This is a genomic window from Microbacterium sp. (assembly GCF_052099035.1).
In the GTDB taxonomy this organism is placed as follows: Bacteria; Actinomycetota; Actinomycetes; order Actinomycetales; family Microbacteriaceae; genus Microbacterium.
Genome location: NZ_JBQDSX010000014.1, coordinates 1 through 54,165 on the forward strand (window position 1 = coordinate 1; position 54,165 = coordinate 54,165).

At 63.2% G+C, this 54,165-nt stretch carries 60 protein-coding genes and 1 pseudogene (1 of these 61 only partly in view); 29 read left to right on the plus strand and 32 right to left on the minus strand.

Annotated features, from left to right (window positions below; all coding sequences use genetic code 11):
• Positions 1-208 precede the first annotated feature (208 nt).
• A complete protein-coding gene (locus ACTIAO_RS06265) occupies positions 209-1,456 on the minus strand; it encodes a phospholipase D-like domain-containing protein (protein ID WP_441905420.1) in 1,248 nt (415 codons plus the stop codon).
• 83 nt (positions 1,457-1,539) lie between these two features.
• Here ACTIAO_RS06265 and ACTIAO_RS06270 point away from each other — a divergent pair, with 83 nt between their 5' ends.
• On the plus strand, positions 1,540-3,183 hold the full coding sequence (locus tag ACTIAO_RS06270) for an Eco57I restriction-modification methylase domain-containing protein (protein WP_441905421.1): 1,644 nt from the start codon (positions 1,540-1,542) through the stop codon (positions 3,181-3,183).
• Positions 3,184-3,229: 46 nt separating this feature from the next.
• Here the strand turns inward: ACTIAO_RS06270 and ACTIAO_RS06275 are convergent, their stop codons facing one another.
• Genes ACTIAO_RS06275 through ACTIAO_RS06285 form a run of 3 tightly spaced genes read right to left on the minus strand, consistent with a single transcriptional unit; the run spans position 3,230 to position 4,070 of the window.
• Positions 3,230-3,511, minus strand: a complete 282-nt coding sequence (locus tag ACTIAO_RS06275) for a helix-turn-helix domain-containing protein (protein WP_441905422.1) — start codon at positions 3,509-3,511, stop codon at positions 3,230-3,232.
• A gap of 41 nt (positions 3,512-3,552) precedes the next feature.
• A complete protein-coding gene (locus ACTIAO_RS06280; protein ID WP_441905423.1) occupies positions 3,553-3,870 on the minus strand; it encodes a hypothetical protein in 318 nt (105 codons plus the stop codon).
• Positions 3,867-4,070: a hypothetical protein gene (locus ACTIAO_RS06285; protein ID WP_441905424.1), complete on the minus strand. Its 204-nt coding sequence runs from the start codon at positions 4,068-4,070 to the stop codon at positions 3,867-3,869. The genes ACTIAO_RS06280 and ACTIAO_RS06285 overlap by 4 nt, the downstream gene beginning before the upstream one ends.
• A 136-nt stretch (positions 4,071-4,206) precedes the next feature.
• Between ACTIAO_RS06285 and ACTIAO_RS06290 the strand changes: the two genes are divergently transcribed.
• A complete protein-coding gene (locus ACTIAO_RS06290) occupies positions 4,207-4,533 on the plus strand; it encodes a hypothetical protein (protein WP_441905425.1) in 327 nt (108 codons plus the stop codon).
• Between the two features lie 65 nt (positions 4,534-4,598).
• On the opposite strand, the gene ACTIAO_RS06295 is transcribed toward ACTIAO_RS06290, so the two are convergent.
• Positions 4,599-4,862, minus strand: coding sequence for a hypothetical protein (locus ACTIAO_RS06295; protein WP_441905426.1), 264 nt, complete (start codon positions 4,860-4,862; stop codon positions 4,599-4,601).
• A 72-nt stretch (positions 4,863-4,934) separates the two neighbouring features.
• Between ACTIAO_RS06295 and ACTIAO_RS06300 the strand changes: the two genes are divergently transcribed.
• The gene (locus tag ACTIAO_RS06300) at positions 4,935-5,246 is read left to right on the plus strand and encodes a hypothetical protein (protein ID WP_441905427.1); all 312 of its coding nucleotides are present in this window, start codon (positions 4,935-4,937) and stop codon (positions 5,244-5,246) included.
• A gap of 10 nt (positions 5,247-5,256) precedes the next feature.
• Here ACTIAO_RS06300 and ACTIAO_RS06305 read toward each other — a convergent pair whose 3' ends face one another.
• Positions 5,257-5,508: a helix-turn-helix domain-containing protein gene (locus ACTIAO_RS06305; RefSeq protein WP_441905428.1), complete on the minus strand. Its 252-nt coding sequence runs from the start codon at positions 5,506-5,508 to the stop codon at positions 5,257-5,259.
• A gap of 99 nt (positions 5,509-5,607) precedes the next feature.
• On the opposite strand from ACTIAO_RS06305, the gene ACTIAO_RS06310 reads away from it, so the two are divergent.
• A complete protein-coding gene (locus ACTIAO_RS06310; protein WP_441905429.1) occupies positions 5,608-6,126 on the plus strand; it encodes a hypothetical protein in 519 nt (172 codons plus the stop codon).
• Positions 6,127-6,291: 165 nt separating this feature from the next.
• On the opposite strand, the gene ACTIAO_RS06315 is transcribed toward ACTIAO_RS06310, so the two are convergent.
• The 3 genes from ACTIAO_RS06315 to ACTIAO_RS06325 form a co-directional block, all read right to left on the minus strand.
• Positions 6,292-6,816, minus strand: coding sequence for a phosphoribosylamine--glycine ligase (locus ACTIAO_RS06315; RefSeq protein WP_441905430.1), 525 nt, complete (start codon positions 6,814-6,816; stop codon positions 6,292-6,294).
• The gene (locus tag ACTIAO_RS06320; protein ID WP_441905431.1) at positions 6,816-7,253 is read right to left on the minus strand and encodes a hypothetical protein; all 438 of its coding nucleotides are present in this window, start codon (positions 7,251-7,253) and stop codon (positions 6,816-6,818) included. The genes ACTIAO_RS06315 and ACTIAO_RS06320 overlap by 1 nt, the downstream gene beginning before the upstream one ends.
• Before the next feature lie 96 nt (positions 7,254-7,349).
• Entirely contained in the window at positions 7,350-8,021 is a 672-nt protein-coding gene (locus ACTIAO_RS06325; protein WP_441905432.1) for a recombinase family protein, read from the minus strand.
• A 259-nt stretch (positions 8,022-8,280) separates the two neighbouring features.
• Between ACTIAO_RS06325 and ACTIAO_RS06330 the strand changes: the two genes are divergently transcribed.
• Positions 8,281-8,622, plus strand: coding sequence for a hypothetical protein (locus ACTIAO_RS06330; protein ID WP_441905433.1), 342 nt, complete (start codon positions 8,281-8,283; stop codon positions 8,620-8,622).
• Positions 8,623-8,633: 11 nt separating this feature from the next.
• Here the strand turns inward: ACTIAO_RS06330 and ACTIAO_RS06335 are convergent, their stop codons facing one another.
• From ACTIAO_RS06335 to ACTIAO_RS06365, 7 genes are all read right to left on the minus strand, one after another.
• Positions 8,634-9,218: a hypothetical protein gene (locus ACTIAO_RS06335; protein WP_441905434.1), complete on the minus strand. Its 585-nt coding sequence runs from the start codon at positions 9,216-9,218 to the stop codon at positions 8,634-8,636.
• A 58-nt stretch (positions 9,219-9,276) separates the two neighbouring features.
• Positions 9,277-10,353, minus strand: a complete 1,077-nt coding sequence (locus ACTIAO_RS06340; RefSeq protein WP_441905435.1) for an endonuclease/exonuclease/phosphatase family protein — start codon at positions 10,351-10,353, stop codon at positions 9,277-9,279.
• Positions 10,341-10,739, minus strand: coding sequence for a hypothetical protein (locus ACTIAO_RS06345; RefSeq protein ID WP_441905436.1), 399 nt, complete (start codon positions 10,737-10,739; stop codon positions 10,341-10,343). The genes ACTIAO_RS06340 and ACTIAO_RS06345 overlap by 13 nt, the downstream gene beginning before the upstream one ends.
• Positions 10,740-10,853: 114 nt before the next feature.
• A complete protein-coding gene (locus ACTIAO_RS06350) occupies positions 10,854-11,156 on the minus strand; it encodes a hypothetical protein (RefSeq protein ID WP_441905437.1) in 303 nt (100 codons plus the stop codon).
• Positions 11,153-11,356 carry a hypothetical protein gene (locus tag ACTIAO_RS06355; RefSeq protein WP_441905438.1) on the minus strand — a complete coding sequence of 68 codons (204 nt, stop codon included), beginning with the start codon at positions 11,354-11,356 and terminating at the stop codon, positions 11,153-11,155. Before ACTIAO_RS06355 ends, ACTIAO_RS06350 begins: the two co-directional genes overlap by 4 nt.
• A 9-nt stretch (positions 11,357-11,365) precedes the next feature.
• The gene (locus ACTIAO_RS06360; protein ID WP_441905439.1) at positions 11,366-11,560 is read right to left on the minus strand and encodes a hypothetical protein; all 195 of its coding nucleotides are present in this window, start codon (positions 11,558-11,560) and stop codon (positions 11,366-11,368) included.
• 66 nt (positions 11,561-11,626) lie between these two features.
• The gene (locus tag ACTIAO_RS06365) at positions 11,627-11,890 is read right to left on the minus strand and encodes a hypothetical protein (RefSeq protein ID WP_441905440.1); all 264 of its coding nucleotides are present in this window, start codon (positions 11,888-11,890) and stop codon (positions 11,627-11,629) included.
• Positions 11,891-11,957: 67 nt separating this feature from the next.
• Between ACTIAO_RS06365 and ACTIAO_RS06370 the strand changes: the two genes are divergently transcribed.
• The 3 genes from ACTIAO_RS06370 (at position 11,958) to ACTIAO_RS06380 (ending at position 13,480) form a co-directional block, all read left to right on the plus strand.
• Positions 11,958-12,269 (plus strand): hypothetical protein, encoded by a 312-nt coding sequence (locus ACTIAO_RS06370; RefSeq protein ID WP_441905441.1) that lies wholly within the window; start codon positions 11,958-11,960, stop codon positions 12,267-12,269.
• A 28-nt stretch (positions 12,270-12,297) separates the two neighbouring features.
• Positions 12,298-12,624, plus strand: coding sequence for a hypothetical protein (locus ACTIAO_RS06375; RefSeq protein WP_441905442.1), 327 nt, complete (start codon positions 12,298-12,300; stop codon positions 12,622-12,624).
• A 199-nt stretch (positions 12,625-12,823) separates the two neighbouring features.
• A complete protein-coding gene (locus ACTIAO_RS06380) occupies positions 12,824-13,480 on the plus strand; it encodes a hypothetical protein (protein ID WP_441905443.1) in 657 nt (218 codons plus the stop codon).
• A gap of 91 nt (positions 13,481-13,571) precedes the next feature.
• Here ACTIAO_RS06380 and ACTIAO_RS06385 read toward each other — a convergent pair whose 3' ends face one another.
• Complete coding sequence (locus ACTIAO_RS06385) at positions 13,572-14,282, minus strand: hypothetical protein (protein WP_441905444.1); 711 nt, start codon at positions 14,280-14,282, stop codon at positions 13,572-13,574.
• Between the two features lie 23 nt (positions 14,283-14,305).
• Entirely contained in the window at positions 14,306-14,875 is a 570-nt protein-coding gene (locus tag ACTIAO_RS06390; protein ID WP_441905445.1) for a recombinase family protein, read from the minus strand.
• Between the two features lie 282 nt (positions 14,876-15,157).
• Here ACTIAO_RS06390 and ACTIAO_RS06395 point away from each other — a divergent pair, with 282 nt between their 5' ends.
• Positions 15,158-16,429 (plus strand): hypothetical protein, encoded by a 1,272-nt coding sequence (locus ACTIAO_RS06395; protein ID WP_441905446.1) that lies wholly within the window; start codon positions 15,158-15,160, stop codon positions 16,427-16,429.
• A complete protein-coding gene (locus ACTIAO_RS06400) occupies positions 16,429-16,965 on the plus strand; it encodes a hypothetical protein (protein ID WP_441905447.1) in 537 nt (178 codons plus the stop codon). The genes ACTIAO_RS06395 and ACTIAO_RS06400 overlap by 1 nt, the downstream gene beginning before the upstream one ends.
• Positions 16,966-17,198: 233 nt before the next feature.
• On the opposite strand, the gene ACTIAO_RS06405 is transcribed toward ACTIAO_RS06400, so the two are convergent.
• Both ACTIAO_RS06405 and ACTIAO_RS06410 read right to left on the minus strand, forming a co-directional pair.
• Entirely contained in the window at positions 17,199-18,764 is a 1,566-nt protein-coding gene (locus ACTIAO_RS06405; protein ID WP_441905448.1) for a hypothetical protein, read from the minus strand.
• Between the two features lie 53 nt (positions 18,765-18,817).
• Entirely contained in the window at positions 18,818-19,069 is a 252-nt protein-coding gene (locus tag ACTIAO_RS06410) for a helix-turn-helix domain-containing protein (RefSeq protein WP_441905449.1), read from the minus strand.
• A gap of 141 nt (positions 19,070-19,210) precedes the next feature.
• On the opposite strand from ACTIAO_RS06410, the gene ACTIAO_RS06415 reads away from it, so the two are divergent.
• The 11 genes from ACTIAO_RS06415 (at position 19,211) to ACTIAO_RS06465 (ending at position 31,482) form a co-directional block, all read left to right on the plus strand.
• Positions 19,211-20,131: an AbiTii domain-containing protein gene (locus ACTIAO_RS06415; protein WP_441905450.1), complete on the plus strand. Its 921-nt coding sequence runs from the start codon at positions 19,211-19,213 to the stop codon at positions 20,129-20,131.
• Positions 20,132-20,293: 162 nt separating this feature from the next.
• A complete protein-coding gene (locus ACTIAO_RS06420; RefSeq protein WP_441905451.1) occupies positions 20,294-20,521 on the plus strand; it encodes a helix-turn-helix domain-containing protein in 228 nt (75 codons plus the stop codon).
• A gap of 187 nt (positions 20,522-20,708) precedes the next feature.
• Complete coding sequence (locus ACTIAO_RS06425; RefSeq protein ID WP_441905452.1) at positions 20,709-21,293, plus strand: hypothetical protein; 585 nt, start codon at positions 20,709-20,711, stop codon at positions 21,291-21,293.
• 188 nt (positions 21,294-21,481) lie between these two features.
• Complete coding sequence (locus ACTIAO_RS06430; protein WP_441905453.1) at positions 21,482-22,174, plus strand: hypothetical protein; 693 nt, start codon at positions 21,482-21,484, stop codon at positions 22,172-22,174.
• On the plus strand, positions 22,174-23,718 hold the full coding sequence (locus ACTIAO_RS06435) for a hypothetical protein (protein ID WP_441905454.1): 1,545 nt from the start codon (positions 22,174-22,176) through the stop codon (positions 23,716-23,718). The genes ACTIAO_RS06430 and ACTIAO_RS06435 overlap by 1 nt, the downstream gene beginning before the upstream one ends.
• A gap of 91 nt (positions 23,719-23,809) precedes the next feature.
• On the plus strand, positions 23,810-25,756 hold the full coding sequence (locus tag ACTIAO_RS06440) for a type I restriction-modification system subunit M (protein ID WP_441905455.1): 1,947 nt from the start codon (positions 23,810-23,812) through the stop codon (positions 25,754-25,756).
• A complete protein-coding gene (locus tag ACTIAO_RS06445; protein WP_441905456.1) occupies positions 25,753-26,982 on the plus strand; it encodes a hypothetical protein in 1,230 nt (409 codons plus the stop codon). The genes ACTIAO_RS06440 and ACTIAO_RS06445 overlap by 4 nt, the downstream gene beginning before the upstream one ends.
• Positions 26,979-30,092 carry a type I restriction endonuclease subunit R gene (locus ACTIAO_RS06450; RefSeq protein ID WP_441905457.1) on the plus strand — a complete coding sequence of 1,038 codons (3,114 nt, stop codon included), beginning with the start codon at positions 26,979-26,981 and terminating at the stop codon, positions 30,090-30,092. Before ACTIAO_RS06445 ends, ACTIAO_RS06450 begins: the two co-directional genes overlap by 4 nt.
• Positions 30,089-30,295 carry a helix-turn-helix transcriptional regulator gene (locus ACTIAO_RS06455; protein WP_441905458.1) on the plus strand — a complete coding sequence of 69 codons (207 nt, stop codon included), beginning with the start codon at positions 30,089-30,091 and terminating at the stop codon, positions 30,293-30,295. The genes ACTIAO_RS06450 and ACTIAO_RS06455 overlap by 4 nt, the downstream gene beginning before the upstream one ends.
• Positions 30,296-30,311: 16 nt before the next feature.
• Entirely contained in the window at positions 30,312-31,124 is an 813-nt protein-coding gene (locus tag ACTIAO_RS06460) for a GIY-YIG nuclease family protein (protein ID WP_441905459.1), read from the plus strand.
• A 100-nt stretch (positions 31,125-31,224) separates the two neighbouring features.
• Entirely contained in the window at positions 31,225-31,482 is a 258-nt protein-coding gene (locus ACTIAO_RS06465; RefSeq protein WP_441905460.1) for a helix-turn-helix domain-containing protein, read from the plus strand.
• Positions 31,483-31,522: 40 nt separating this feature from the next.
• Here the strand turns inward: ACTIAO_RS06465 and ACTIAO_RS06470 are convergent, their stop codons facing one another.
• From ACTIAO_RS06470 to ACTIAO_RS06490, 5 genes and pseudogenes are all read right to left on the minus strand, one after another.
• The gene (locus ACTIAO_RS06470) at positions 31,523-32,371 is read right to left on the minus strand and encodes a DUF4062 domain-containing protein (protein ID WP_441905461.1); all 849 of its coding nucleotides are present in this window, start codon (positions 32,369-32,371) and stop codon (positions 31,523-31,525) included.
• A gap of 9 nt (positions 32,372-32,380) precedes the next feature.
• Positions 32,381-32,947, minus strand: a complete 567-nt coding sequence (locus ACTIAO_RS06475) for a 3'-5' exonuclease (protein WP_441905499.1) — start codon at positions 32,945-32,947, stop codon at positions 32,381-32,383.
• 414 nt (positions 32,948-33,361) lie between these two features.
• Positions 33,362-34,066: pseudogene (locus ACTIAO_RS06480) on the minus strand (UvrD-helicase domain-containing protein); the annotation flags it as partial.
• On the minus strand, positions 34,063-35,778 hold the full coding sequence (locus ACTIAO_RS06485) for an ATP-dependent nuclease (RefSeq protein ID WP_441905462.1): 1,716 nt from the start codon (positions 35,776-35,778) through the stop codon (positions 34,063-34,065). The pseudogene ACTIAO_RS06480 and the gene ACTIAO_RS06485, both read right to left, overlap by 4 nt.
• Positions 35,779-35,905: 127 nt before the next feature.
• Positions 35,906-36,805, minus strand: coding sequence for a restriction endonuclease (locus ACTIAO_RS06490; RefSeq protein ID WP_441905463.1), 900 nt, complete (start codon positions 36,803-36,805; stop codon positions 35,906-35,908).
• Positions 36,806-37,104: 299 nt separating this feature from the next.
• Between ACTIAO_RS06490 and ACTIAO_RS06495 the strand changes: the two genes are divergently transcribed.
• Genes ACTIAO_RS06495 through ACTIAO_RS06505 form a run of 3 tightly spaced genes read left to right on the plus strand, consistent with a single transcriptional unit; the run spans position 37,105 to position 40,509 of the window.
• On the plus strand, positions 37,105-38,727 hold the full coding sequence (locus ACTIAO_RS06495; RefSeq protein ID WP_441905464.1) for a ComEC/Rec2 family competence protein: 1,623 nt from the start codon (positions 37,105-37,107) through the stop codon (positions 38,725-38,727).
• 10 nt (positions 38,728-38,737) lie between these two features.
• Positions 38,738-39,787: a DNA polymerase III subunit delta gene (holA, locus tag ACTIAO_RS06500; RefSeq protein ID WP_441905465.1), complete on the plus strand. Its 1,050-nt coding sequence runs from the start codon at positions 38,738-38,740 to the stop codon at positions 39,785-39,787.
• Positions 39,788-39,816: 29 nt separating this feature from the next.
• Positions 39,817-40,509 carry a histidine phosphatase family protein gene (locus ACTIAO_RS06505; RefSeq protein ID WP_441905466.1) on the plus strand — a complete coding sequence of 231 codons (693 nt, stop codon included), beginning with the start codon at positions 39,817-39,819 and terminating at the stop codon, positions 40,507-40,509.
• A gap of 68 nt (positions 40,510-40,577) precedes the next feature.
• Here ACTIAO_RS06505 and rpsT read toward each other — a convergent pair whose 3' ends face one another.
• A complete protein-coding gene (gene rpsT, locus ACTIAO_RS06510) occupies positions 40,578-40,838 on the minus strand; it encodes a 30S ribosomal protein S20 (RefSeq protein WP_441905467.1) in 261 nt (86 codons plus the stop codon).
• A gap of 197 nt (positions 40,839-41,035) precedes the next feature.
• Between rpsT and ACTIAO_RS06515 the strand changes: the two genes are divergently transcribed.
• Positions 41,036-42,385: a GH1 family beta-glucosidase gene (locus tag ACTIAO_RS06515; protein WP_441905468.1), complete on the plus strand. Its 1,350-nt coding sequence runs from the start codon at positions 41,036-41,038 to the stop codon at positions 42,383-42,385.
• The gene (locus ACTIAO_RS06520; protein WP_441905469.1) at positions 42,382-43,659 is read left to right on the plus strand and encodes an MFS transporter; all 1,278 of its coding nucleotides are present in this window, start codon (positions 42,382-42,384) and stop codon (positions 43,657-43,659) included. Before ACTIAO_RS06515 ends, ACTIAO_RS06520 begins: the two co-directional genes overlap by 4 nt.
• Here ACTIAO_RS06520 and ACTIAO_RS06525 read toward each other — a convergent pair.
• The 5 genes from ACTIAO_RS06525 to ACTIAO_RS06545 form a co-directional block, all read right to left on the minus strand.
• Positions 43,586-44,332, minus strand: coding sequence for an alpha/beta fold hydrolase (locus tag ACTIAO_RS06525; RefSeq protein WP_441905470.1), 747 nt, complete (start codon positions 44,330-44,332; stop codon positions 43,586-43,588). The genes ACTIAO_RS06520 and ACTIAO_RS06525 overlap by 74 nt on opposite strands.
• A 99-nt stretch (positions 44,333-44,431) precedes the next feature.
• The gene (locus ACTIAO_RS06530; RefSeq protein ID WP_441905471.1) at positions 44,432-46,135 is read right to left on the minus strand and encodes an ABC transporter family substrate-binding protein; all 1,704 of its coding nucleotides are present in this window, start codon (positions 46,133-46,135) and stop codon (positions 44,432-44,434) included.
• A 132-nt stretch (positions 46,136-46,267) separates the two neighbouring features.
• On the minus strand, positions 46,268-48,196 hold the full coding sequence (locus ACTIAO_RS06535) for an ABC transporter ATP-binding protein (RefSeq protein ID WP_441905472.1): 1,929 nt from the start codon (positions 48,194-48,196) through the stop codon (positions 46,268-46,270).
• Positions 48,193-49,113: an ABC transporter permease gene (locus ACTIAO_RS06540; protein WP_441905473.1), complete on the minus strand. Its 921-nt coding sequence runs from the start codon at positions 49,111-49,113 to the stop codon at positions 48,193-48,195. The genes ACTIAO_RS06535 and ACTIAO_RS06540 overlap by 4 nt, the downstream gene beginning before the upstream one ends.
• An 11-nt stretch (positions 49,114-49,124) precedes the next feature.
• The gene (locus ACTIAO_RS06545) at positions 49,125-50,108 is read right to left on the minus strand and encodes an ABC transporter permease (RefSeq protein ID WP_441905474.1); all 984 of its coding nucleotides are present in this window, start codon (positions 50,106-50,108) and stop codon (positions 49,125-49,127) included.
• Between the two features lie 234 nt (positions 50,109-50,342).
• Here ACTIAO_RS06545 and lepA point away from each other — a divergent pair, with 234 nt between their 5' ends.
• From lepA to hemW, 3 genes are read left to right on the plus strand one after another with little or no spacing between them, the layout of a single operon-like run.
• Positions 50,343-52,193: a translation elongation factor 4 gene (gene lepA / locus ACTIAO_RS06550; protein ID WP_441905475.1), complete on the plus strand. Its 1,851-nt coding sequence runs from the start codon at positions 50,343-50,345 to the stop codon at positions 52,191-52,193.
• A gap of 47 nt (positions 52,194-52,240) precedes the next feature.
• The gene (locus ACTIAO_RS06555; RefSeq protein WP_441905476.1) at positions 52,241-52,894 is read left to right on the plus strand and encodes a DUF1990 family protein; all 654 of its coding nucleotides are present in this window, start codon (positions 52,241-52,243) and stop codon (positions 52,892-52,894) included.
• Entirely contained in the window at positions 52,894-54,111 is a 1,218-nt protein-coding gene (gene hemW / locus ACTIAO_RS06560) for a radical SAM family heme chaperone HemW (RefSeq protein WP_441905477.1), read from the plus strand. The genes ACTIAO_RS06555 and hemW overlap by 1 nt, the downstream gene beginning before the upstream one ends.
• 11 nt (positions 54,112-54,122) lie before the next feature.
• Here hemW and ACTIAO_RS06565 read toward each other — a convergent pair whose 3' ends face one another.
• Positions 54,123-54,165, minus strand: partial view of a carboxylesterase/lipase family protein gene (locus ACTIAO_RS06565; RefSeq protein ID WP_441905478.1) — the 3' portion only. It continues 1,370 nt past the right edge of the window; only the last 43 of its 1,413 coding nucleotides appear in the window; the start codon falls outside the window, past its right edge — the gene reads right to left on this strand; its stop codon occupies positions 54,123-54,125.

Consider the following 54,165-nt stretch of genomic DNA (forward strand, 5'->3'; position numbering starts at 1 on the left):
AGGAGCTTAACGCGGCGATGCTGACCAGTGGCCTGAGTCATCTGACCGCCGTGTCCGGGCCGAACTCTTAATTAGGAGGTGGGTAAGTTGATCCCTTGTCGTGACTGGGATCGAACCATTGTTCACCGCATCCCGATACGTGGGCAATCGACGTTGCGCAGTGGAGAAGAGGCGTCGGCACTACAGGGCAGCAGCGCGCCCCATGGCGTCACACCTGATAGTCACCACGAGGGTTTTGCGAGATCACGAGGTTAAACTCACCTTCGCGCGTGCGCTCTAGAGATATGTACTGCCCAACAAAGTTCGTCTCCCGAAGAGCAGGCGACAGTACACCCCAGTGGATCACGGTGGGGACATTTCCTTGGTCTGCAATTCGTCCCGGGTCATGGCTAACTCGAAGATCTTGGACTCCATAGTCTTCGCCATCGATCCACGTCCTGAAACCAACGACGACTTCCTGCTCTTGATCCTTACCCTCGGTTGGCGTCCATGGAAGTCCAGCGAAAAAGTCTTCTCGGAAGTACTCTTTGTGGTCGATCTCAGCCTTTTCTTGGCTTAGTCGCAGGTTTCCGGTTGGATTGCTGCTCGCTGATTTCACTTGCTGTGCTGCAGTGTTATCAAGCCGTTTTATCCATCGACGCTGGACATCTGCGGTGGAGAACGGTGCTGCACCTGCGAGCGAGGGCGACTTGGCCTGCGCAGTTGACTTCACTGCGGTCGACTTTGGCGGGGTCTTACTTCCTGGCACAGTCGGCGTAGCCGCCTGCACCAGCGCGGCACTGAGCTTCGGCAGCTTACGAAGCCCTGCCAGCACTGGCTTGAAGAGACCGCTGATGGTACCCACCAGAGCGCTGTCGTTGTCTTCCGGTGTGTCAGATTTCGTCTTCTGCCGACGTCTTGCCCGCGATTCAGAGCCCAACTTGATGTCGCTGCTCTTCTCGATCTTCTCGATCAGATCAAGTGTCAGGGGACTGCAGGAGGTCGGCTCGGCAATTAGCTTGTCGAACCAAGCGACAACTTCGTCAGTGACATCCTCGCCCTCGCCTGCATCCCAGTCCACCCAGAGGGATGCTTCATAGTTCCACCCCAGACCGCCGGCAGTCATGTTGCTTGAACCAACCATCAATGATCTGGTGCCGGTTGACGAAGCGAAGTACACCTTCGGGTGGAACGTGCGCTGTGGGTCATGGAATACATAGCTGGCGTCAGCAATGTCTAGGGCTAGTTGCAAACCTTCTTTGGTCGCTCCGCCCTCGCTAACCCCTACGACTAAGGTGATTTTGCCGCCAGTCTGACGGAAGTCTGAAAGCGCATCCCAGACGCGACCCAACCCAGACTTTTTCGCCCATGCAACGGCGATCCTTAGTTCATCGAAGTCGTTGTCTCTTGCGTGCTCGATAAAATCCACGAGGTTTGGGTGCTCAGCGAACGGCTGACCGATGAATCTCAGTTGCATGAGGCCAAGGATCCCACATGTCACCTCGCAGGGACCGTCCTAGTCAGATAGGCTTTTACTTCAGTAACTGAAGTGGAGTAGGGATGCGGACGCGGAACGAAGTTGGCGGAGACAAGTTGCGTGGTGGTTTCTACTCGCCTGATGTACTGGTGGATCTTTGCATCACCCGCACCAAAGCTCTGCTTGGGTCGCGTACAAGTCTCCGCGTCCTTGAACCATCATCAGGCGATGGTGCATTCCTGCGGGGTCTTGAGCGTAGCGGTCTTCAGCCTGATCTCGGGCACGTCGAGGCTGTCGAGCTTATCGAGGATGAGGCGCACAAGTCTGCACAGGTGCTGTCGTCGCTGGGATTGCCGGGCCGTGTGGTCAATGAAAACGTGCTGCGATGGTCCCAAGGGCAATCTGCAGACTTCGACCTGGTGCTCGCGAACCCACCTTACGTGCGCTTCCAGTTCATTGCTGATGATGACAAGCAGCGGGCGCGGGCGATCAGCGCGGAGCTCGGTGCTGCAGGAAGCTCTGTCTCGAACTTATGGATCCCGGTCTTCCTGCTCTCGCTGTCCAAGCTTCGTGATGGCGGCGTGTTCTCGATGATCCTGCCGACCGAGTTCCTGACTGGTATCTCAGCAGCCGCGGTCCGGAACTGGCTCCTTGCTCACACGACTGATCTGACCATCGACTTGTTCAAGCCTGGTTCATTTCCGGCCGTTCTGCAGGAGGTGCTGATCCTGACTGGTCGCGTCTCCAGCACCGGCTCCTCGCATCCCGCCGTTGTCGACTTCTACGATCACAACGGTGGTACTCGTACTTGGACGCACACCATCGCTCCAGGCTCCGGCACCTGGACGAACTACTTGCTGAGCCCGAAGCAGAACAGCGCGATCTCGGTCGTTCGATCGATCGGCGAGGTTGTGCGTCTGGGCAGCATTGCGCGCTTCAGCGTTTCGACGGTGACAGGGGCCAACGGGTACTTCTGCACGAACTCCGATCAGGTGAAAGAGTACGAGCTTGAAGAATGGGCGATCCCATTGCTGCCGCGATCACGGTACGCAGCAGGGCTCGTCTACACCCCCGAAGAGCAACAACGGATCACCGACGACGGACAGATTGCATGGTTGTTGAGTTTCGCGGCAGACAAGTCGTCTCCCGAGAATTTTGCCCTGCCTAGCACCTATCTGGAACAAGGGCTCAGGCAAGAGATCGACCAAAGGTTCAAGTGCCGAGTGCGCACACCGTGGTATCGAGTACCCGTGGTTCCAGCCGGTGAACTGCTCCTGTCGAAGCGGTCGAACCATTACCCCCGCGTTATTGCGAACCACGCGAACGTGGTGACAACCGACACCATCTACAAGGGACAGATGCTGGCTGGATCGCCTGTCGCCGCCGACGATTTCACAGCCACTTTCCACAGTTCATTGACTCTACTCTCGGCGGAAGTTGAGGGACGTAGCTTTGGTGGTGGGGTACTCGAGCTCGTGCCGAGCGAGGTCAGTGCTCTACAGGTGCCTGTCATCCCCGGAGCAGGCGCAGAGCTTGATGCTCTTGACGAGATCGCGCGTTCTTCGAAGGACCCGGAGGCGTTGGTGGTTGCAACCGATGAGATGGTCACGCGTCTAATGCCAGTGCTCGATGCTGGCATCATGGCTGATCTTCATGATGCCCGCTCAACATTGATGGATCGTCGACTCCAACGCACTCACTCCAAGTTCTACGAGGAGAACTCTTAGTTGAGAGGTAGGTAGCTCGATCCATTGTCCTGACTGGGATCGCGAACTATCGCTGTTTTCGATCCTGGCTCTCGGTGCGACCCGCGACCTCGAACATCGGCAGCTCCACGCCCTCCAGCAGCGACCCTGGCTCCGCGTCCAGCGCCGTGGCGATCCTGACCAACGAGTGCAGGCTGACTAGCGCCCGACCAGCCTCGTAGGAGCGGATGTTGGCGCTGTCGATCCTCGTCTTCGAGGCGAGGTCGTCGATCGTCAGCGCGCGCTTCTTACGCAGATCAGTGATGATCGCGCCGATGTGCGCTGCAGCGGGGGAGGGAGTCCTGGCCATGACTCCAGTATGGGGTACATGTGCCCGGTGGAAGACCTACCTCACGAGCGACGCAGGTTATCCAGCACCTCGTCAACGAACCCCCTGATCTCGGCAGCCAGCTGGCCCACCAGATCCTGGGCAGCAACCCTGATGTCCTCGTCGCGAAGGCAATCAGCGATCATGCTCTCCCGGACGACGATCTCGTAAGCATCGCTGGCGGGGCCGGTACCGGTCACCAGGATCAGCGCATCGATCCCGTTGTCATGGGGTCGTGCAGTGATCGCGACCGGAGCATCCCATTTCACGTCCTTCATCACATCGGCCATTGCTGCGCGAACGACGTTGTCAAGGTTGATCGTGAACAGCTCGCCGATCATCGCTGGCCCTCGAACGGGTCAACCACCGCATTCACGCCATGCTCGGCGCACACGAACGCGATGCGCGCTCCCTGCCCCTCGACGGTGATACCGGGGTCGGGGTAGCAGTCCGCGCCGCACTCGGAGCATGTCCTGTAGCTGTCATCAATCGGCACGCGGACTGGCACTCCGTCAACGTCGCCCACCTCGTCGTAGTCCATGTGTCGATTCTGGCCGAGGGGGCGAGCCACCGCATCCCCAGTCGGGGAGGTGCTTCGCACTCCCACGCCGGGCGAAGCCCGTCCGGGGGATGGATGGAAGGAGATTCCTTCAATCGGAACATTGGAATGAAAGACCATGGCACCCACCGACTTCCAGGCCAAGCTCATCGCGGTCATCTTTGCCGACAACGACACCGACGAAGACATCGCCGCGTTCTGGAGCGCGTTCACCAGGCACTACGGCATCTTCGCGGCGATCCCGGAGAAGCAGGGCATCGTCACTCTGTCGATCTCAGACGAGATTGATGGCGGCTTGACGATGCGCACCCTGTATTACTGGCCACAGATCGAAGCTGACTTCCGTGATGTCACGGGAACGACGTGGCGCGAACTGGCTGAGACCTACAAGAAGAGGCGCATCATCGAGCGAGCTCAAGCGAAGGGCCACACGCCACCCTGCTGATGCCCAGCCCATCTGCCTTCGGGCAGGTGGGTTTCTTCTTTCGAGATGCTCGCTCGACCGCGACCTCAGTAGTCGTACGCCCGGTGCACGTGCCAGCCGTCCTCGGCTTTGTACACGTCGAAGATCAGCGACAGGCCGTCCTCGTCCGTGCCCTGGAACCTCCAGCCGTACAGCCCCAGGCTCGACTCGCGCGGTGCTGTCCACACCGAGTGCCTCAGCCTGGTCGGAGTATCGGTGATCCGCCAGCGCTTGCCCGCGTAGACCATCCGCGCAGGCACGTCGTCGACCATCCACAGGGTCATCTGGTGTTCGACTGCAATGGTGCTCATAGGTTAAGAGAATAGAACACTTGTTCGAGTCTTGCTACCCTCAATGTAGGCCGGAGAGAAGGGAGCGCCGGCATGGGCACCAGCAAGCGACTCGCAGAGCACTACGACCTGCGCGCCGAGGAGAAGCAGTTCGAGCGCTACGCCAAGACCGCCGGCCCACTGCAGTCGCTCAGCAAGCAGGAGCTCGCCTTGGACAAGCAGTCGATGACTGTCTACCCCCAGCCGCAGCGGGTCAAAGCCTGGGTCAGGTTCGGGCCTCAGCCGGCGCGGGTCAACGCGCTACTGGTGCGCAGCACCGAGACGGCCGTCGGGATCGAGTTCATCATCGCCGAGAAGGCCTACCGCTGCTGGGTCTGGGGCAACGCGGTGGAGCTGGTGGGATGAGGCCTTGCCGTCAAGATCCCTTGGTGAACATCGAGAGCTCGATGCCGTTCAGGAACTCGCCGGGCTCCACGTCCAGCGCCACAGCAATGCGCACCAAGGATTGAAGTCCAACAAGCGCGCGACCAGACTCATACGACCTGATGTTCGAGCTGTCGATCTTCGTCCTGGAAGCGAGGTCATCCACTGACAGTCCTCGGCTCTTACGCTGGCCAGCGATGATCGCACCGATGTGCGCTGCGGCAGGGGAGGGAATTCGAGGCATAGAACCAGTATGGGGTACAAGTGCCAGGGCGTGCAGGCCAGTCGACGATTTGGCACCCACCGACTTGGCGATACCCCTGGCACACGCCAGAATGCGTGTATGGGGACCTCTTTCGAGCAGTTCAACGCCGTGCTGCGCAATGATGTTGCTCGACGCGCGGTCGGGCTCGACATCTCAAACTCCGAGGCCGAGCGCATCGCAGGCGACCCGGTGCTCGCACGTGCTTACTATGACAACTGGCGTAGTAGATCCAACGCTGGCGTGATGCCTATTCCGCTCGCCGCGCCACCAGCACATCCCGAACCGTTCTCGCCACCGACTGTTGCTCGCAGCGCTGCACTGGACAGCAGGATTACCTCAGATCCATCTCCGCACACGATTCGGGTATCTGTCACCGGTATGGTGCTCGCCATTCTTGGCTACTTCCTCACAAGCACGTGGTTCTCCCTACTCGGCCTCGTTGGGCTCGGGATCAGCATCTACGCGATCGTCGCGGCAAGGGCTGCAAAGCCCAGGTCGGGATGGAAGGCGGGTCTCACGATGGGAATCATCGGAACTGTTGCCGGAGGTGCGGCACTGATCCTCTTGTTCGCCTGGCTCTCTGGCTACTACAACTAGTAGCCCGCCCCGTGACCGATGCCCGAGTCTCGTTCGTCATCGGTGGAGGTGCTTGCTGCGCAGCTTGTGGTGACACCGCGTTACCTCGCCGGCGTCGAGCGCGGTTCCTGGTGGCCCTGGTAACGCACTGCAGCTCTACCGGCAAGACAGCGTTGAGCGCGCGTATTACCTAAGCTCCAGGAGTCGACGGGTGCGCAGGGTCTTGCCTGTTCCGGTCTCGATCGTCATGAAGACGCCCCCAGCGTCAGAGCGGACGGACTGACGTGTGGCGCTCATAAGAGCTCTCGCGTCTTGCAACTCGGCATACCATGTCGCCGACTCGCCTGGTTCGAGCCAGTAGGGCAGCTGCGGCGACCACGTGTTGCCTTCTGGGTACTGCACACTCATTCCGCCTCGTTGCAGCTGGATGCCGAATCGCGTGATCTTCGCACGCGACCTGCCCTGGTTGGTGACAAGGACTGCAATAACGTCCGGTCCATTCCAGCCCTGCTCGCGCATCGAGGACATATCCCTCAACTTGCTGTTGCGGCCGACGGTCGAGACAACGACGCCGCCGCGGCCCAGGACTCCGTGCTGGAGCGTGGCGCGAAGGCGTGGTCCGTCCAGTGCCCAAGCGGCGACCTGCCAGCCCAGAGCGAGCCCTGCGAGGACGAGGCTCAGGATTGCGATCGCAAGAGCGGCGACCTCCATCAGGCGACCCCGGTCTCTTCGCGGATCTCGCGAAGAACAGCGCTGATCGCAAGTTGCGCCTCAAGCGCTTCCTTCTTGTACTCCGGCATCTCAGGGTCGGCGAACGCGGCACGCAAACGGTCATCGCTGCCCACCTTCCGCTCCCATAGCTCAGGGATCCGATCAGGGCTGAGGACTCCAACGAGCGTGAGTGCTTCGGCCCCCATTCGTGCTCGCTCGAGATCATCGCTTGACCCGCCGCGGTTCAGATTCTGCGTCAGTCGTGTCAGCGCTTCCAGCTCGAACATGAGGTGCGAGTGCCGAAGTGCGCTTGCCCTGTCTGCATCAGCGATCCGGCGCGCGTTCCCGCGGTCGAGCCACGAGATGATCAGAGCGATGATCGCGGCAACTACGGCTGCCAGAACAGCGGCAAGCTGGATCAGATCTGAAGTGGTCATGATCGAAGACTAGGTTCAGGCTCCGACATCGCCGTTCACACGGTCTCGGACAACGTGACGCTCACAGCGCCTCGGCATCCCTGGTCACCTAGCCAGTTATCGCTTTGCAGCCTCCGCCGCTGCATCCTTCTCTGCCCTCAGCCGGGAGACCAGCGCGTACATTCGCGAACGGCTCATGCCCACAGCGCCAGCGATCTCCTGGCCCGTCATGTTGCCGCTATCCATCATCTGCATCGCACGCGTGACTTGCTCGGGGGTATGAGTGGGCTTGCGGCCCCCAACGCGCTCACCGCGGCGGCGCTTGGCGTCCAATGCCGACTTGGTGCGCTCGGCGATCAGGTCGCGTTCCATCTGGGCGACACCCGCAATGATGGTGAAGATCAGTTCGCCGGCAGGGGTGGAAGTGTCGATACCCATGTTCAGGATCCGCAAGCCGATCTCGCGTTCTTTCAATTCGCGCAACAGGGCGGTCAGCTGGGTTGTGGAACGTCCAAGCCTCGAGAGCTCCACGACCGTGAGGCGGTCGCCAGTGCGCAACTGCCCGCCGGCCTCGTCGACGAGCGCTTCCCACTTCGGCCGTTTGGCTCCGTGCTTGCCCGATGCCTTCTCCTCGACGATGCGATCGCAGCCAGCTGCAGCCAGCTCGTCGATCTGTCGAGTGAGATCTTGCTTCTCGCTACTGACTCGGGCGTATCCGACGTCCATGGCAACTCCTGCAAACAGTGGGTCCTCTAACTGAACCCGTCTACCAAGAATAATACAGGACATAGTTATAGGACACCGTTGCCCTCCTATAAAGCTCCCTGGGAGCATTTCTCTTGAATCCCGTCTTCCGACCCCGGCGAGGTGCTGGTGCTCAGCCCTGACCCGACTGTCCAGTGGGGCAGCACGACCTCGCCCGAAGAGGACGCCTCGTAGTTCGTCAGACCGTGCCAAGTGGAGAAGGTGAAGCTTCACCGAGGCGACCCTTGGGGTTGGCTCAGCAGCGGTGACTAGGCTTGGGCGTTCACCAAGGGGGCAGAGGGTCATGACACCACCTACGAAGTTTGTCCTAGGGGCGGCGGCCAGTGCCGTCGTCGCCGTTGGTGCTCTTCTCGGCCTCGGCGCGATGACGCAGGGAACCGAGCCCCGGCCCCAAGAGGCTGGCATCTGGGATGTGCCGGCCGACGCTTGCGCGGACCCCGAGGTGCTCAGTGCCGTGCAGGCCGCTCTCGACGCCCCGCAGGACGGCGTCGCGAACTCCGTGCTCGCGCGGCCCGACGAGGTCGCCGCGGCCTCCAGGGACCAACAGGTCGTCGCCTGGCAGACCCTGACGCCCGAAGAGCTCGACTTCCAGCACTGCCTCTCGGCTCAGGGTGGCGGCTCGTAGCCGCGTATCTGCTACCAGACACCCATTTCAGCGAGTCGCGCCCACCGCGGGATCAGCGCCGCGAGAGTGATGATGAGCGCGGCGGCCCCGACCGCAATCGACACGGCTTGAACGCGCCACTTGACAGGCTCGAAGTCATTTCTGAGGAGAATGATTCCGGTCGCGAAGGGCAGTACGAAGGGAACGATGCTCATCACGACCAGAGCGAAGACGGCGGACTCCTTCCATGTCTCCTCTGAGTACAGCAAGCCGAAAAGCATGAACCAGCCTTTGGCGAGCCCCATTAGGGTTCCGATGCCTCCGATGATGCTGGACAGCACGATCATCGTTCGCGGCCGAAGCGCGTCCTCGCCGAGCGAAGCATGCACCAGAACCAGCGCGGACAGGAGCGCCATCAGCGCCAGGTAGCTGATGTCAGCGAAGCCCCACTCGCCGGTGTTGATCGGCACGAGCCCCGTGATCATCATGAACAAATGCGCGATCGATAGAGCCATCGCGACGCCGATCAAGCTGACACTGGCGTTGGCGACGAGCCGCTCGGAGCGCGTCGCCGGCTCCGGCTCGACCCAGAGGGCAACGGGCTGCGTAGACATCATGTCGATGACTCTCCTATGTGAACCTGGACGATCTCCTGTCGCCCACGCGTTGACTGCGCTACCGCGCCTCGATCACCGCGACGAACGCCCGGTGGTCGGTGCCACCAGATGCCGAAGGCTCCATAACCCGGGCATCGAGTACCGACCATGCTTCGCCGGCCAGCACATGATCGATCGGCGACGCGAGCCATGCTGGGACTGTCGAAGGCCAGGTGCCGGTAGCGGCTGCAGTGACCTCAACCGCAGCATCCTGGCAGTTCCCGAGATCCAGATGGTCGACCGTGGCGTTGAAGTCACCAGCGACGATGACGTCGGATCCGAGGGCGCTGCACTGCTCGGCGATCCATTGCAGGCCCGTGCTCCAGTCCGCCATGCTCTCGGGCAGGGGCGCGGCCGGATGCGCTGCGACGATCACAGGTCCGTCGCCATCGGCGGGACGCCAGACGCCGCTGGGAAGGCCTGGCGTGGAATCGGCAGCCTCGTCGAGTTCGTAGTTGCCGAGCTCATCGGCGACGAGCAGCGACGTCGGGATCCAGGACTCCTCGGGCGAGCCGGCAACAGCGCGCGTGGTCGCCGGCGTCAAGTGAATGCCCTCAAGGGCCACCAGCCGCTCGAGCTCGGCGGCAGCGTCCTCATCCATCTCCGGCAGGCTCACGACGTCGGCTTGCACCTCGAGGATGAGCGCAGCGACATCTGCAGGCAACGTGGCTCCGCCCTGGGTGTTCCAGACCAGGACTGTCAGATCGCCGTCCGGCAGCCCAGCTGTATCCGTCGCGGAGTTTCCGCGGGCGACAAGCACTCCGGCGTTCCCGAGAGCTGCGGCAAGAGTGGCGATCGCGACCCCTGCAACGATGCTCGCCAGCAACCGGGCTCGCCGTCGGAACAGCAGGAACACCGCTGCAGCGACGACGGCGACGCATAAGAGAGCAAGGGCCAGCGGGGCGCGGAATGCGATGAGCTGCGCGATGCCAGGCAGGCGCTGCGCGCCGAAGGCCTGCGGCCAGGTCAGCAGGACGGCTACAGGGATGCAGGCCAGCAACGTGATGATCAGGCCGAGACGACCCGGACGAGCATCCAGTACCGTCGAGGCTGGGTCGTGTTCCGGAGCTTCGGCGACGCGGGTCACAGGCCCCATGTCGGCTGGCTGCCTCCCGGCGACAGCAGCACCGCCCATCCGGCGAAGACCAGCGCGATCGCAATGATGGGCATCGCCACGACAAGGGCTCGCGCAGCGGTGCTCCGCTTGCGCCATGTCCAGATGCCCCGCACCACCAGCCAGAGCAGCAGCCCTGCGGCGATGGTGAAGAAGAACAGGCCGACCGTGACGCCCAACGAGCTTTCCGAGCCCTCCCAGTGATAGGTCGCGCCGAGCTCCCATGGCCGCCATGCGAGGCCGGACAGGCCGAGCCAGAACGTGCCGATCACTCCCGCGATGACCGCGGCGAGACCGAGAACGACCGGTGTAACAGTGCCTTCGCCTTGGGTGCTTGCCACGGCTGCCTTCTCCTGCGTCGCGGTCATGGTCCAGCCCTTCCCAAGCGGCACTTCTCTTGAAGTCGTCGGTTCGATCCTATTGATCGGTGCCGCGAGCTCCTGGTGAACCGCTGGGGTTCCGGGTGTTACGTGCCGTTCTGCTCATGCCAAGGCATCGCGTACGGCCGTCTTGACCTGCGCTGACAGGTCATCGACGAGTTGCTGGCACAGCGCCATCGTCGTGGGCCCGTCGTTCTGCTGCCGGCATTCGGCCAGCCGTGCCTCCTCGATCGGGATCCGCTTCAGGAACCCGCGAGGGCTGCTGACTTCGATGAATGCGCCGGTCTCGCCGGGTCCCTCGGCTCCCAGCCACATCTCGACCGGGGCATCCCAGGGGATGCTGGCCGCCTGCATCGCCGCGTTGCCGAAGCTGGACGCGCTGTCGTTGAAAGGGCTGCTGATCATCGCTGGTCCTCGAATGGGTCAATGACGCTCTGCACGCCGTGATCGGGGCAGACGAACGCGATGCGCGCACCCTGGCCATCGACCGAGATGCTCGGATCCGGCTCGCAGTCACCGCCGCACTCGGCACAGGTGCGGTAGTCATCGCTGGTGGGCACGCGGATCGGCGTGCCGTCCGGGCCATCAAGCTCGTCGTACTCCATGGTCCGACTCTACGAGCCCGCCGGAGAAACCGGGGCGGGACGACCCTTGGAGCCCTTTGGATACGTCTCTGCGTACTCCCGCTGGATCTCGGGCGGCAGGTCGAGCCACAAGGTCGCCACGGCGTGCCAGAACTCCTTCCAGCACTCGGCCTCGGTCGGCCGGCCATTCGATGCAGTCGCCATGTCGTCCTGATCCCCGTACATGGGCTCGACTCTACGTCGTAGGACGGACGAATATCGGGGCTCCGTGTGGTCGATGAGTACCTCTCGTCAGTAGTCGTAGGCCCGATGCACGTGCCAGCCGTCCTCGGCTTTGTACACGTCGAAGATCAGCGACAGGCCATCCTCGTTGGTGCCCTGGAACCGCCAGCCGTAGAGGCCGGTGCTCGACTCCCGCGGAGCCGTCCAGATGGAATGCCGAAACCTGGTCGGAGTATCGGTGATCCTCCAGCGCCTGCCCGCGTAGACCATCCGCACAGGCACGTCGTCGACCAGCCACAGGGTCACCTGGTGTTCGACTGCAATGGTGTTCATGGGTTAATAGAATAGAACACTTGTTCGATGCTTGCTACCCTTGAATCGACCGGAGAGAGGAGCCAGCATGGGCACAAGCCAGCGCCTTGCTGAGCACTACGATCTGCGTGCCGAGGAAAAGCAGTTGGAGCGCTACGCCAAGACTGCCGGTCCGCTGCAGTCGCTGAGCGACCGCGAGCTCGCGCTGGACAAGCAACCGGTCACGACGTATCCCCAGCTCCGGCGCGTCAAGGCATGGGTCAGGTTCGGGCCGCAGCCAGCGCGCGTCAACGCATTGCTGCTCCGTAGCACCGACACCGCCGTCGGCATCGAGTTCACCATCGCGGAGAAGACCTACCGCTGCTGGGCGTGGGGCAACGCCGTGGAGTTGGCCGGCTAGCACGAACAGTTTGGCTAGGCTCATCTCGATGACTGAAGTCAAGCAGCAGCCGGCGTGGAAGTTCTGGCTGAGCATCCTGTTCTGCTTCCTGCAGGTGATCGTGGGCCTGCTGGCCCTGGGGTACTTGATGCTTCGCGGGTTTGGTTGCGCAGAAGGGTGCGCCGCCGCCGGTTTCGGCTACGCCTTCTATGGTTTCGCCATCTTCGGCTTCGCAGTCGCACTCGCAAGCATCGTGCTGCTGTTCCTGCTCAACAAGCGCACCTGGGCATGGATGATCCCCGGTATCGCCCTCCTCGTCATCATCATCGGGTTCTTCATCACCAACAGTGCTGTCGGCTCTCTGTTGTCGAAGTGATTCGGTTGGCCAGGGGATGGCAAAGAACCTGTGGATGATCCACGGGGTTCGCGCCTCTGTTCTAGCGACGTCACGTGAACGTCCGTTGCGGTTCTTGAACGAGCATGCTGCCGTCCGTGTTGACGCCGAAGCGGTCCATCGCTCACAAGAAGCTCGTCCTGGCAAGGGTACGTTGAGGTCATGACAATTGGCGTTTCTCGTGGCTGACGGGCAGGCCGCCTTTGGCTTTGCGCTGACGGTCGAGCAGTGGCATGACGAAGCCGACGAACTCATCTTCCGCACGACTACCGGAGCGGCCACTATCGCCGAGCTGAAGCGATTGCAGCAGCTGCTTGAATACCGGATGCATGCCCTGCGAACTGGACATCACGTTGCCGAGCAAGCTCCGTCGGTCACGAACCTCCCGCCTCGGCTGAATGAGTTGATCGGCGAGGTTGTGATTTGCTGCGCTGTCGCCGAGGAACATGCGAGCGAGCTGCTACAACTGCGCAGCGGCGACCTCGACAAGGCCGTCGATGGGTATGGATCTACTAGTTCCAGGCTGCTCAGAAAGCTCAAGGGCAAGATCCCCGATGAGCTGCACGAGCGCTTCAGGGACGCATTGGATTTCCGTCACTACATCGTCCACGGCGTCTACGTCGATGCGAAGTTCTTCTTGGGGAAGCAGAACACCTTTTCGCAGGATGGATACGTCGCGATGAAACAATCGTTCGGCAATGATGCCCCCGGCTTCACCGTCCGTTACATCAATGAGGCCGAGCTGATCGGACTGCGAGATCGGCTCACGAGTATCAGCGCCGAGCTATCAACGCTGATCTCGCAGGCGATGGATGGCTTTGGTCGGGTGGGCCCGTAGCGCACCGCCCAGTAGGTGCTCTATCGAGGACGCCGTCACATGCGGACGGGCTTCAGGGGTGAATCGGTCTGCCCCAACTGCACCGCGGCGTTCAGTGTGCTTCCCGAGCGCCTGCCCGGGTTGACGCAGCTACGTCGTGATTATGCACCGGATTCGCAGCCTGCGACTCGAAGTACTTGGTCGTCCAGTGATTCATGAACAGCCCCCGATCGTCCTTTCGATGCAACAACGTATGGATGGTGGGTCTGGCGAGGATCGAGCGGCGCATGGGCTCCAGCGCGTCGACCGTAATCTGGCCGAGGTGTGCAAGCGTCTGGATCTGGCCGGTGGAATGCCCCAACAGGATCGGGGCCATGCTGCTCAACGTGGACTCGCCGGGATCCTTCGCCGTTCCGAAGTGGACTCCGCCTTCGACGTGCGCGTAGTAGCGAACGACGCTCCGGAACGTCAGATGCTCGCCTTGGGCGATCCCGACCACGGTCATCTTGAGCTCCTCCAAGTTAGTGATGGCGGGATCGCCGGGGTCGCCGATCAGCCTCTGATCGCCGAGGCCGAGGTAGCGCTCCAACCCTTCGGCTGCGAACTTGTCCTCCAGTTCGGTCCATGGGCGGATGCGGAACTCCACCGGCACCTCCGGCCTGGCGACTCTCACTGTCTCCAGAAGCGGCGCGCCATCGAGTAACAGCTTCCTCAGGAGCGGTGCGATTCCCAGCAACTCGTACCTTGTCCGCGGCTCTGGGTCATCGATGCGGCGGCGGAGGTCGTCGACCGTCTCCACGAAGAGCCACTCGGCGAGGATCATCTGCTCGCCAATGTCCCGTGCCATCAGCTGGCTTCCTGCTCATCCTCGGCCAGTGCAGAATGCACGGTCCCGACTGAGACCCCAACAGCCGAGGCGATCTCCCTGATCGACTCGCCCTTCTCGCGCCGGGACATGATGACCGCGCGCTTGTCGTCGTCGATCACCCGGGGGCGGCCGCCGACCCTGCCGCGCTTGCGCGCTGCCTCGAGCCCGTTCTTGGTCTTCCGCACGATGTCGCGGCGACGGTCCTCTGCAAGTGCCATGGCCATGTCCAGGACGAAGCTCCGCTCGGTGTGCTCGCCCTTGGCGATACCCTCGATGACCTTGACCGCGATCCCTCGTTCGAACAAGTCCGTGAGCACGACCAGCCCCTCGATCAGGTTTCGGCCGAGGCGATCCACTTCCTGGACGGCGAGCATGTCGCCCTCGCGCATGTAGTCGATCGCGGCGCTCAGACCGGGTCGGTTCTCGACCTTCAGGCTTCCGCTGACCTTCTCCTCGAAGACCTTGACGCAGATCGCGTCCAACGCGTCATGCTGCCGCGCGGTGTCCTGGCCTTTTGTGCTGACTCGCACCAATCCCACCAGTGCCATGGCTGGCTCCGTTCATCAAACGTGTTCAATTGTCTATCTCAATCGTACCTGTTGTTGAACGAGTAGTTGAACGATTGGAGCACGAAATCGCCGTGTCCTTGGGCACCCTTCAGGTGTTCGTCTGATCGACCGATTTCTGAACAGTTCTGGATGCGTGGACATCCGGCCCCCGGCAGGGCGGCGAGACGCTGGGGATCTTCGTGGTGATGCGTCGGGTCTGGCAAGATACTTGCGGAGCCCGACGTATTGCTGAGATCGGGCACGATCAAGCAAAGGGGCAAGATGGCCGACGGCGCGGGAACTCTCGACAAGAGACTGGTGGGCGAACTCGATCCCAACGTGGAAGCGATGATCGAGGATTTCGTTCAGGTCTGCAAACCTGTCGAGTCACTTCCGATTCTCGTGATGCGGGACAACGCGACTGCTGCGATCTTCGTTGAGGTTCATCTGCTGGCCGACGCTCTTGTGCCGACTGCAACTGTCGACGTGCCGCTGGACCCCGATGACTCCGGCGACTATCGCGCAAATCGCGAGGTGGTTGAAGATCACGTGGCGTTCGCCAAGATGAAAGAAGACGCCAAGAACGCTCGGGCGTTCAGCAACCTGGTGTGCGAGTTCACGACAGCTTTTGATGAAGATCATCCGCTGAAGGTGATCGGCGGTCAGCACAGATTCACTGCGATCCAGGAAGCGCTCGCGAATGGCGTGAATGAACACCATGGCGTGAAGCTCTACTTTGCACTGGACAACGAGCAGAGGCTCGATGTTCAGTTGATCTCGAACACCAACATCGCCGTCTCGACGGACTTGTTCGATCGCATGACCGAGACACTGGCAGGGCCGGAGCTGCGGCAATGGTGCCAGAAAGTCGGACTTCTCGAGAAGGATGCAGACTTCGCAGACCGCAGGGCGCGAGGCAATCCGATCACAGTGCGCGCCGCCCGCACTTTCATCGTCAACTACTATCGCGGCGCAGAGGTCGAGCCGAAGAAGTTCGATGCGACGGCCACGACCCCCGCGCTGCTCAAGTCAGGTGTGAATGTCGAGGAGTGGGAGACGCTAAAGGCGGAGAAGCCCGCCCTGTGGGAAGACAAGAATCTGCAGCTCGCGGGAAAGGAGTTCGCTCTCCTGGTGGACGCGCAGCGCAAGCGTTTCATGACGCCAGCAGGAAAGCTGAAGCTGGGATCCGCGGATTCTGCTGAGAAGGCGATGAACTACGCGGTACTGAGCGCGTGGGCCTACGTTGCCGGTGTCCTGAGTAAGAACAAGACGCGTCAGAAGCGGCACTTTGCGCTGAGGACGGTGCAGAACAAGGACCCCCTGAATGCTATGGCTCTCGCGAAGGGGCGTCACAAGACCGATCAGGAGAACTACCGGGGTCTCGGGTACCGCACCGACGCGAAGGAGCGCAGCCGCCTCGTGGAGTTGTTCTACCTGCAGGCGGAGGATGGGTCCCAGATTACAGCCGCGAAGATCGATCTGGCGATCAAGAAGGCCGTTGCCAAGGAAGCGCTGCTCGAGGTATCTAAGGCATCCGCAAAGGCGAAGTCCTGATGAGCTCCGAGGCTGATAGCTTCTCGATCCGTCTGCTGGATGAGGCCAAGCGCTTTCTCGAGAAGGGGGCAGCGGCATCCGGCGACGAGCAGGACGCGTACCTCCATGCGGCGTTGATGGTCGGGTTCAGTGCGCTTGAATCACACCTGAATGGCATAGCTGACGAGTTGTCATCACGTCCGAACTCGGACCTCCTCCACAACGCGATCCTTCTTGAGAAAGACATCAAGATCGAGAACGGCGTGTGGAAGATCGGGAAGGACAAGTTCTATCGGCTCGAGGACCGTATCGCGTTCCTGGCTGCAGAGTACTCGGGCCATGCGCCTTCAAGCTTCATCTGGTGGTCTTCGCTGCATGACGGAATGAAGGTGCGCAATTCTCTCGTCCACCCCCGTGACGCCATCGTGCTGAAGCTGTCGGACGTGCAGAGGTTCCTCGAAGCGATTGTTCAAGCTCTCAACGACATCTACCTTGGTGTGTTCAAGAAGGGGCACCCGTCGTTCAACCGCGGGCTCCAGTCGACGATGTCTTTCTGACGCATGTTGTCGCTTCTATTCAACGCCGAAGATGGCGCTGTGGGTCATCGTTGCGGTACTCCTTGAAGCGAAGCTGCTTGTGTCGGACGAGCGACGGCTACGCAAGCGATGAAGGTCGTTGGCGAAGCGAGAGCCGCCGCAGAGCGTCGCTCGGAGTGATCCGATCATCGGGCCACACGCCCCTGAAGTCGGGCTCGCCCTCTCCGCTGGTATCACCACGCCGGATGGCCGACCTAGTGACGCCACCAGCTGGGTTTGTCTCGCATGCCCGGGTGCCACGGGCGTAGCTGCGGCACATGCGTAGGTTGCTCGGGTCTGCCATAGCCGGCGCTATAGTCCTTGCGCGGACTTGAAGGATCCCAGCCCTCCATATGGGGACGGAGGTCATCTGCCGAGGGTTCGACGTTGAACACGCCATCGTCGAGCTGCTCGAGGTTCAAAACCGGATCCATCTCGTCCGCGCGGGTGCGCGCCCACTCGAGCCATTCCAGCAACCTTGGCCGGTTCTTCAGCTGTCCTCGTTCGGACGCTTCCGTCTCGAGTTGCGTCGCGAATGCCCGCAGCTCTTGCGCTCCCTGCCAGGCCTCAAATGCGCGTGCGAAAGTAGCCTCCCGCAGTTCGAGGAGCGCCTTAGCGCGGGCACGATCTCGTATGGTCTCCCACGCTTGGCGTTGCTCGGCTTGTTCGCGTCGGTACGCTTCGTGGGCCTCGGCGCGCCGCTGCTTCTCGCGCTCGCGGGCGTCATCGTCATCGACTACGCCCTGCTTGATGGCACGTGCGATGTCGTGGACTTGGCGTTCGAGGGGCTTCCTCTTCTCGTCGGACCAGTCGTCGCTGTTGCGGTCGTAACGATACGAGCCGTGGCGGTCGACCGTTACCTTGTGCGAGCCTTCCCGTTCCATCTCGAGGTTCAGCCGGCCGGATGGTGCCTTGTCGAACCTAGGAATCTGTGTCCACGGCGCGCGCCGAAGCTCGCGCTGCTCCGCGGCCGTCGGGACGTGGGGGACGTCCTCCATGATCTCGGTGAGGGAGAGGCTTCGGCGACGGGTGTCTACCTGAATGAACAGCTTCGGCGTCTTGAGCTTGATGTTCGCCCCTAGTCTGAGCTCATGCGAGCGTAGGTGATCGGCGAGATCGAGCAGTATCTCGATCGCACGGGGACGGAGCGCCTCGCTGACCGAGTTCAGGATCGACGTCGTCTCTAGTGCGGTGCGAAGGGAGCCGGCGTTCGTGGTGATCTTTCGCGCGGTCGTCCTGATGCGGTCCCAGTCCGAGGTGTCTGCCGGCGAGCCGGTGCTGAGCATGATGACGATGTCACCGGAGCTGCGGCCAGTAAAGCGGAGTTCGTGGGCCTTTGGTACGAGGTGGTGGACCCTGCACGCATGCAGCACTCGGCGGTAGTGGGCCCGGGTGGATTCTTCTGGGTCCGCGATGGTGATTCTTCCCGATTCCTGGAGCTGCTTGATCAGGGCCTTCGCCTGTTTGAGCGTCTCTGTCGCGCCATCGCCGAGCTCGAGCTTGGCTCGTGCTGGCCGAGGACCGTGACCATTAGAAACAATCGAGACCGGGGGAGTGTCACTCGGCGGGTAGGTGCCGTGCTCAAGGAAGTGCGCACCTGCGTCCGTGACCGTGGCACTCCAGGTCCTGCCGTGGCCCTTGATCGCTACGAGGCCTCGAGAGTTGAGCGCGATGGCGCTGGTCTTGTACGAGAAGTCGTCCGTCGGCCACCTGCCCTCCGGACAACCCTCGGCGATCCACCGCAAGACTTCGAGTTGCCGGTCGTTGACGCGTCTGTCCATGAACGCACCGTACCGGGGCACTCGGACGTTGAATCTCTGTCAGTCGTCGAGACTCAGGCGTCCTTCTCGAACATCGAGAGTTCCACGCCCTTCAGCAGCGAGCCGGGTTGTACCTTCAGCGCCGTGGCAATCTTGACCAGCGACTGCAGTCCAACCAGGGCTCGCCCGGCCTCGTAGGATCTGATGTTCGCGCTGTCGATCTTGGTCTTCGACGCGAGGTCGTCGATCGTTAGGTCGCGCTTCTGGCGCACCTCTGTGATGATCGCTCCGATGTGCGCAGCAGCAGGGGAAGGGATGCGAGCCATAGAGATAGTATGGGGTACGAATGCCCGGTCTCGAACTTGCACTCAATGGAACCGTTGCGCCGGCGAGATCCGGCGCTGTGTTGCATCCAATCGGACCTGGGGGTTCTCTGTAGTGTCCGCGCTACCTGGCATGCTGAGGTCGTGACACTACTCGACGACGTCATCAGCCAGGCCTCCGACGGCGAAGCCACGGCAGTGTTGCGCAAGCTGATGATTGTGGCGCACCGGCTAGGAGCTGCGTCTTTGCTCGCGTGGGTGAAGAACGAACTTAACGGATACGAGGCCGACGACGACCTGCCCTCATACCGTGGACCAATGACGGTCGGGGTTCAAGCGTTGATCACGGGCCCCATGGGCTCGAGGGGCACCAATGTCCTTACCTCGCACGGTATCCCTGAGGGGTTTGAGGGTCTCTTCGAGGTCTCCTTCTATGACCCTCTGGCTGGCATCGAGGCTTTCGCCCAGTCATCGGAAGGGATCAGCATTCCCTGGGACCCGGTGATCGTGGGCATGTACAACCGGTGGATCGATGCGAGAGATGTCCCGTTCATCCAAGGATGGGGCGTCTATAGTGCGTCGAAGGCCGTTTCCCAGTCAAGGTTGCGAGCCATAGTCGACGTCGTTCGAACCAAGGCCCTCGAGATGGCACTGGACCTCCAAGCCGATTTCCCAGAAGCGGGCGAACCGGGCGGACCGACGGTCGATGACCCGCGTGTTGAGGCGACGGTAACGCATATCACGACGAACATCTATGGCTCCGTCACGGGGCTCGCCCAAGGGAACTCTGTACGGCAGAAGGTGTCGGTGAAGGCGGGGGATCTGGTGGCTACGCTTGACGCCGCCCGAGCATTCCTCGCTGACTCCGGTGTCGCAGAATTCTCGAGGGTCCTTACGGGCCCGGGTGATGATGAAGACAAGCGGGGCAGGCTCGAACGCTTCGTGCATGGCGTGAAGTCTGGAACGATCGCCGTGGCTGGAGGAGTCGCAAGCAACCTCGCCGCCGAGGGGGTTATCGAAATATCGAACCAGTTCTTCGGTTGGGTAGCGAACGCCACGGGATGACGTTGACGGCGCGCGGCTTTCTCCGTGGGAAGTGGCTCTGTAACCATCCGCTGCTCCGATCAACGATCCACCTCGAGGCCTGCAGAGCTTCTGGTCAACCTGCGGGGAATAGGAAGCGATAAGTACCTGGAACTTATGGCTTCCTATCGGAAGCCTTGGTGTGTGGCAAGTTCTCTCAAGTCGACTCTCGGCGCGCAGGTGCGCGAGGTTCGGCGATCCAGGGGGCTGACGCAGGAGGCGCTTGCAGAGCAGCTTGAGGTAACACCGCGCTATCTGGCCGGCGTCGAACGGGGCGAGCGTAATCTCACACTGGACTCCGTCGACGCGCTAGCCAAGCAGTTGGAGGTCCCGGCATTGAGGCTGTTGAGCAGCGCCGAGCAGAACTCCTGAGCGAGTGGCCTCGGCGGTCTGTAGCCTTCGCCCGCGAAGCCCCGCACTCTGAGGATCGCGCATCTCAGCGTGGGCTGTTTCCGGTGCGCTGCATCGTATGATTTCTCACAATCCCACAGGCGCAGGAGGCACACTCGTGACAGAAGCAGATTCGACGCTGACTGTGCTGCCGAGGCTGACCGCGGGCGTGCAACAGCAGCTGCTCGAGCACAACGACGGCAAGGTGTTCCACACCGAGTACTCCGATCGCAACTTTCGCGAGTCCCGAACATACACGGTGGACGGCGGCCAACTCTTCATTCGTTCGCACGGCAAAGGCGCTTTCGGCGGCAGCCAATTCGATCAGACCTGGCCCGCGAGTCGCGAGGAGACGCACAGGTTCCTTTACAAGTATCAGCGCCAGCTCGACCACTCACGGGTCGACCCGAAGCTGAAGCTGCCGAAGCCAGAACCGGTCGTGATCGCGGCCGACCCGGCCCTCAGCGACCTCTCGGAAGAGATAGTCGAAGGCCTCAGCGACGAGGCTACACCCGAGGCGTCTGCCCGGGTGGTGGCCTGGTTCAACGGGTTGTCCGCCAGGGAAAAGCTCTTCTACGGCACGGTCGTCGTCGCGGTCGTTGCAGGTGGCGTGGTCGTGTACCGCTATCGCAAGCCCATCGCTCACAAACTGAAGGTTGCTATGTCTGCCGTCAGGCAGAATCTCACCGGACTGACTCAAGAACCCGGTGAATCTGAGGATCAGCACGGAGAGGCAGATCGCGCGAACATTTAGTTCCGGCTGCTCCTCGATGCCGAGGATCTCTCGCACCTGCGTCGCCGGTGTCCAACCCGGCGCGCAGGCCGGAACACGCTGCCGCGACCTGAGCGACGCCCAGGCTCGTGTCCGTCGTGAGGTCCGTGGATCTCATGTCCGTGGTCGCCACTACGGTGAGTGCAACGCCGCACCTGGAGGAGACGCACATGAACGAAACGCCCATCGCAGTATCGAGGCTCGGTGAGGACGACACGCGCGAAGCGCAGAACCTACGAGCAGTGAGGTGGCTGCTCTCCCAGCCCGGCGGTTCCGTAGTCGTTGTGACCCCACGCCGTGATGTGCCGAGCGAAGCGATCAAGCGGCTGATCGCGAGCCCCGAGGTGCAGCACTTTGCCTGGCGCGGGTTCCACGGGGGTCACTTCGATGGGAACCGGGTCCTCTACGCATGGCCCGACCGCAAGCATCTGAACGACGTTTGGAACGGCGATGCGGACGCTATCGCCGTCATCGAGTGGGGCGAAGAGGAGACCGCCGAGTGGATCGAAGACGTGAATCCCGTGCAGCTCTTCCCGGACGCGATCATCTCGCCCTCGCCTCGGACAGAAGTCAAGCTCGAACCACTGCCTAACGGCATCGACGAGATCCTTGAGCACGTCGCCGCCATGGCGGCCGGGTACTCGTCGGGCCTGAAGTGGAACGAAGAGGACAAGCTCAAGGCCGACATGATGAATCGGCCCGAGCGCTGGCGGCACGTCACGGTCGAGCAGATCCGGGCGAAGTGCCGGCAGCTCGGCATGCGCGCGAACGACGTCGACACCATCGCGGGCTTTGTGCAGCGTCGAAAGGACGGCCGCCGGTTCAACGTCCGGTCGTCGTACCGGAGCTTCGAGTTCAACTGATGGAGATGAGAGGCGGCGCTCGATACCCGAGGCACGGCCGCCCGCCGACCTGGGAGCAGTTCAGAGCAGCCGTGCGGCGCGTCGACCGTGACAGCCTGCTCATCAACGCCGCGGGCGCGTCCTCGCTGATCGCCCGGGGCCTCGACCCGGAAGAATGGCAGGCCCACGGGCTGACGCCATGGACCATCGCGGATGTGGCGCGCACCGCTCTCGCCTGGGGCGGGTTCGCCAGGCCCGAGGCAGACATGGAGACGCTAGCTCTGCTCGGAAACATGAACGTGCAGATCGCCGATGAGGTCAACGATCCGGAGGACGCTTCGTCGGAGCGCGTCGGACGGATGCTCACGCGGATCATCTTCGAGCAGTTCCCTGGACAACGGGGGGTGATGGACGAGGTCGCCCGAACCGTGCTCCTGTTCGGCTCACGGGCTCGCTTCCCGGAAGGGTTCAGAGCCAAGAAGATGGTTCCGGATTGGTTCGCTGGAATCACGCAGAATCTGAGCCTGGAGCAGTACGTCGAGTCCGTGCTCATGATCGCAGTCATCGCCGAGCGGTGCAATGGGGCGTTCAGCCTGGACTGGCTCGACAAGCCCCCGTTATCCGATCTGGCGGATGTGCTCGACGCGGGGAGCATTCGTAACACGTTCGAGGGGCTCCTGCTGACCACGGTCGATGAGTTCAAGATGACGAACCGACGGCAACAGGACCCCGTCAAATCCGCGCAGAAGAAGTACGCGTTCAACCCGCTCGCGGACAAGCCCTTCATCCAAGGTATCGCGCCCACGCCGATTGCCCCCTGGGTCCAGGCAGTCATCGCCAAAGCTCTTCCACCTGCGATCTATCACCGTGGGCTCTCAGCGCTCGGCGAAGGATTCACACGTGACCTCGGCGCGGTGTTCCAGGAGTACACCGGCCGGCAGCTGGACGTTCTTGCCGAAGGACATGTCCACCCCGAGGTCGCGTACGGCTCCAAGAAGACCCGTCAAGACTCCTGCGATTGGTTCCTCGATCTTCCAGGCGTCCTCGTCCTCGTCGAGTGCAAGGCCAGGCAGCCGAACGAAGAACTGCGCACCCGAGGAGCAGACTGGCTCGACTCCGTCACCGGTAGCATCGGGAAGGGCGTCAGGCAGCTCAATCGGTCGAACACGGACTTTCAGAAAATCAGCGCTGTGTGCCCGCAGATCGACCCGGCGAAGCCCCGAGTGGGCCTCGTCGTGACGTTGGAGCCGTTCTACATCAACCAGAACTGGTTCATGTGGGAGCACCTCGAGCGGTCGGAATTCCCGGTGGGCATCGTCTCTATCGGCGAACTCGAGTCGTTGGTCACATTGGATCCAGCGGAACTCTCTGAGCTACTGCTCGGGGCCGTGGCTGCTGCTCGCTCGAGCGAAGTGCTCGAGGACAGTCTGTTGCTGCTCAATCCGGCCCTGACTACTGCGGACGGGAGGGAGAACCCGTTGCTACGCGAGGCATGGGACTCGATCGAACTTTTCGATCGCATCGACCGCGCCGCGGAACGTCTCCGCCTTGACGCGTCCGCGTGACGCGACGGCTTGCTTGAGCTGTCGCCCCCATAGATCAATGTAATGTTCGTGATACACCCCGATTTACCCCGAAAGACAGGAGGCGACGCGCATGGCCGAGTCCACAGAGGCCGCAAGGAAGACCACGGCTCGGATCGTCTGGGACACGGCGGACAAGTACCTGCGCAACATCGTCGATGAGGAGGACTACGGCGACTACATCCTGCCGTTCACGGTGCTCCGCCGTCTCGAGTGCATGCTGGCCGACAGCAAGGACGACGTCATCAAGTACGTCGAGAGCTTCGCCGGCATGCCCCAGCACCTCATCGACATCGCCGTCAAGGACCGGTTCGGCCTGGGCTTCTACAACGTCTCCCCGCTCGACCTGGCGACGATCGCCTCGGTCGACGACAACGTGGACAAGTCCCTCAAGAGCTACGTCGACGGCTTCTCGAACAACATCGCCGACATCTGGGTCTCATTCGACTTCAATCGGCGCGCGAAGGTCCTCGCCGACGCCAACCGCCTGCACGCCGTCGTCAAACACTTCTCGACGCTGCCGCTCGGCCCGAAGGAGCTCAGCGACACCGGCATGGGCGACGTCTTCGAGGACGTCATGTACCGGGCCTTCAACAAGAAGGGCAAGGCGGCGGGTAACTTCTATACCCCTCGCGATGCGATCCGGCTGATGGTCGACGTCCTCATCAGCAATGACGACGACACCATCGCCTCCGACCACGCCGCGCGCTCGGTCTACGACCCGACGGCAGGCTCCGGCGGCATGCTGTTGATCGCCCAGGAAGCGCTCAAGAGAACCAACGAGAAGGTCGATGTCACGCTCTATGGCCAGGAGCTCATGCCATCGGCGTTCGCGCTCGGCAAGGCTGACCTGCTGATCCAGGGCGGACGCCCCGACGCGATCAAGAAGGGCAACACCCTCGTCGAGGACCTCTACGAGGGGCAGACCTTCGACTACGTGCTCTCGAATCCTCCGTTCGGCATCGACTGGGAGGTCGAGGAGGAGTCGGTGCGCGAGCAGGCGAAGATCCCGGGTTCGCGGTTCAGCCACGGCCTGCCCGGCACGTCTGACGGCCAGATGCTGTTCCTGGCCCACTGCGCCTCGAAGCTCAGCCCAGCCGGCAAGAACGGCCAGGGCGGCCGTGCAGCGGTCGTCTCGAATCAGTCGCCGCTGTTCAACAGCGACAACGGGCCGAACTCGATTCGCCAGTGGCTCCTCGAAGAGGACCTCATCGACGCCATCATCGCGCTGCCCACGAGCATGTTCTACGGCACCGGCATCGCGACCTATGTCTGGGTCCTCGACGCGAACAAGGATCCGGAGCGTAAGCACAAGATCCAGCTCATCGACGGATCCGGCCAGTGGGAATCGCTGCGCAAGCCCATGGGCGACAAGCGCCGTGAGGTGGGCAAGGACCACCGGTCCAAACTGCTGGAGGCTTACAAGGCGTTCGAGTACGCGGATCCGACGATCTCGCGCGTGATGACGCCCGAGGACTTCATGTTCCGCGACGTGCCCGTGTATAAGCAGGCGCGGTTCGCGACGCGCTTCGACGATGAAGCTGTTGAGGCCGTCCGCGGCCGCCGCGACTTCGTCGAAGGGCACGAGGCAGTCATGCGCTCCCTCGACGGCACCGCATGGAACGACCTGTCGAAGACGTTCCCTGTCGTTGCGAAGGCTGCGGGGTTGAAGGCCCCGCTCGGACTGGTCGACGCCGTGATGAATGCTATGGCTGTTCCGGATGACTCAGCTCCTCTGGCCGTGGATCGCAAGGGCAAGCCGGTGATCGTCCCGGGTTGGAAGCTCACGGAGCGCGTTCCGCTGAGCGAGGACCTCGACCAACACATGGAGAGCGAGGTGCTCCCGTACGCGCCGGGTGCGCAGTGGGACGAGAGCAAGGCCAAGCATGGCACCGACATTCCGTTCACTCGGCTCTTCTATGTGCCCGAAGAACCGCGCCCTCTCGTTGAGATCGATTCCGAAGTCGAGAACCTCATGGGGGAGCTGGGTGACATGTTCCGGCAGGTGAGCGCAGAGTGAGGGCGTCGTTCGCACCGGTCTGGAAGGTTGCAGAAGTCAATCCGGCAACTCCAGAGTTCAAATCGTTGGCTGATGGTGCCGATGTCGCGTTCATGCCGTTGGAGGCAATCTGGCCCGGCGCGAATTGTGACTACAGCCGCACGGTGTCGTGGTCGCGGAAATTGAGCTACACGCAATTCAGGCGTGGGGACATCCTCGTACCCAAGATCACTCCGACGTTCGAAGCTGGACGAACGATCATTGCTGAGATCTCTTCTGCTGCTGGGCTTGCCTCCACTGAAGTTCACGTGGTGAGAGCTAACGACGGCGTTGATCCACGCTTTTTGCAGTACACGTTTCAGAGCCAGCCCTTCCTAGATGAAGGAGGGCATTCGCTACAAGGAGTGGGCAATCTCCGGCGGATCACGCCCCGCTTCGTTCAGGAGTACCGGGTTCTTGACCTTTCGTGTGAGGATCAATCCCGCCTCAGCGACTACCTCGACCAGGAAACGCTTGAAATCGAGGCGATCATCGGCAGGCTCGATGATCTGGCGGGCATGCTCCGCCACCGCGAAGCCGTTGTGCGTACACGACTGGTTTGCGGGATTTCTGATAGCCAGGAAGTTTTCCGGGTGAGCGCCCACTCACCCCTGTCCGGTACTCCCGAGCACTGGGATCGCACGAAGTTCGGCTACGACTTCACCGAGAGCACCGAGCGGAACGGTGACGACCCGCCCGGTCCGCTGCTCTCGATCTCCGAGTACCGGGGTGTGGAGCTGAACACGCGCACCGATGGTCAGCAGGCGTCGCTCGACGTCTCGAAGTACCGGGTGGTGCGCCCGGGTCAGCTCGCGGCGAACATGATGTGGCTCAACCATGGCGGCCTCGGCGTCTCGTCCCTTACCGGGTACATCAGCCCGGACTACAAGGCGTTCTGGATCTCGGATCGGTTCGAGCCCCGCTACGTCCACCACCTTTTCCGGAGCTCTCGGTACATCGACTATTTCGCTGCGATTGCAACCGGCGTACGCCCGAACGCCCAGCGCGTGACCAAGACGGTGTTGGACGCGACCCCGGTCCCGCTGCCGCCTCTCGACGAGCAGATCAGGATCGCCGACGAGCTCGACGAGGCGACCGCGCGCGTCGACGCCATGCTGGTGAAGGTCGCCGACCTCAAGGCCCTGCTCCTCGAGCGCCGCGCCGCGCTCATCACCGACGTCGTCACCGGCAAGAAGGAAGTCTCATGAGCCACGCGCAGCTGATGGAGCTTGAGTTCGAGGACAACCTCTGCTCCGAGCTGGCCGAGCAGGGCTGGCTGTACGAGGACGGCGGAAAGCCGACCGGCTGGGACGTCGGCCTGGCGATGGTGCCGGCCGACGCGCTGCACTGGCTGACCACGCAATACCCGGACGAGTACGAGAAGGCCGTCCCCGGCGACCTGGCCGGCGAGCAGCGTGCCGACGCGGAGCGCAAGCTTCTCGAGCACGTCACCAAGGAGCTCGCCAAGTCGACGCGGATGGATCCGACGACCGGGCACCCGGTCGGAGGCCTCCTCGGCGTGCTGCGCAAGGGCTTCTCCTACGCCCAGATCGGCCGCCCCACGGCGAAGTTCGGCCCGATGATGGCTTTCCCTCCCGCCAATCCGAACCTGACCGAGGTCGTCGAGGCGGCCGCGGCGGTGCGGCTGCGGGTCCTGCGCCAGGTGCGCTTCGACACGAAGACGAACGAGAGCATCGACGTCGTGCTCCTCGCGAACGGCCTGCCGATCGTCACGCTCGAGCTCAAGACCTCTAACACCCAGACGGTCAACCACGCGATCCGCCAGTACAAGGAGGACCGCAAGCCCGGCAGGAGCCGTCCGCTGCTCGCGCCCGGACGCGCGCTGGTCCACTTCGCGGTGTCGAACGACCTCGTCTACATGACGACGAAGCTGCAGGGTGGCGACACGGTCTTCCTGCCGTTCAATCAGGGCGACGACGGCCACGAGGGTAACCCGCCGTCCGCGACCGGCTCGTTGACGAACTACCTCTGGCGCGAGATCCTGGCGCGCCCCAGCTTCATGCGCATCCTCAAGGACTTCGCGCTCTTCGAGCCGAGCAAGTCCGGGAAGAAGGAAGACGGCCGGCTCGTCTTCCCGCGGTTCCACCAGCTGCGGGCCGTCGAGCGCGTGGTTGCCGACATCGAGACGAACGGCCCCGGCAAGCGGTACCTCGTCTGGCACTCCGCTGGGTCCGGCAAGACCAAGACCATCGCGTGGCTCAGCCACCGCCTGATTCGGCACATGAGCGCCGACTCGAAGTCGACCTTCGATTCGGTCATCGTCGTCACCGACCGCACGGTGCTGGACGAGAACATCCGCGACGACATGAATCTCGTGCAGTCGAGCAAGGGCCTCGTCGTGGCCGTGGGCGAGAAGTCGGGGGCGAAGTCCCCGCAGCTCAAGAAGGCGCTCGTCGAGGGCGACCACATCATCACCTGCACCCTGCAGACGTTCCCGGAGGTCATGAAGCTCATCGAGGACACCGAGGAGCTGCGGGGTCGGCGCTGGGCCGTCGTCGCTGACGAGGCCCACTCGTCGCAGTCGGGCTCTGCGGCCAAGCAGCTCAAGGAGCTGCTCGTGGACGTCGAGCTCGACCCAGACGAGGAGATCAGCGCCGACGACTTCCTGGCCGCCAAGGACTCGGCCATCGCGGCGTCGGCGAACATCACGTTCGTCGCGTTGACGGCGACGCCGAAAGGGAAGACCCTGCGCCTGTTCGGCACCCAGGTCGGGGAGCGCTGGGAGGCCTTCGACACGTACACGATGGCCCAGGCGATCGAAGAGGGCTTCATCCTCGACGTCCTCACCAACTACTCGACCTACGACATGTTCCTCCGGGTGAAGAACACCCTGGAGGGCGAGGAGTCCGAGAGCGAGATCCAGGTCAACACCGGTGAAGCGGTCTCGAGCATCGTCCGCTACGCGAGGCTCCACCCGACCGCCATCGCGCAGAAGGTGCGGGTCGTCGTCGAGCACTTCCGGCGGAACGTGCAGCCGCTGCTCGCCGGACAGGCGCGCGCCATGGTCGTGACCAGCTCGCGCATGGAAGCCCTGAGCTGGTCGCGCAAGATGGACGCCTACATCGCCGAGAAGGGCTACGACCTGCACACCCTCGCGGCGTTCTCCGGCTCGCTCACCGACGAGGACGGCGAGAGCGTCACCGAGGTCTCGGTCAACGGCGTGAGCGACGTCGGCAGGGCCTTCCGCGAGCAGGGCGTCTACCGCGTGCTCATCGTCGCGAACAAGTTCCAGACCGGCTTCGACGAGCCGCGGCTCATGGCGATGTACGTGGACAAGAAGCTCTCCGGCGTCGCCACCGTGCAGACGCTGTCCCGGCTAAACCGCATCTACCCGGGCAAGACCGCACCGATGGTCGTGGACTTCCGGAACACGCCGGCAAGCGTTCAGGCTGATTTCAAGCTCTACTACTCCGACGCGCACGTCGACGGCGACGTCGACCCCAACGCGCTGATTACCGTGGGGGAACGGCTCGACACGGCAGGACTCTATACGCACGAGGAGATGGACGCGGTCGCCGACGCATTCCTGACCGATGCCGGGGGCGAGGCGATCGCCAAGGCCCTGTCGCCGATCAAGCACCGCTGGACCGGGCAGTGGCGGCAGACCGTGCTGTCGAAGGACAAGAAGCGAAAGGAGGAGCTCGAAGCCTTCCGCTCCGACGTGCTCGGGTACCGCAACGCCTGGCAGTTCCTCAGCCAGATCGTCGACTACCAGGACCCGGAGCTTCACCGTCGCGCGATCCTCGCGACGCTGCTGGGTCGGAACCTCCACGCCGACGGCGACGACCGCGACGACAGCTTCCTTGAGGGCGTGCAACTGTCCGGGGTCAAGCTCGTACCGTCGGCGATCGAGGAGGACCACTCGCTCAGCGAAGGCAGCGAAGAGGGCATTAAGCTCCCGATCTTCGACGGCGAGCACGGCGGCAGCGCCGCGCCCAAGAAGGGACCGCTCGACGAGGCCATCGACAAGGTCAACGAGATGTTCAAGGCCAAGGGCGTCGACGTGAGCCCGGAGAGCGTCTCCGGGTTCATCACCACGTTCTGGGGCTTCCTCGACGAGAGCGAGGAGGCGGTCGCGATGGCGAAGCACAACACCGCGGCTCAGCTCAAGGCCTCCGATGGCTTCAGCGGCGCGGTCGGGCTGGCAGTGCTAAAGACGGTCAATGAATCGAAGGAGATCCAGTCGTACATGACGGATCCCACATTCCTCAGACAGCTCTCCGACATCGCTGCGGACGCTCTCCACGCTCAACACCGTACAGACCATGACGCGAGCTCCGAGCCGGAAGGCGCATGAGCATGCGCGAGGCGGAGCAGGCAGGCTTCGGCGACGTCATCCGCGAGGCCCGGAATAAGCATGGGTGGTCTCAGGGCGAGCTCGGGGAGAAGGCCGGGGTGTCGCGCCCGACCATCGCGCGCGTCGAGGCGAACAACGACGTGACGACGGCGACCATCGCCAAGATCGCGCAGGCGCTGGGTCTGAAGCTCGAGCTGAAGTGACTTCGAGGTTCTGTCCATGGCTCTGACTCTCGATCCAATCCTGCGCAGCGCAGGGATCGACCCGCTCGAAGCCCAGGTGATCCGGCACGCCTTCGTCAAGGAGCACGAGGACACCGGCTTGCAGGGGATCCACGCCGACTCCACCGACGACCAGATCCTGCTCTACACGAGCCAGCAGTCCGCGAACCCTCGGATCTTTCCGACCTCGCCGCCGACGATCTGGGTGGTATTCGTCCGCGAAGGCGGAGACCGAGCCCGCCTCTGGTCGGTCGTTGAGAATCGCGGCGAGGTCGCGAATGACGGCTCCCTCCGGACGTTTGACCTGGCGGTCGCTGAGCGCATGGCGGACTTGAGAAACCGCCTCGTCATCGGTTGGCGATCGCCCCGCACCTGGCGGCTCAATGGCCCGACCGCGGCCGGCTACCCGGTGATCGAGATCGCGGATGCGCGGCCGGTGCCGTTCCCGGGTTTCGATCGACTCATCCTGGACCACGCGCAATTGCAGGCAGTGATGCGCGAGCACCGGTACGCGGCGTGGCGCACGGCGCTGTCCTCCGTGGTCGGCGTATACTTCATCACTGACACCCATGATGGTCGCCACTACGTCGGCAAAGCCGACGGTGCAGAGAACATCCGACAGCGATGGAACGCGTACGCGAGCAACGGACATGGCGGAAACGTCGAACTGCGCGGTCTGGATGCGTCGACGTTCCGATTCTCGTTGCTACGGGTGTTTGACCCGGCGACGCCCACGCGTGAGATCGACGCGGCAGAGAGCCACTTCAAGGTCGCCTTGGACTCGCGCCGTTTTGGACTGAATCGAAACTGATTGGCAACGACTGCGAAGTGGAGCTCAGGGCGCATGTCGCGTCGTCAGTCCAGCGCACTAGTTACCGCGGTCATACGGTTCGATCCGCGATACTGGAGAGATGCCTCGCAACTCATCGCTGGCCGCCGTGCATATCGGCAGTAACATCGCGAACGCGCGAAAGACGATGTCTATGACGGTGGACGAGCTCGCGGTCGCGAGTCGGATCGACTCCTCAAACATCCGCTCGTACGAAGCTGGCCGCGCCATGATGAATGTGCGGTCTCTGGTCCGGATCGCGGAGGCGCTCAGCGTCGATCCCGGTGTCCTACTCGATGGCGTGGCCTCGGAGATGTTCATCGGGCCGAGCCCGAGCTGACTCGGGGAGAGTGTCACGCCGTTAGACGAAGGTCCCGAGACTAGATGTCGTATTCCTTGCTCATCGGCTCGCCGTTTTCTTTCCACGTGAGTCTCACCCGTGGCTCTCCGCCTCCCATGTGGAGCCAGAACCCGGCGGACTGCTTCTGGCCAGCATGAACCGTCCTCGGCTTTTCCCACCCGGGTAGCAGCATTCGATCGCTCGCGGCTTCGAGAACCACGCCCTCCGCATCGTCGTGTCCTCGGTTGGTGATCTCTACCCACCTCCGAGTTTCGTGCCGGACTCTGCCCTTGCTGTCCGTCTTAGGCTCTCGCTTGCTCTGCCCTTGCACGAGGAACCGCTCGGTGGTGGATGCTGGCGCTGACGGCGCGGTGTGCAGCGGCTGAATCATGTCCCGAAGGTCCATTTCGATCGCGCTCCAGACCTTGGTGAGAAGCTCGTCCTCGTTCTCGAAGCTGCCATAGAGTCCTCGCTCCTGCAGCTTCGTTCGGAAGTCCCGAAGGGCCTGCAACTGAGCGAGATCGACGTCTGCCGGATGTGGCGCTTCGGAGAAGTAGAGATGGACTGGCTTCCCACCCTTGACAGCGCCTTCGATCTCCTCGACGGTGCCGGAGATGCTGGTAGGTGTCTCGCTCCCGACGCGACTCCCAAACAGGGCGATGATGATGTCGGCCTTGGTGAGGAGCTGCTCATTGAGGATCGCCTGCGGATGGTGGCCGAGCATCGGCACGGAGTCAGTCTCCCAGCGAAGCGGATGGAGGACGAATCCCCGACCGAGGGTGTTGGTGCTGTTCCAGCTCCGCAGCGCGCGCTCAACTGCATCTCGTGCGCCGGGGATATCTGAGGGGGAGGCGATCATCACGTTGACGACTGTTGCGAGTTGGGTCACGTTCTCACTCTATGGAGCAGATCCGACATTGAGTGTCTGAGATGACAGCCGCTTGATGTGCTCGAGAACGTCCTGAGCATTCGCATGGATGCCTGCGCGCAGGTCGTCCTGCCACGGGCTTTGCGTCGTCGAGTAGGGCTTGTTCTTTCTTGAGATGAGCGAGTCAGCACACGTGATCATGACGCCATGGCGAGCACGCGAAAGCATGACTAGCAGCACACGGTGTTCTTCCTCCTTCTCGGCCGCAGTGCGAGCGAGGAAACTGGGAACGTTCCCCTTCTCCAGGCCGGGGATGATGACCCAGTCGAACTGCTGTCCTTTACCGGTGTGCGCGTTCAGAAGGTGGATGCCCGCGACGATCGGGGCGTCAGGATCCGCAGGTTCGTGCACATTCGCGACAGCCGCAGCTATCGAGCCCGAAGTCCCAGCGAGGTCTTCTAGCTGATCGATCGCATCCATCGCCTCCGCCAGCGTGTCAACATCATTCGGGCCGAGCGAAGCGACAACGCCTTCGCGCAGAGCTGCTGCCGCTGGGTCGCCGCCGAGCGCACTGAGCACGTTCCGAATTGTATTCATGACGATGGTGCTGTCGAGTGCCAACTCCCACCGAGTGCACGGGGTGCCGGATGACGTGAACTCGGCGTCGATTGGCTTCCTCCGCCACCCACTTCGGCAGATGATCCCGACTGTAGCGCTCGGTTGCTGCGCGGTAATGGCTTGCGCAAGGTTTCGGATAAACGTTGCCTCTTCGACACCCGTTGCGAACCGCGCGCCGGCTGCGATCCCACCCTCGAACCACGAGGCGGGGTCATGAGCCTTCAGGGGCTGTCCGCCGAGCTTCTCCGCGACGGTCGAGAGCAGCGTCAGGACTCTCGGTGATGACCGATAAGAGACGCTGAGTCCTGCAGGATCTCCGCAAACGCGGCGAAGCACCTGTTGCACGAAGGCGGGGCGTGCGCCTGTCCAACTGTAGATGCCTTGCAAAGGGTCGCCTACGAAAGTCCTCTGGGCCGCGCTCGATCGGAGTGCGATATCCAGCTGCTGCGGAGAGAGGTCTTGGAACTCATCGACAAGGAGCGCACCGTAATGGGCCTGGTAGAGCCGAGCAACCTCCGGGACCCGGAGAAGGCGCTGGGCGTGACGAAGCATATCGTCAAAGTACAGAGTGTCGGACCGCTGACGGCGCTCCTCGATCTCGAACGCGCGCTGGTCCCGATTGGCTCCAAGCCGTTCGAGCACTTGAGCATCAGAGTACGGCCCTTGTTTTGCCTCACGCAGCTGCGCATCGAGCGACGCCCGGAGCCCGCTCGCCTCGTTGTCCTCGAGGCCCTCGAGGAACGGCTCAGTCGCATCGTTCTGGGTGGCCTTCTCAGGGAACAACACGTCGGACGGCTCATTGAGTGTGCCCGCGTGGGCACGAATAACCTCGCCTGCGTGGCCATGGAAGTTGTGGATGGTCACGTACCGTCGCACACGCTCGGAGCCGAGTACGTCGAGAAGCCGCCCGCGCAGGTTGGCCTTGGCCTTATTGGAGAAAGTCAGGGCGAGGATGCGCTGTCCTGGTCCGAGACGCGGAATGAGCACTTCGGCGCGACGTGCCAGTAGCTCAGTCTTGCCGCAGCCAGGTGGTGCGATTACCAGAAGGTTCTCATCCGCCGAAGACGGATCCGCCAACCTTGGCTCGGACGAGCTCACTTCGACACCCGGCGTTCGAGCTCGTCGAGGAGCTTGTTGATGCTGGTGATCTTCGTCGCTTCCTCCGCAGTCATTGTCTTGCCGATCGCCAGAGCAGCAGGAACCTTCCGGTTGCCCTTACCCTTTCCAGCATTCGATCGGCAGAATTTGGCGACCGCTGCGTAGTCAAGTTCGTCCATCGTGTCGACCCCGCAGGAGGAGAGGATCGTGCGGTCGTCCCGCGCGACGCCAGCCGCGATCAGCCGTTCCGCTACTACCCGGGGACCGATTGCGCGACAGTACTCATCCTCGAGGTCCTTCGAAGAAGCGAAGACGGTCTGATCGACGACATTGACCGGTTTGCCTCCCACGGCTCCAATCCAGGACGGCAGTTCTGCTTCGTCAACGAGACCAAGCACATCGATGTCGAAACCGGCGGGACCGATCAGTTTGTAAACCGTCGGAAAGTTGTCAGCCCCACCCAGCTCGAAGATGACAGCCCCGTGACGATCGAGTGAGAAGCCGCGAAGGCGTGCCGCCGCCTCAACAACTAGCCGGTCCGCAACCCCTTCGACGACAATCGCGACCCGGGCAGTCAGCGCCTCAAGCATTCGAGGCGACCACCAGTGCGCTTGCGCGCGCTCCTCCACGGTGAGCCGACTCGGCTCGATCTGTTTCGCCGATCCATCGGCACGCACAGTTACGACTTCAGTGGGGTCGAACTTCTGAACGATATACGGCGAGTGCGTGACGAGGATTTTCTGGTTCGTCGCACTAGTGAGCAACTCCGCTACTGTGCGCTGACTGAGCGGGTGCAAATGAAGTTCGGGCTCGTCGACCGCGACGACATTCGCTGCACCTTCGGCGAGGTCGAAGAGAGTCATCGCGATCAGCTGACGGATGCCATCAGATTGCTCGGACAGGGGCATGAACGAACCGTCACGCGAGAGGTACAACGACACGTTATCTAACACCGATGCGGAAGGATCAGCGCCTGTACGAAGAGCGAGATCATCCGCGCTGATTGCGCGCGGCATTGCGCTCGACATGTGAGTGGCAACACCTGTCCGCAACGCGCTGAGACGTTCGTTCGAAGCCAGCTCGTTGTTGAACGTCTCAAGGACACCACTGAGCGTCGTCGTGCCTGTTCCGAGAGTTGGTTCCGCTGCCCGAAGTAGCGCCTGGACGGCTCCGCTCGGACCGTCAAGCTGGGATTGGCGGAGCGCAGGCAAGTATCGCCATCCGACCTTGGCGATCTGCTCACGAGTCAGGCTTCGTACCTCACCGCGTCCAGGGCACCAACGCCGAAGGACTATGGTGTCCTCGTCCTCGGGGTCGATCGACACTTCGAGCCGGATCTCGAGCGATTCGTGCTTGTCTTCTGCATTGACGCTGATCTCGCGATGGAACAGGGCGCGGTCGTCGTCGTCGAACTCCAGGAAAGTGACGCTGACCTCGAGGGGAGCGGCAGTGTCCCTGATATCTGTGGTGGAGAGCTGCTGGTACAGCTGACCTGCTGGCCCAAGCGTGAGGTTCATCAACCGAAGGAACGACGACTTCCCGACATCATTGGCACCGATCAGTACAAGGTGCCTTCGCACCTCGATATCCCAATCGGCCAATCGGCTGTAGTTCTTGATCGTTACGCGACCTATACGCACGAGGCCCCCAGTCGGTTGCGCCTCGGTTCTTTGGCGTTCGAGGACTTCACAAGTCATTCTGTCGATTGACATCAGCCGGCCCGAGCCGACACGCGGTCATGCTCATCGACGTGATTCGTGCGTCACGGCGGGGATCGACTTGACGCACAGATCTGCCCGTAGCCCCGTGACGGATAACAAGCCGAGATTGCCCCGCCCCCTATGAGCGCGGAAGTATCGGCCATCCTTCGACCGCTTGCCCGGGCGTTATCTCGATCTCGGGTGAACCGGCGTTCCGGACAGCTGCGTCTCTCAGGTCTTGCACCACGTCTGTGCCGAGCCAGGAGATCGTCGCGGTGGTCAGTAGATCAAGTTGCGCATGCACTGAGCTGACGCTGTCAATGAAGTCATCCCGCCATCTCGTCTGAAGCAACTCGACGAGGTTGTCGTGATTGAATTCCTCGAGGAGCGCGTCCGACCGCTGCATCGCAACCTTCGTCGCCTCCAACTCGTCATTTGGAAGACGCCCGTGATGCCGTGCCATCAACACTGCGCCTTCGTCCTTCAGTGCGTGGACCTCCGCTGGAAGATCATCGAGAGTTGCTCCGTCGGGGAGGGCGGCGACGATCGCCTCCAGCTCGTTCGCGATCTGCCCGAGGCGCTCGCTGACGCCTTCAAGCCCGTGGTCCGTAACGAACTTCACAGCCGCCCATCGGACGCTAGCCACGTTTGTTTGAGCAATCGCTCTCTGCATCGACCCTAGAGGTGACTCGATCTCCGCGGCGTACTGATTCACAGCCGCCACAGTGCCGTCTAAGTCATACGTGAACAGCGCAACATCTGAGTCGTCTGCGATACGTAAAGCTGACCGCGAGTATCCGCTCGACCGATGGGCGTAGAAGACGGCGTTGTCGACTCGATGCGCTGCGCCGCGTAGCCGCTGAACATCGGGAGAGCCAACCGGCGTTCGCAAGAGCTTCACCTGCGCAGCTACACCTTGGCCGATAACGTCAAGGCCGCCATCTGCTCCAGAGACAGTCCGTTGAACTCGGAAGAAGCCGAGCTCATTCAGATGAGTTTCCGCGATGTTCTCGGCGACTTGCCACGGCGTATCAGTCATGCCCTCACGTTAGTGGTGGCCAGCGACGCCGCACCGTTGTCTCCCGACGTCGTTGCCTCGGGCACGCGATCGCTGCCTGTCCGATAGGACGACGATAGGCACTGCATGACTCAACATTGTCGATTACCAACTATTCGAAAGGGTCTTATGCGCGGCCTATCAAAAAGAACCGCATAAGAGTTTGAGAAGCGACGATTGAGGCCACGTTCAGCCCTCTCTGAACACTCCCAGCGCGACTCTGGAGGTCGCAGAAATCCGTGCTGACCAGCAGAAACGTGCACCCACTTGGGTTAGTAACAGTGTCCGGCGCGAACTGCGCCATCGTCGTCGGCGCTGTCTTCTGGCTGGTGGGCCTCTGCGGCGGGGGACGCACCCTGCGGATCGTGCTGGCGCTGACGTCGTTGGCGGCATTCGTCGTGCTTGTCACGCCCGAGCCCAGCGTGATCCGTGCATCCGTCATGGCAGCGCTCGCGATGCTGACGCTGCTGTGCGGGCGTCCCGGGGCCGGCGTGGGAGTGCTGTGCCTGGCGGTGACGGGCATCCTCATTTCGGACCCGTGGCTGGCGACCACACCGGGATTCGCCCTCTCGGCGGCCGCGACCGCCGCCCTGATCGTGCTGGCACCACCCCTGGCGCGCGGAATGTCGCGATGGATGCCGGGACCACTCGCCCTGGCGATCGGCATCCCCGTGTCGGCACAGCTGGCCTGCGGCCCGATCATCGCCCTGTTCGCCGAGCAGCAGTCCATCATCGGCATTCCAGCCAACATGCTCGCCGACCCAGTCGCTCCGATCGCGACCGTCGTGGGACTTCTCGCCTGTCTGGCGGCACCCTTCCCTCCGTTGGCGGACCTGTTCGCAGCTTCCGCCTGGCTGCCCGCCGCGTGGATTTCGACGACAGCGACGGTCTCGGCATCGGTCCCCGGCGGAACGATGATCGTTGTGCCGGGAATCGTGGCAGCGGTCGTCGTCGCAGGTCTCAGCCTCGCGATCGGAATCCTGCTGGCGGGAACGACACCGTTCCCGGGCTCGGCCGGGCGCTGGGCGCAGATCTCGTCCGTAGGGCTGCTGGTGGTGGCCGGGGGACTGCTGGGCGCCAGAATGCTGCTCACCGGGCCATTGGTGGGAACGACGGTGCCGGAGGCGTGGTCGATCGCGGCATGCGACGTTGGTCAGGGCGATGCGCTGGTGGTCCGTTCCGCGGGGCAGATCGCGCTCATCGATACCGGGATGGAGCCCGAGCCGCTGAACACGTGTCTGAGTGCGCTCGGCATCGACCGGATCGATCTGCTGGTGCTCACCCACTTTGACGCGGATCACGTCGGTGCGGCCGACACCGTTGTTGGCCAGGTTGGCACCGTGCTGCACGGCCCGGTCGAGGCGGGAGATGAGCAGGGCCTACTCGACCGGCTGCAGGAGGGCGGAGCTCGGCTGGTGTCGGCATCCGCTGGAATGCACGGCAACCTCGGAGGAGCGAGGTGGCAGGTGCTGTGGCCGCGGAAGAACTCCGCCGCGTTTCCGGCCGGAAACGATGCCAGTGTCGTCCTGGAGTTCGATGGCGGGGGAGTCCCGCGGTCGCTGTTCCTCGGTGATCTGTCGGCGGTGCCGCAGCGGATGCTGGTCGGCGAACTTCACGGAACGTATGCGGTGGTGAAGGTCGCCCATCACGGCAGCGCCGACCAGGACCCCGGGCTCTACGCACAGGTGCGGCCGAGCATCGCCGTTTTCAGCGTGGGAGTCGACAACGATTACGGCCATCCACGTGCGGAGACGATCGCAGCGACCGAAACGGCCGGCGCTCTCACGCTGCGGACCGACCTGCAGGGACGTATCCTCATCGGCATGGACGGTGACGCGCTCACGGTGTGGACCGAGCGCTCCGATGACTCCGGCGAGACGGCCGATGTCGGCGACGCCGAGTAGGCTCTTATCCATGCCTGCTCCTCGTTCTTCAGCCCGTGGTGGCGCCGGTGGGGGAGCGAAGGCGACCAAGATCCCTCAGGTGTCGTGGCGCGAGCCGCGGCCGGCTCCTGTCGTGATCATCTCGGGTCCTGAGGAGGTCTGCGCTGAGCGCGCGAGCGCCGGTATCCGTGACTATCTGCGTGCCGAGGACCCGGCACTCGAGGTCAGCGATGTCCGTGCCGACGACTACGCGCCGGGCACGCTTCTCTCACTCACCTCGCCGTCGTTGTTCGGCGAGCCGCGGCTCGTGCGCGTCTCGGGCGTCGAGAAGTGCTCCGACGACTTCATCAAGGAGGCCGTCTCGTACCTCGAGCATCCCCAAGAGGGTGCCACGGTCCTGTTGCGGCACACCGGTGCGAGCGTGCGCGGCAAGAAGCTGCTCGACGCGCTGCGCGGCGGATCGGGCGGAGGCATCGAGATCGCCTGTCCCACGGTCAAGCGCGACAGCGACCGGGTCGACTTCGCCGCGGGGGAGTTCAGGGCGGCCCGCCGCAGGATTGCGCCCGACGCGCTCCGGGCACTCGTCTCCGCTTTCGCCGATGACCTCACCGAACTCGCATCCGCGTGCCAGCAGCTGCTCCGCGATGTCGAGGGCGACATTACAGAAGACGTCGTCAACAAGTACTACGGCGGCCGCGTCGAGGTGTCAGCGTTCGTCGTCGCCGACACAGCGATCGCCGGGCGCTACGGCGAGGCACTCGTCGCTCTGCGTCACGCCCTCGATTCCGGCGCGGATCCGGTGCCGATGGTCGCCGCCTTCGCCATGAAGCTGCGCACGATGGCACGGGTCGCCGGTCAGCGCGAACCCAGTCGCAGCCTCGCGCAGCGACTCGGCATGAAGGACTGGCAGGTCGACCGTGCCCGTCGCGATCTGAGTGGTTGGAACGAGCGCTCATTGGGCCTTGCGATCCAGGCGACGGCCCGCGCCGATGCCGAGGTGAAGGGCGCCGCACGCGACCCGATCTTCGCGCTGGAGCGCATGGTCGCCGTCATCGCCACGCGCGTCCCATTCGGAGAATGACCCATAGGCTCCACGCGTAGGCTGGCGCCATGCGACTTCTCCTGATCAGACATGGCCAGACCCCCAGCAACGTCGCCGGTGCACTCGACACCGCGCGCCCGGGTGCGGGTCTGACCGCACTCGGTCATGCACAGGCCGCTGCGATCCCGGAGGTGCTCGGCGGGCAGCACATCGACGGGCTCTACGCCTCAGTGCTCACGCGGACCCAGCTGACCGGTGCTCCGCTGGCTGCGGCTCGGGGGCTCGAGATCCAGGTGCGCGAGGGGTTCGAGGAGATCTCCGCAGGACGTTTCGAGATGCACACCGACGCGGATGCCGTCCAGAGCTACGTCGAAGCCGGCTGGCGCTGGGTGAACGGCGATCTGGAACACGAGATCGCCGAGGGGGAGAGCGGACACGACTTCTTCGCACGCTACGACGCGGCGATTGCGGGCATCACGCAGCATCGACAGGCGCAGGAGACCGTGGCGGTCGTGAGTCATGGCGCCGCTATCCGGGTATGGGCGTCATGCCGCGCGGTCAATGTCGCGGCAGAGTCGGCTGCGCAGCGCCGTCTGCAGAACACCGGCATGGTCATCCTCGACGGTGACCCGGGCACCGGATGGACGCTGCAGCACTGGCAAGAAGAGCCGCTCGGCGGACGAGAACTCGAAGACCAGCTCGCGCACGATGTCACCGGTGAGCCCGAAGACGCGGATGCCGTGATCGAGGGTCGTTCGTAGCACCAACGCCGAAGGCCCGCCCCCACCGGGGACGGGCCTTCGAAAAGTCAGTTCAAGAACTGCTCGGCTCAGAGAGCTGCGACCTGCTTGGCGATCGAGGACTTGCGGTTCGCCGCCTGGTTCTCGTGGATGACGCCCTTGCTGACGGCCTTGTCGAGCTTCTTCGACGCAACCTTCAGGGATGCCGTTGCGGCAGCCTTGTCACCCGAGGCAACAGCCTCACGGGTCTTGCGAACGGCGGTCTTGAGCTCGGACTTGACGGCCTTGTTGCGGACCGTTGCCTTCTCGTTGGTCTTGATGCGCTTGATCTGCGACTTGATGTTTGCCACGCGTGGAAACTTTCGTTCAGGGATGGATGGGATTTGTCGTAGGCAGGAAGAGGGCTGCTGTCCGACGGTCGTGAGGGATAAACCCACACGCAAGCCAAGAATCAACTCTACCAGGTCTGCGGACTCTCCTTGCGCGTCGCTCGCGCGGAGCGTTTCGGATGAGGCAAGCTGGGCATACCCGAGCGAAGGAGCTCCGAATGCCGGATGCATCGATCCCGACTTTCCCCGCGCCGAAAAATCTGCGTTGGTCGGCAGCGACAGCGGCCTTCCAGGTTGAAGGCGCGCGCACCGCAGACGGACGCGGTAGATCGATCTGGGACGACTTCGTCGACGCTCCCGGACGCGTCATCGACGGATCATCCGCAGAACCCGGTCCGGACAGCTACCATCGCGGCGCTGAAGATATCGCGCTGCTGCGGGATCTCGGAGTTGACCGATACCGCTTCTCGATCTCCTGGGTGCGCGTGCAACCAGATGGCACGGGCCAGGTCTCAGTCCCCGGCCTCGCCTACTACGACCGGCTCGTCGATGGCCTGCTCGAGGCGGGAATCACCCCGTTCCCGACGTTGTATCACTGGGATCTGCCCTCTTCCCTCGAGGCAGAGGGAGGGTGGCTCACCCGCGACACCGTCGAGCACTTCGCGACCTACGCCGAGATCGTTGCCGAGGCCCTCGGCGACCGGGTCAAGCACTGGTACACGATCAATGAGCCCATCTCCACATCGCTGCAGGGATACGCGATCGGTGAACTCGCCCCGGGGCGTCAGTTGCTGTTCGACTGCCTGCCGACCGTGCATCATCAGCTGTTGGCGCACGGGCGCGCCGTGGCCGCTCTTCGAGAGAACGGTGCGGATGCCGTCGGCATCGTCAACAACCACACCTGGGTGCGACCAGCATCCGATTCGGCGGCAGATGCGACGGCGGCGTATCTCTACGACCTCATCCACAACCGGCTCTTCGCCGAGCCTGTTCTCACCGGAGAGTATCCGGACCTTGCCCCGTTCGGCGTCGAGATGCCGATCCATGAGGGAGATATGGCAGCCATCTCGACGGCATCCGACTTCTACGGCATCAATTTCTACAATCCGACGACGATCGCGGCCGCCCCCGAAGATGCGCCGGTGCCGTTCGTTCAGGTCCCCACTCCCGGAACAGAGCACACCGGGTTCGGTGAGCTCTGGCCGATCGAACCCGCCGCACTCACCGCTCTCCTCGTCGACACGAAAGAGCGATACGGCACGGCACTGCCACCGATCATCATCGGCGAGAACGGCGCATCGTTCCCCGAGCCGGACCACCCGGACGTGCGCATCGACGATACCGAGCGCATCGCCTACCTCGAGGGTCATATCGGTGCCGTCGCGGATGCCGTCGCCCAGGGCGTCGACATCGAGGAGTACACGGTGTGGAGCCTGCTCGACAACTTCGAATGGGCGAACGGCTTCACGCAGCGCTTCGGCCTCGTCCACGTCGATCAGGACACCTCGCAGCGTACGCCGAAGGCATCATTCGACTGGTACCGCGCCCTGATCGCTGGCACCCGATGAACGGCATCCGTCCGCAGAACGGGCGCGTCGGCGGCGCATGGATGACGCTGTTCGGCATCGCCTGGCTGGCCGTGTGGACTGTGCAGCTCACTCCCGTCCAGCTGCTCCTTCCGCTGCAACTGGACACGCCGGGCGGCCCGGCGGACTGGATCACCGGCGTGGTCTGGTCGGGGCTGATCCTGTCGATCGGCGGTTTGGCGGGCGTGATCGCGGGACCTTTGGCTGGAATGCTCTCCGATCGCACCACCTCGCGCTGGGGGCGCCGTCGGCCTTGGACGATCGGTGGTTCGGTGCTCACGGCGGTCTCGCTGCTGCTGACCGGTGCCGCATCGGACCCGGTCGGCGTCGGCGCCGCGTGGGTGGGCGTATCGATCGGCATCGCGGTGGTTTCAGCCGCTCTCACCGCAATGATCGCCGATCAGATATTCGCGCAGCGTGGCACGGCATCCGCACTGGTGAGCTCGGCTCAGGCCGTCGGCATCGTCGTCGGTGTCGGCGCGGTCGTGCTGCTGGGCCTCGGGATCGGCGCGAGTTATGTCGCTCTGGCGGGGTTCATCCTCGTGATCGGTGTGGGAACCGCTGTGCTGCTGCCGGATTCGACGGCTCCGCGTCGCCTGGTGCCATCGGCGCAGCAGACGTGGCGTGAACGACTGGGAGCTCTGCAGGATCGCAACTTCGGCTGGGTGCTCGCGAGCCGCCTCACGGTGAATCTCGGAAACGCGCTGGGAACGGCGCTGCTGCTGTTCTTCCTGCTCTACGGCGTCGGTTCTCCCGCCGATCGCGCCGAAGACGACCTGCTCGTGCTCATCGTGATCTACACGATCTTCGTGGTGGCGGCATCCCTCATCGCCGGATCCATTTCGGACCGCACCGGCAAACGGAAGTCCATCGTGATCATCGCAGCCCTCGTGCAGGCGCTCTCCGCGGTGATGATCCTCATCTCGCCGACCTTCATCGGTACCGCGGTCGCCGCCGGTGTCATGGGCGTCGGCTACGGCGCCTACATGGCGGTGAGCCTGGCACTGGCCACAGATCTGCTCCCACGTCCCGAGCACCACGCCCGCGACCTCGGCGTCGTCAATGTCTCAGCGAGCCTCGGTCAGCTTCTCGGGCCGCTGCTGGGTGCGGCTCTCGTGGCGCTGGTGGGCGGGTTCTGGCTGCTGTTCCTCGCGGCCGGAATCCTGTCGGTGCTCGGCAGCATCATGACGGTTGCTGTGCACGCGCCGCAGCCTGCTGCTCCAGAGTTGCGACCGCCACATCCAGCAGAGCATTGAACACGCGCGGCCGCATCGCTGTGACCAGATGCGAGGTGCGCGGTACGACGATGAGTTCGGACTGCGGGGTGAGCCGCTGGAAGAGCCGCTCCTGCATGCGCAGCTGATCGAACTGACCGTTGATCCACCACAGCGGCATCTGAAGGCGGCGGAGGTCAGCTGCGAGGTCCAGCGCGCCGAGGCTTGCCAGCGCGACATCCTGCGCATCCAGCGCGTAGCCGCCTGCGGCGAAGTCCGGGCGGGTTTCGACGGGGATGGTCGCTGCGAGGACCCGGTCGGCGATCCACAGGCCACGATCGGGCAGAGAGTCGAACGCCCGGGCGAGCGTGCGGTAGGTGGCAAGCGCCGCCCCACGGGGGAAGGACGTGCAGGATGCTCCGATGAACCCGGCGATCGGGGGAGTGGATTCCGCACCGGCGTACGCGGCCGAGACGAGTCCGCCCATGGAGTGGCCCACGAGCACCACGGGGCCCCGAGCCGCAGCATCCTGAACTGCGGCGTCGATCGTCGCGAACGCGCCATCGAGGGTGAAGGTCTCCGCCATCCGTGAGCCGTGCCCAGGCAGATCGACAGCGACGGCGGGTACCGCGCGCTGCGCGAGATGTTCGAGCTGGGAGCGCCACATCGTCTGAGACGTGCGGATGCCATGCACGAGAACGACCTGGATGCTCACGGTCCCAGCATACGAAAAAGCGGGGCCGGTGGATGAACCACCGGCCCCGCTCCCGACTTGCTCACTGACCCTTCGACAGGCTCAGGGAGCGAAGTGTGCTTACTTCTCCCAGCCCATGTCCTCGACGGGCTGAACGCCGAAGCCGTCCAGACCCACGTAGGGCTCAGGGGTGAGGTTGGCAAGACCGGTCTTGACAGCCGAGATCGACGGACCGTTGTAGAGCGGGATCAGGCCCCACTCCTGGAAGATCTCCGCCTCGAGCTTCATGGCCGCAGCCGTCTGCTCATCGGCGGTCGTCAGGGCCTCGACCTCTTCGTGGATGCGCTTGTCCATCTCCGGCGTCTGGACGCCCGAGAGGTTCAGGCCCATGTCCTGGCAGTACAGCTGGCAGAACCAGGCAGCACCGAACGGGTCGGACGAGGTGAAGCGCAGCGACGCGATGTCCCAGTTCTTCGAGGTGTAGTCGTTCGAGAAGTCGGTCGACGGGCGAATGTCGATCTGAACGTCGATGCCGACCTCCTTCTCCTGCGCCTGGAGAGCCTTGGCCAGAGCCTGGGTCGTCGGGTCATCGCTGAAGACCGGGTAGACGACGGACAGCTTCTCGCCGTCCTTCTCGCGGACGCCGTCTTCGCCCTCGACCCAGCCGGCCTCGTCGAGAAGCTTCTTGGACGCGTCGGGGTCGAACTTCCAACCGGCCTCGGCCAGAGCGTTCTCGTAGCCCGGCTGGAACGGGAACAGCGTGAAGGAACCGGCAGGCTCCTCTTCGTAGTCCAGACCGTTCCAGGCGATCTCCTTCTGCTGGTCGATGTTGACAGCCTTGAAGAACGCCTCGCGGACCTTGACGTCCTCGAACTGCGGCTTGTCAGCGTCGACCTCGAGCAGCGTGTTCGCGGTCTGCGTCGAACGGTAGATCGTGATGTCCTTCATGTCCGCAACCTGCTCCATGCGGTCCTTGGTGCCGACGCCGACCATGTCGATCTCGTCTGCCTTGAAGGCGTTCATGGCGGCCGAGGACTCGAGCGCGGTGAAGGACACCTTGTCGAGCATGGGCTCGTTGCCCCACCACTCCGGGTTCGGAACGAACGAGACGTAGCCCGAGTTCGCGTCGAACTCGTCGATCATGTACGGTCCTGCGCCCCACTCAGCGTGCGGGTCACCGATCATGGCTTCGTTGAACGTGGCCGGGTCGTTCAGCGCGGGGTGGATGACACCCGTGAGGAACGGCATCTCCGGCCAGGCGAACTCGCCGTCGAACTTGACGATCGCGGTCTTCGCGGTGTCGCCCTGCTCGACCGAGGCGATGTTCTTGTAACCGTCGGTCGCGTTCGGGTTGAACTCTTCGTTGGTGCCGTTGTTGGCCTGCCATGTTGCCTGGATCGCGGTCCAGTCCATGTCGGTGCCGTCGTTCCAGTGCGCCTCATCCGTGAAGGTGAAGGTGATCTGGGTGTTGCCGTCGACCGTGTCGATCTTCCACTCGTCGAGGTACGCGTCGTTCTTGTACGGGGTGCCGTCGTCCTTCTGCAGCATGATCTGCGGCATATACCACGCGGCAATGCGGGCCGTGTCTGCAGAACCGTCTCCGTTGAACGCGTTCAGCTGCTCCGGTACCTCGTTGATCGGGAAGCGGGCTTCGCCGCCCGCCTTGAGGTTCTCGCGGGGCTGCGGGTTGTAATCCGAGGCCTTCGTCTCGACGGGCTCGCTGCCTCCGTCACCGTTATCACCGGTGTCGGATGCGCAGCCCGCGAGGGCGAGTGCGAGGGCTCCGCTAAACGCGAGCGCCCCCATCAGCTTGTGCTGCTTCATGGTGCTCCTTTCGCCTTTCGGCGTGTCATAAGGCGAGAATAGTTCGCACGGTGGCCGAATTCGCCCCGAGAACAGTGAATCGCGCCTAACTGTTATCGGACGGTGACCGAGTGCCACCGACCGATGACGGAATTAGCGAACGACGGGCTCGGCCTGCATCGTTTCGGGGTTGAAAATGAGCCGCTCACGGGTGCGCTCGATATCGGGGTCCGGCACCGGGATCGCGGACAGCAGAGCCTTCGTATACGGATGCTGAGGATTCTCGAAGATGTCCTCGACATCGCCGTGCTCGACGAAATCGCCGAGATACATGACCGCCACGCGGTCGGCGATGTGCCGGATCACGGAGAGATCGTGTGCGACGAAGAGATACGACAGGCCGAGTTTCACCTTCAGCTCATCGAGCAGGTTGATGACGCCAGCCTGGATCGACACGTCCAGCGCCGAGACCGGCTCATCGAGCACGATGATCTTCGGATTGGTCGAGAGCGCGCGGGCGATGCCGATGCGCTGGCGCTGACCGCCCGAGAACGCCCCGGGGAACCGGTCGATGTGCGCGGGGTTCAGGCCGACGAGGTCCATCAGCTCCTTGACGCGCCGGTGCACTTCGTCCTTCGGGGTGCCGATCGCACGCAGAGGCTCGGCGATGACGTCGTTGACGGTCATGCGCGGGTCGAGTGCCCCCATCGGGTCCTGGAAGACGATCTGGATGTCGCGCCGCACCTGGCGTTCGATCTTGCGGCTGGTGATGTCGTTGACGCTGGTGCCGTTGATGATGATGTCGCCGTCGTTCTGCTTGACCAGATCCATGATCTGCAGCAGCGTCGTCGTCTTGCCCGACCCGGACTCGCCGACGATCGCCATCGTCTCACCCTCGCGCACGTCGAAGGTGACGTTCTTGACCGCTCGCACCTCGCCGACCTTGCGCTTGAGGAAAGCGCCCTTCATGAGGGAGAAGGTCTTGTTCATGTTGCGCACGTCGAGAGTGACCGGACGCTCCTCGCGCGGTGTGCGGGTCAGATCGCTTTCCGGGACCTCGTGGACCGGGTACACCGGAAGCCCGCCGAGCAGGCCGCCGTCTTCGATCTCGTTGGCACGGATGCACGCGACCTGGTGCGATGAGCCGGTTCCGGTCGATACGTCGACCAGATCGGGCTCACGGGTCCGACAGGCGTCCACGACGATCGGGCATCGATCGGCGAAGGGACATGCGTCGGGCAGGTTGATGAGCAGGGGAGGGTTGCCCTTGATCGGGATCAGGGGCTCCTTGTCGTGCTTGTCGACGCGTGGGATCGCTCCGAGGAGCCCGATCGAGTACGGCATCCGGGTGTGATGGAACAGTTCGCCCACGGGCGCGTGCTCGATGGGCTTGCCGGCATACATCACCATCACGTCGTCGGCCATTCGTGCGACCACACCCATATCGTGCGTGATCATGATCGTGGCCGCGCCCGTCTCGTCCTGGGCCTTCTCGATCAGGTCGAGGATCTGGGCCTGGATCGTCACGTCGAGTGCCGTGGTCGGCTCGTCGGCGATGATGAGCTTGGGGTTGTTCGCCATCGCGATGGCGATCACGACGCGCTGGCGCATGCCACCGGAGAACTCGTGCGGGAAGCCCTTCATGCGCTTCTCCGGCTCGGGGATGCCGACCAGACGCAGCAGTTCGACCGAACGGTCCCATGCCTGCTTCTTGGAGAGCCCGCGGTGCACCGTGAGAGCCTCGATCAGCTGGTCGCCGATCGTGAACACGGGCGTGAGCGACGTGAGCGGATCCTGGAAGATCATCGCGAGCCCGTTGCCACGGATGACGGACATCTGCTTGTCGGACTTGCCGAGCAGCTCCTGGCCGTCGTAGATGATCGAGCCCGAGACCTTGGCGTTCTCATCGAGCAGGCCCATGATCGCGAGTGATGTGACCGACTTGCCCGACCCGGACTCGCCGACGATGCCGAGGGTCTTGCCGGCTTCGAGATCGAAGGAGACGCCGCGGACGGCATCCACTCGTCCGGCCTCTGATGCGAAGCTGACCGTGAGGTCGCGCACCGAGATGATGGCGCTCATGCGCGACCTCCTGCCGCTGAAGTGGGATCGAGGGCGTCGCGCAGACCGTCGGAGACGAGAGCCATCGAGACGGTGAGCAGCGTCAGGGCCGCCGCGGGGAAATAGAACAGCCACGGGGAGCTGGTGATGACGTTGGCACCGGAACCGATGAGGGATCCGAGCGAGACATCTGGAATCTTCACACCGAATCCGATGAACGACAGACCCGTCTCCGCCATGACGGCACTGACGATGCCGAGGGTGAAGTTGATCACCAGGAGCGAGCCGATGTTCGGCAGCAGGTGACGCAGCACGATTCGCATCCCGGAGACGCCCATGTAGCGCGCGGCGTGCACGTACTCGCGCTCGCGCAGCGAGAGGGCTGTGGTCCAGACGACGCGGGCGGGGAAGAACCAGCCCACGATGAAGACCATGATCAGCGAGATGACGAGCCAGTTTCCACCGGCGCGGTTCGACATCAGCGACAGGATGAGGAAGCTCGGGATCACCATCATGAAGTGAATGACGGCCAGGGTGACCCGCTCGGTCCAGCCGCCGAAATAGGCGGCGGCGGTGCCGATGATGGCGGAGAGGATCGTGACGCCCACAGACACCGTGACCGCGATCATCAGTGACCGCTGGGTACCCAGGGCGACCTGAGCGAAGGTGTCGTTTCCGGCCATCGTGGTTCCGAACCAGTGCTCGGCCGACGGACCCGTTCCGAGGTGCAGGAAGTCGAGCTCGATGTGGTCGTATCGGGCGATGAGCGGGCCGATGATCGCGAACAGCACGAGCAGGATGAAGATGATGATGCCTGCGACAGCCGGCTTGTTGCGCATGAAGCGGCGCGAGTAGAGCGTCCACTTCGACATCGGCTTGCCGCCGGATGTTTCAGCGAGCACGGGGCCAGCGGGAGCTTCCACGGTCGGATCGATCATTTCGCTCATGGTCAGCTCACCCGCACTCTCGGGTCGAGAACGACCACCGCGACATCGGAGAGGATGGCTCCGATCGCGGTGAGGAGTCCGGCGAACGCCGCGGTGGCGACGACGCCGTTGATGTCGCTCTTGTTGATGGTCTCTAGGAAGTACTTGCCCATACCGTTCCAGGCGAAGATGATCTCCGTCAGGATCGCGCCGGTGAACACACCGGGGATGCTGAAGGCGACCTGCGTTGCGACCGGGATGAGCGAGGTGCGAAGCGCGTGCTTGCGGATGGCCTGCTGCTTCGTGAGGCCCTTGGCGCGTGCGGTGCGCACATAGTCGGCGTTGATGTTGTCCAGCAGCAGTGAACGCTGCAGGAAGTGCGTGCCCGCGTAGCCGATGAGTACCAGCGCGATCGTGGGCAGCGTCACGTGCTGCAATTTATCTATCAGGAAGGGGAAGAAGCCTTCGACACCCTTGCTGGATGACCCCGTCACGTAGAAGATGCGAACGCCGACGAGGTTGTTCAGGCCGATCGCGAGCAGGACGATACCGAGGGCAGCCACGATGATGTTGATGTTCATCGTGATGATCGAGGTCGCTTGCCCGATACGGTCGGCGAGCTTGTACTGCCGCGATGCCGTGTAGACACCCAGCGCGATTCCGAGCACCGTCATGATGATCGTGGCACCGAGCACGAGCTCGGCGCTGACCCACATGCGGTAGCCGATCTGCTCGTTGACCGAGCCGCCGGTCGGGCTCACGCCCCAGTCCCAGCGGAACAGGATCGAACTGAACCAGTTCCACCACCGTTCCCAGATCGGAACCGTGTCGCTGAGGTTTCGCGGTTCGAGGAGGTTGACGATCTGCTCTTCACTGAGCGGAGGACGCCGTCCGACAAAATTGTTCCTCGGGTTGAGGAAGCCCCAGGCCAGGAAGAACGTGATGTTGGTTGCGATCACGATCATCATCAGCCAGCCGAGGGTACGGCGCAGGAGATACTTGATCAAGGTGTTGTCTTTCTCTTTGCAGGCGCGCTCGGGATCTGCCGACGCAACGCTGAGTCGGAATGTATTCAAACACTTCGGGCTCATTTGTGCGACTGTCGTCCACCAGCGTCTGGCACGGAGTCGGGTTGCACCTGACACTCGGTTTCGCCGATGCGTGCAGGGCAACTTCGCGAGACTATCACCGGTTTTCGTGAATCGAGCATTAGGCGCACCTCACCGTAGACTGCTGGAGACATGTCACCACGCGCTCTCACTTTGCTCTCGCCTGCCGCGACGCCGCCTTCGCAGATCCGAAACTTCTGCATCATCGCTCACATCGATCACGGCAAGTCGACGCTGGCCGACCGGATGCTCCAGATCACCGGCGTTGTCTCGGATCGCGACATGCGCGCGCAGTACCTCGACCGGATGGATATCGAGCGCGAGCGCGGAATCACGATCAAGAGCCAGGCGGTGCGGATGCCGTGGGCCGATGCCGACCAGACCTTCGCGCTGAACATGATCGACACACCCGGTCACGTCGACTTCACCTATGAGGTCTCGCGCTCCCTCGCGGCCTGTGAGGGTGCGATCCTGCTCGTCGACGCCGCGCAGGGCATCGAGGCCCAGACGCTCGCGAACCTGTATCTCGCTCTTGAGAACGACCTGCACATCATCCCCGTGCTGAACAAGATCGATCTGCCCGCGGCTGATCCCGACCGCTTCGCGAAGGAGCTCGCCGATCTCATCGGCGGCAAGCCCGAGGACGTGCTGCGGGTCTCCGGCAAGACCGGCCAGGGCGTCGAGGAGCTGCTCGACCGCATCGTTGCCGACATTCCTGCTCCGGTCGGGGATGCCGACGCTCCTGCTCGCGCCATGATCTTCGACTCCGTCTACGACGCCTACCGCGGTGTGGTGACGTACGTGCGCATGATCGACGGTGCGCTGTCACCGCGTGAGCGCATTCAGATGATGTCGACGCACGCCAACCACGAGCTTCTTGAGATCGGCGTCTCCAGCCCCGAGCCCACGCCGTCGAAGGGACTCGGCGTCGGCGAAGTGGGGTACCTCATCACCGGCGTGAAGGACGTGCGCCAGTCGAAGGTGGGCGATACCGTCACGACAAGCAGGGACGGGGCGACAGTTGCGCTGGCGGGATACACCGATCCGAAGCCGATGGTGTTCTCCGGTGTGTACCCGATCGATGGCAGCGACTACGCCGAGCTCCGCGATGCCCTCGACAAGCTGAAACTGTCGGACGCCTCGCTGCAGTACGAGCCGGAGACCTCGGTCGCGCTCGGATTCGGGTTCCGCTGCGGATTCCTGGGACTCCTGCACCTCGAGATCATCACCGAGCGGCTCAGCCGCGAGTTCGGCCTCGACCTCATCACGACAGCACCGAGCGTGATCTACGAGGTCACCACGGACACGGGCGAGACCGTCGTCGTCACCAACCCCAGCGAGTACCCCGATGGTCGAGTCGCCTCGGTGTCCGAGCCGATGGTGAAGACGGCGATCCTGTTGCCCAAGGACTACGTCGGAACGGTCATGGAGCTGTGCCAGTCGCGTCGTGGATCGCTTCTGGGCATGGAGTACTTCAGCGAAGAGCGCGTCGAGCTGCGCTACATGATGCCGCTCGGCGAGATCGTGTTCGACTTCTTCGATCACCTCAAATCCAAGACGCAGGGCTATGCCAGCCTCGACTACGAACCCGCCGGCCAGCAGACCGCGGACCTGGTCAAGGTCGACGTTCTGCTGCAGGGCGACAAGGTCGACGCATTCAGTGCGATCGTGCATCGCGATAAGGCATACGCCTACGGCACGCTCATGACCGAGCGACTGCGCAAACTCATCCCTCGTCAGAACTTCGAGGTTCCGATCCAGGCGGCCATCGGCGCGCGGATCATCGCCCGCGAGACCATCAGGGCCCTGCGCAAGGACGTGCTCGCCAAGTGCTACGGCGGTGACATCAGCCGTAAGCGCAAACTGCTCGAGAAGCAGAAGGAGGGCAAGAAGCGCATGAAGATGGTCGGGCGTGTCGAGGTGCCTCAGGAAGCGTTCATCGCCGCGCTCTCCGGTGATGTCGACGGCAAGGACAAGAAGTAGCAGCGGCGGGCGGGCTTCCTTCAGGTAACGCAAGTAGTCTGGATCTCATGCGGCGCGGGACTTTCCGAGACGGCACGGTTGACTATGCGGCCGTGGGTGCAACCCACGCCCCCGATCTGATGCAGTATCCGCCGGAGCGGAGCATCCCCGCGGAGGAGACCTGGCGGCTCGGCAGCGGCGAGGATCGCTTCCGGACAGCCGGTGATGCACTGCTCTCCTGGACGGCGCAGCGTGCCGCTGGCCTCAGCATAGAAGACGTGCGTCCGGCTCCCGGTCCGGCATACTCCGGCGTGAGCTTTGACGCCGAGGGCAACCCGGTTGCACCGAGCAAGCGCGAAGTCGAGCAGCGCTTCGATGCCGAGGGAACGCCGTTCGCAGGCCCGGGCATGACTCTCAAGCTGCACGGACGCGTCGCGGGCATGCGCGCAGATGCTGAGCTTCGGGTGATCTCGGTTACCGAGGAGCCGCGGTGCATCGGCCTCGTGCTCGGCACCGTCGACGGCTCGGTCGTCAGCGGTGAAGAGCTGTTCCAGATCGACTGGCACGAGGGCACCGACGAGGTCTGGTTCACCGTTCGCGCATTCGACGCACCCACCTCCGTGCTGTACCGCTTCATCCCCGGGCTCATCAAACGGCGCCGCAGAGAGCTGTTCGCCCGCTACCTGCGCGCGATCTCGCCGTTGTATGCGACGCCCCTCTGATGGCGGGGCCCCTGCCGATCGGAGATCCGGCGCCCCTCGACGGACGTCTCCCGGCTGACCTGCCCATCGATGCGAGCGTGCCGTTCTCGGCGTATCTGCACGTGCCGTTCTGCCGCGTCCGGTGCGGATACTGCGACTTCAACACGTACACCTCCGGCGAGCTGCGCGGTGCGCGCCAGGACGAATACGCCGACACGCTTGCCGGCGAGATCGCTCTCGCCCGTCGGGTGCTCGGCGATGCCGGTGCTCTCCGGCCGATGGACACAGTGTTCTTCGGTGGTGGCACGCCGACTCTGCTGCCCGCGGGAGATCTGGCACGAATGCTGGATGCCGCAGTCTCCGCGTTCGGCATCGTCGAAGGCGCAGAGGTGACCGTCGAGGCGAACCCCGACACCGTGACGCCGGACGTGGTGCGCACGCTGGTGGATGCCGGAGTGACGAGACTGTCGGTCGGAATGCAATCGGCCGTTCCGCATGTGCTCGCCGCCCTTGACCGCACGCACGAGCCCGAGAACGTCCGTACGGCGGTGGAAGCAGCGCAGGATGCCGGGCTCGCCGTCAGCGTCGACCTTATCTACGGTGCGCCCGGTGAGACGCTGTCGGACTGGGAGGCCTCGCTGGATGCTGCGATCGAGCTGCAGCCGGATCACATCTCGGCGTACGCACTGATCATCGAGGACGGCACGAAGCTTGCTCGGCAGATCCGCCGTGGCGAGGTTCCCGCGCCGGATGATGACCTGCAGGCAGACATGTACGAGCTCGTCGACGCGCGTCTGGCCGCTGCCGGTTTCGACTGGTACGAGGTGAGCAACTGGGCGCGGAGCGTCGACCGACGCTCCCGTCATAACCTGGCCTACTGGCGCGGGAATGACTGGTGGGGCTTCGGTCCTGGTGCGCACAGTCACGTGGCGGGGCTTCGCTGGTGGAATGTGAAGCATCCCGCGGCGTACGGGCAGCGGCTCGCGGCATCCGAATCTCCGGCGGCGGGAACCGAACGTCCCGATCGCGAGTCGCACATGCTTGAGCGGGTTCTCCTGGAGACGCGTCTGTCGGACGGCATGGCGGTCGCTGACCTTCCCGCAGCCAATCGCTCCGGTGTCGCGGGGCTCATCGCCGATGGTCTGGTCGATCCTGGAAGCGCGATCGCCGGAAGGATCCGGCTGACGCTCAAGGGGCGTCTTCTGGCCGATGCGGTCGTGCGCGCACTGACCGACTGAGGGCGTTCGAACTAGGGGAGCAGGTCGAGTCCCTCGGTCCGGCGCTGCGGAACC

What these genes read in the sequence shown, in the direction of transcription:
- ACTIAO_RS06265 (WP_441905420.1), bottom strand. Translation starts at nt 1,456, where the DNA reads ATGCAACTGAGATTCATCGGTCAGCCGTTCGCTGAGCACCCAAACCTC.
- ACTIAO_RS06270 (WP_441905421.1), top strand. Translation starts at nt 1,540, where the DNA reads ATGCGGACGCGGAACGAAGTTGGCGGAGACAAGTTGCGTGGTGGTTTC.
- ACTIAO_RS06275 (WP_441905422.1), bottom strand. Translation starts at nt 3,511, where the DNA reads ATGGCCAGGACTCCCTCCCCCGCTGCAGCGCACATCGGCGCGATCATC.
- ACTIAO_RS06280 (WP_441905423.1), bottom strand. Translation starts at nt 3,870, where the DNA reads ATGATCGGCGAGCTGTTCACGATCAACCTTGACAACGTCGTTCGCGCA.
- ACTIAO_RS06285 (WP_441905424.1), bottom strand. Translation starts at nt 4,070, where the DNA reads ATGGACTACGACGAGGTGGGCGACGTTGACGGAGTGCCAGTCCGCGTG.
- ACTIAO_RS06290 (WP_441905425.1), top strand. Translation starts at nt 4,207, where the DNA reads ATGGCACCCACCGACTTCCAGGCCAAGCTCATCGCGGTCATCTTTGCC.
- ACTIAO_RS06295 (WP_441905426.1), bottom strand. Translation starts at nt 4,862, where the DNA reads ATGAGCACCATTGCAGTCGAACACCAGATGACCCTGTGGATGGTCGAC.
- ACTIAO_RS06300 (WP_441905427.1), top strand. Translation starts at nt 4,935, where the DNA reads ATGGGCACCAGCAAGCGACTCGCAGAGCACTACGACCTGCGCGCCGAG.
- ACTIAO_RS06305 (WP_441905428.1), bottom strand. Translation starts at nt 5,508, where the DNA reads ATGCCTCGAATTCCCTCCCCTGCCGCAGCGCACATCGGTGCGATCATC.
- ACTIAO_RS06310 (WP_441905429.1), top strand. Translation starts at nt 5,608, where the DNA reads ATGGGGACCTCTTTCGAGCAGTTCAACGCCGTGCTGCGCAATGATGTT.
- ACTIAO_RS06315 (WP_441905430.1), bottom strand. Translation starts at nt 6,816, where the DNA reads ATGGAGGTCGCCGCTCTTGCGATCGCAATCCTGAGCCTCGTCCTCGCA.
- ACTIAO_RS06320 (WP_441905431.1), bottom strand. Translation starts at nt 7,253, where the DNA reads ATGACCACTTCAGATCTGATCCAGCTTGCCGCTGTTCTGGCAGCCGTA.
- ACTIAO_RS06325 (WP_441905432.1), bottom strand. Translation starts at nt 8,021, where the DNA reads ATGTCCTGTATTATTCTTGGTAGACGGGTTCAGTTAGAGGACCCACTG.
- ACTIAO_RS06330 (WP_441905433.1), top strand. Translation starts at nt 8,281, where the DNA reads ATGACACCACCTACGAAGTTTGTCCTAGGGGCGGCGGCCAGTGCCGTC.
- ACTIAO_RS06335 (WP_441905434.1), bottom strand. Translation starts at nt 9,218, where the DNA reads ATGATGTCTACGCAGCCCGTTGCCCTCTGGGTCGAGCCGGAGCCGGCG.
- ACTIAO_RS06340 (WP_441905435.1), bottom strand. Translation starts at nt 10,353, where the DNA reads ATGGGGCCTGTGACCCGCGTCGCCGAAGCTCCGGAACACGACCCAGCC.
- ACTIAO_RS06345 (WP_441905436.1), bottom strand. Translation starts at nt 10,739, where the DNA reads ATGACCGCGACGCAGGAGAAGGCAGCCGTGGCAAGCACCCAAGGCGAA.
- ACTIAO_RS06350 (WP_441905437.1), bottom strand. Translation starts at nt 11,156, where the DNA reads ATGATCAGCAGCCCTTTCAACGACAGCGCGTCCAGCTTCGGCAACGCG.
- ACTIAO_RS06355 (WP_441905438.1), bottom strand. Translation starts at nt 11,356, where the DNA reads ATGGAGTACGACGAGCTTGATGGCCCGGACGGCACGCCGATCCGCGTG.
- ACTIAO_RS06360 (WP_441905439.1), bottom strand. Translation starts at nt 11,560, where the DNA reads ATGTACGGGGATCAGGACGACATGGCGACTGCATCGAATGGCCGGCCG.
- ACTIAO_RS06365 (WP_441905440.1), bottom strand. Translation starts at nt 11,890, where the DNA reads ATGAACACCATTGCAGTCGAACACCAGGTGACCCTGTGGCTGGTCGAC.
- ACTIAO_RS06370 (WP_441905441.1), top strand. Translation starts at nt 11,958, where the DNA reads ATGGGCACAAGCCAGCGCCTTGCTGAGCACTACGATCTGCGTGCCGAG.
- ACTIAO_RS06375 (WP_441905442.1), top strand. Translation starts at nt 12,298, where the DNA reads ATGACTGAAGTCAAGCAGCAGCCGGCGTGGAAGTTCTGGCTGAGCATC.
- ACTIAO_RS06385 (WP_441905444.1), bottom strand. Translation starts at nt 14,282, where the DNA reads ATGATCCTCGCCGAGTGGCTCTTCGTGGAGACGGTCGACGACCTCCGC.
- ACTIAO_RS06390 (WP_441905445.1), bottom strand. Translation starts at nt 14,875, where the DNA reads ATGGCACTGGTGGGATTGGTGCGAGTCAGCACAAAAGGCCAGGACACC.
- ACTIAO_RS06395 (WP_441905446.1), top strand. Translation starts at nt 15,158, where the DNA reads ATGGCCGACGGCGCGGGAACTCTCGACAAGAGACTGGTGGGCGAACTC.
- ACTIAO_RS06400 (WP_441905447.1), top strand. Translation starts at nt 16,429, where the DNA reads ATGAGCTCCGAGGCTGATAGCTTCTCGATCCGTCTGCTGGATGAGGCC.
- ACTIAO_RS06405 (WP_441905448.1), bottom strand. Translation starts at nt 18,764, where the DNA reads ATGGACAGACGCGTCAACGACCGGCAACTCGAAGTCTTGCGGTGGATC.
- ACTIAO_RS06410 (WP_441905449.1), bottom strand. Translation starts at nt 19,069, where the DNA reads ATGGCTCGCATCCCTTCCCCTGCTGCTGCGCACATCGGAGCGATCATC.
- ACTIAO_RS06430 (WP_441905453.1), top strand. Translation starts at nt 21,482, where the DNA reads ATGAACGAAACGCCCATCGCAGTATCGAGGCTCGGTGAGGACGACACG.
- ACTIAO_RS06435 (WP_441905454.1), top strand. Translation starts at nt 22,174, where the DNA reads ATGGAGATGAGAGGCGGCGCTCGATACCCGAGGCACGGCCGCCCGCCG.
- ACTIAO_RS06440 (WP_441905455.1), top strand. Translation starts at nt 23,810, where the DNA reads ATGGCCGAGTCCACAGAGGCCGCAAGGAAGACCACGGCTCGGATCGTC.
- ACTIAO_RS06450 (WP_441905457.1), top strand. Translation starts at nt 26,979, where the DNA reads ATGAGCCACGCGCAGCTGATGGAGCTTGAGTTCGAGGACAACCTCTGC.
- ACTIAO_RS06455 (WP_441905458.1), top strand. Translation starts at nt 30,089, where the DNA reads ATGAGCATGCGCGAGGCGGAGCAGGCAGGCTTCGGCGACGTCATCCGC.
- ACTIAO_RS06460 (WP_441905459.1), top strand. Translation starts at nt 30,312, where the DNA reads ATGGCTCTGACTCTCGATCCAATCCTGCGCAGCGCAGGGATCGACCCG.
- ACTIAO_RS06465 (WP_441905460.1), top strand. Translation starts at nt 31,225, where the DNA reads ATGCCTCGCAACTCATCGCTGGCCGCCGTGCATATCGGCAGTAACATC.
- ACTIAO_RS06475 (WP_441905499.1), bottom strand. Translation starts at nt 32,947, where the DNA reads ATGAATACAATTCGGAACGTGCTCAGTGCGCTCGGCGGCGACCCAGCG.
- ACTIAO_RS06485 (WP_441905462.1), bottom strand. Translation starts at nt 35,778, where the DNA reads ATGTCAATCGACAGAATGACTTGTGAAGTCCTCGAACGCCAAAGAACC.
- ACTIAO_RS06490 (WP_441905463.1), bottom strand. Translation starts at nt 36,805, where the DNA reads ATGACTGATACGCCGTGGCAAGTCGCCGAGAACATCGCGGAAACTCAT.
- holA (WP_441905465.1), top strand. Translation starts at nt 38,738, where the DNA reads ATGCCTGCTCCTCGTTCTTCAGCCCGTGGTGGCGCCGGTGGGGGAGCG.
- ACTIAO_RS06505 (WP_441905466.1), top strand. Translation starts at nt 39,817, where the DNA reads ATGCGACTTCTCCTGATCAGACATGGCCAGACCCCCAGCAACGTCGCC.
- ACTIAO_RS06515 (WP_441905468.1), top strand. Translation starts at nt 41,036, where the DNA reads ATGCCGGATGCATCGATCCCGACTTTCCCCGCGCCGAAAAATCTGCGT.
- ACTIAO_RS06520 (WP_441905469.1), top strand. Translation starts at nt 42,382, where the DNA reads ATGAACGGCATCCGTCCGCAGAACGGGCGCGTCGGCGGCGCATGGATG.
- ACTIAO_RS06530 (WP_441905471.1), bottom strand. Translation starts at nt 46,135, where the DNA reads ATGAAGCAGCACAAGCTGATGGGGGCGCTCGCGTTTAGCGGAGCCCTC.
- ACTIAO_RS06535 (WP_441905472.1), bottom strand. Translation starts at nt 48,196, where the DNA reads ATGAGCGCCATCATCTCGGTGCGCGACCTCACGGTCAGCTTCGCATCA.
- ACTIAO_RS06540 (WP_441905473.1), bottom strand. Translation starts at nt 49,113, where the DNA reads ATGATCGATCCGACCGTGGAAGCTCCCGCTGGCCCCGTGCTCGCTGAA.
- lepA (WP_441905475.1), top strand. Translation starts at nt 50,343, where the DNA reads ATGTCACCACGCGCTCTCACTTTGCTCTCGCCTGCCGCGACGCCGCCT.
- ACTIAO_RS06555 (WP_441905476.1), top strand. Translation starts at nt 52,241, where the DNA reads ATGCGGCGCGGGACTTTCCGAGACGGCACGGTTGACTATGCGGCCGTG.
- hemW (WP_441905477.1), top strand. Translation starts at nt 52,894, where the DNA reads ATGGCGGGGCCCCTGCCGATCGGAGATCCGGCGCCCCTCGACGGACGT.